Source organism: Chitinophaga filiformis (assembly GCF_021646545.1).
In the GTDB taxonomy this organism is placed as follows: Bacteria; Bacteroidota; Bacteroidia; order Chitinophagales; family Chitinophagaceae; genus Chitinophaga; species Chitinophaga filiformis_A.
In genome coordinates this window covers 115,344-164,689 of record NZ_JAKIRP010000019.1, presented here as the reverse complement: position 1 = coordinate 164,689, position 49,346 = coordinate 115,344, and the positions used below count along the sequence as shown (strand labels likewise).

The window sequence follows — 49,346 nt, the reverse complement described above, 5'->3', positions numbered from 1 at the left end:
ACGGATGGCTACCAGGTCTACGACACTATCGCTGAAAGCAGTGGAATAAATCTCATCCATTGCATGGCTCACGCACGTAGATATTTTGTAGATGCGCTGGAGCATGACCGCAGCCGTGCGGAGCATGTTCTTCAGCAAATACAGCTACTCTAGAAATAGAGCGGGAATGCAATGCTCAGGCATATAATATAGCAGATCGTAAATCTCACCGTTTTGAGAAGGCTGTTCCTATCCTCGCTGAGTTAGGGGTATGGATGATTGACCAGTATCCACAAGTCCTTCCTAAGAGCCCAATTGGACAAGCACTGGCTTATAGCATAAAAAGGTGGAATAAACTATGCGCATATGCCCAAACAGGACATCTGTTGCCAGATAACAACCCGATTGAAAACTCCATAAGGCCTATAGCCCTGGGCCGGAAAAACCATCTATTTGCCGGCTCACATGAGGCTGCGAGGAGATCCGCGATGCTATATAGCTTGCTTGGAACTTGTAAAATGCATAAGGTTGATCCTGTAAAATGGTTACAGGACGTGCTCAGTAGAATAGCCGGTTATCCCGTAAACCGAATCAAAGAACTTCTTCCACATAACTGGAAACTTGAGCAAAGTTAAGCCACTCCCGAATTACGATATAGATGCTGTTGCTCGTAGGCTTACGTACGTTTATTGCGTTTCATAATTCAAATTTTTGATCCGCAATATTATTTTGATGCTTCTAGATTAAAAAGACGCTCTATCTCGGGTGTTTACGCAATAATGAACATAGAAAAGAAATGGAGTATGACTCTCCATAACTGGGGGATCATACTCCATCAATTTTTAACGATCTTTGACAACAGATGTCGGCTCTAAACAGTTGCCTTATCGTTTACACAATATATTTTATAGTCTCGATTTAATCTGACAGTTGGGTTAATTGTTTACACAATATATTTTATAGTCTCATCCTAAATTGTATGTATAAAAATGATCGCTTGTTTTATTGCTTTCTCAACAGATGAGAAATCACTCTTTTGGCTTTTCAACAAATCATTATCAATTCTGGTATAATTTGAATTCATTAAACTTCCTCCTGTTACTGTTTTCCAATAACTTATATAAGAATTATTAATGGCATTGACTGTATTCTCTTTTATTCCAACTATTCCTATTTTTGACTCACCCTTGAACGCCAGCGTGAAGTTTTCTTTTAAATTTTGTACTTTTAAATCTGCGTCGGAAAAGAGTATCAGTATTTCGTCTTTATCACTTGCGGAGATAGAATTGTTTGAGTAACAACCTTCAAACTTAGTTCTGATTCTTTTTATTTCTGTCAAGGTTTCCTTGCATTCCTCTATAAGAGCATTTTTTAGTTGTCTTTTATCTTCTATCCACTTTTTTATAAAAAAAGGAATAGCAATCCCGATAAACAAGGTAGAGCAAACTTGAAACACTTCATAAATCTTCACTTCGGTATTCCACCTAATGAAAGGAAAATTTTTTACAAAAAAGCCTGATAGTCCGCCTAAAGCGAAAACAATTATTAAAACTAAAATTCTGATGGTTTTCACTTTTTCTTCGGGTTTTGAATTTCCGATATTATCTTATCAATCCGCATTTGATTTTTTGACTCAAATTCTAAATGTTTTAAAACTTGATCGGCCCCTTTATCAATGGATAGCTTACCAAATGAGCCGGAAATAAAAGAAGATGGATATCCTAGAACATCATCTAATATTATCAAAACCTTGCCTCCTTCTTGAACCGCTTTATCAAACTTTGGCAAGAGAAGGCTTTCCAAAAAAAGTTGTCCTGAAAAATCTCCTTCATATTTATATCTGGCCCCTGGTTTTGAGCTAAATTCTTTTGCGATATCAATTGACTGTGTTACTTTCATTGTTTTTTAATTTTGAACATAATTCAAAATAATAGAATGTCCCTCCGAAATTATTTCTCAACTCATCCTTTTCACCAGTTTTTAGATTTATCTTCACTTCATTGGTTATTAGATAAAATTTCTTAAAAAATGGAAGCTTGGAGTAGCTTATAATTTGGGGAATTCCTTTTCCTCTTATTTCATTATCGACATCAATTCTAGACCCAATTTTGCCCGATAATAAATCGTCCACTAATATTATATTTCTAACTAATGGAAATTTAATTGCTATTTTTTTAAGATAATTTTTCATTACGACACTCTTAAATATACCAACACCTAGGTCTAGAAAACTAACTGATGTGATTTCATTCTTAGTATCATTGTAAACGTAAATTACCCATTTCGAATTACCAAATTTATTTAGGCTTGCATGATGATGAGTGTTGGACATCATTTCAATAAATATACTATATATTGCTTCAATATTGTCCTCAGAGTAATCTCCGTTACTATTAATTAACATCGTCGCCTTTTCGGCAATCTCAGGTTTTACTTTAAAATTTGATTCTTTATGCATTAGATTTTTATCACTTGGCTCAAATTTTTTATGAGAATTGACATAATTATAAAAGCCGGAGGACGTAAAAAGTTCCTTCATTTCTTCGTCATCAGGTGCATTCCCATAAATAGTAGTGCCATAAGATCGAAAAGACGTCAAGTGCGAGATCAATATGGCTATTGCATCAGGAGATAGAGATTGAATTTTGGAAATATCAAAGCGAACAGGCAGACCTTCCATTAAAGCTTTTTTACCTGTTTTGATAAATGTCAATACCGAGTCAGTGTTTTCGATGAACTTGAAATGTTGAGGTGCAACAAGATTTAATGTTTCAAGATCTCTTTCTTTTCTGGAACTCCTATTTAAGGAAAAAATGTTACCTCTTTTCCAGTGTTTAAGCCTATTTTTTCTCCTTTGTTTGAAGTTTTTGGTTGATTTTTTATGCTGTGATCTTTGTCGTCTTAGAATGTGAGTTTTTGCACTATTCGGATTTGGCATGGGATTATTAATAATTTTTATACTTACAATTGGTTTGTTACGCTCACCTAAGTAAAAGACTAGTTGGGTGACAAATTTAACTCATTTTTGCATGTGGAAACGTAACAGAACGGAAGTAGTTGCATCAATGAACATATGAATTAAATGTCTTAATATGTGGTACAAGCGAGTACTTGCAAGGTATCACGTTTCATCCAGAATCATGGTCGGATCGGGCTCAGAAAATCAAAAAACGCCGGAGATCATTTCTCCGGCGTTTTGCCTGCGTGCCCAGAACTGGATTCGAACCAGCACACCCTTGCGAGCGCTGCGACCTGAACACAGTGCGTCTACCAATTTCGCCATCTGGGCAACTGATTCCGTGTTAAGGGATTGCAAAGGTAGACATTTCTCTCAAACTTCCAAATTTTTCTTTCAAATTTCTAAAACAACCACACCCCATTCATCATCGCCACCCCACAAGTCGTCTCAAAAGAATTCACGTAGTTATCCGGTGTCCGGCGCCACCACTGGCCCCACATCAGACCATTGGAGTTGCGGTAAGTCCAGGCCTCAGCAGCATTGTAATTCAGCCACGCGGCATAGGTACTTTGCAGACCATGATCCCGGACGAACTTACAAGCCCAACGCGCAAAGATGGCTTTGAACCCCTGGCAGTCATCACAATCATATTCATCCGGCAGGAGCCCCTGGGCATTACACATATTTGCCTTCGTGTAGTCCATTGCTTTAGCGGCCATTGATCTGTAATTACCGGAAGGGTAGGAGCTGTGTAACATACTACAAGCACCGATGAATGTGCCTTGAGTATACGTACGGGCGCCTTCTGTAATAACCCCGGCGGAATTCATCGCCCCTTTCACTTCCCCGGAGCCGGAAACATACAGCTTACTCACCATCCAGTCGATAATCATCTTAGCCTTATCCCGGTAGCCAACATCACCCGTAGCCTGGTACAGATACATCGCACATATAGCTGCAGGTGCATTCACACAGGCGTTTTTAGTGTTGTTGGCAGTCGTCCACCAAAGACCTCCACCCAGATTCGCATCCCAGGCCCGGTTCCAAACCATGTCAAAGTTGTTCTTCGCCATGTCTTTCATCCCACCATCATTAGTGATCTGAAAAGCACGGATACACATCAATGCACCCCAGATCACGTCGTCATTGTAGATATTGGATGTCCATAAGAGCCCGTACGCATCCCGCATACCATTGTACAGATAAACCATTTTGTTCCGGAGGTCCGCATCATTATTAGCCGTATAAGCATCTATCAGCGTCTCAATAGCCTCCGCCTGTCGCCAGAAATCCATCCTGCCCGTACGGGTCACATCTGAGTAGTAATATGCCTTGAAAGACGGACCATAAGTCCCATACTGGTTGTAAAACGCGTTGTTGTAACACTGCATCGCCAGCAAGGCCTCGGAGCGGGTGGGTTGAGCGGCACTAATAGTAACGAGACTCTTAGTCGCATCAGCAGGGGATAGTTTTTCAGCGTCTTTTTTGCCGCAGCTGGCCATAGCAAGTGCAAACAGCAATGCCATAATCGGTGGAATTTTCATGTTTTTCAGTTTTTATGAGTGAAGGGTTTACGTGAAATTTTGTGGAAACGCGGGTTTTCGATCTGCTACAGTAATAAGACAGCCGGAAGCAAAAAATTCCTTACAGGCAACAAAAAAAAGCCGCTCCCGGAAGGGAAGCGGCTCGGAAAAATGTATGTCAGACAGCCCTTATACAGCCACGTTGAATTCTCTCAGCGTGTCGTTCAGACTGGTTTTCAGGTCGGTAGATGCTTTACGCTGACCGATGATCAGTGCACAAGGTACCTGGTATTCGCCGGCAGGGAATTTCTTGGTATAGCTACCAGGAATTACCACGCTGCGTGCTGGTACACGGCCTTTGTATTCAACTGGTTCCGCTCCGGTTACGTCGATGATCTTGGTGCTCTTGGTCAGTACCACGTTAGCGCCCAGTACCGCCTCTTTTTCCACGATCACGCCCTCCACCACGATGCAGCGGGAGCCGACGAAGCAACCATCTTCAATGATCACAGGACCAGCCTGCAGTGGTTCCAGTACACCACCGATACCAACGCCACCACTCAGGTGAACATTTTTACCGATCTGCGCGCAGGAGCCTACGGTAGCCCAGGTATCCACCATGGTGCCCTCGTCAACATAAGCGCCGATGTTTACGTAAGATGGCATCAGGATAGCTCCTTTACCAATAAAAGCGCCGTAACGGGCAATAGCATGAGGTACAACACGTACACCCAGGTCTTTGTAGCGGGACTTCAGCTTCATTTTATCATAGAACTCGAATGGTCCGAGGTCAATGGTTTCCATTGGCTGAATAGAGAAGTACATTAAAATGGCCTGTTTTACCCATTCGTTTACTACCCATCCGTTCTCTGTAGGTTCTGCTACTCTGCTTTTGCCTTTGTCTACAGCTTCGATCACACATTTTACAGCATCACTGTACTGTGATTCCTGCAATAAAGTGCGATTCTCCCAGGCCGCTTTTATTAGTTCTTTTAGCTCCATCGTTGAAAATTTTTTACAAACATAAGGAAAACCTGTTAGTAGTTGCAAGCTGGGAGCGATTCCTTACCTTTACAGCCCTTTAAATCATGCTATGAATATCGCTTTTGACGCAAAACGAGCCTACGAGAATAATACAGGCCTGGGAAATTACAGCCGGACGCTGATTAGCTCACTGGCAACGTATTATCCCGAGCACAATTATTATCTCTATGCGCCTAAGCTAACCAGCATGTACGCTACGGAGGCGTATGCGAACATGCAGCCAGTATTGCCGGAAAAACGCCTGCACCGCTGGTTCCGCAGCGCCTGGAGAAGCAAATATGTAGTACGGGAACTGGTGGCCAAAGGCATCGATATCTACCATGGGCTCAGCCATGAAATTCCGTTCGGCATTCACAAAAGTGGTGTGAAGAGCGTGGTAACCATGCATGATCTTATCTTTGAACGTTACCCTGCGCAATACAATCTCATTGACGTACAGACCTACCGGCGAAAGGCGAAATACGCCTGCCAGTATGCAGATAAAGTGATCGCCATCAGCGAACAGACCAAACAGGATATCATTCAATACTATAAAACCCCGGCAGAAAAAATAGAAGTAGTGTATCAAAGCTGTGATGAATCCTTCGCGGTTACGCACGAGAAAGCACGTATCGCGCAGATGAAGGAACAGTACGGACTGCCGGCATCCTATTTTTTGTATGTCGGATCCATTATTGAAAGAAAGAACCTGCTGGGAATACTGCAGGCCATGCTGCAGCTGAAAGGAGAGATAGACATTCCCCTGGTGGTATTGGGAGGAGGCAGTAGTTACAAGGATAAGGTAAAGGCTTTTGCCCAAAAACATGACCTGTCTGACCGGATCGTCTGGCTGAATGAAAAGGGCAGAATTGCGACGGAAGATGTGCCGGTATTATACCAGGGTGCGGAAGCTTTATTATATCCCTCTATCTTTGAGGGCTTCGGTATCCCCATCCTCGAAGCGCTGTGGAGCCGTACGCCGGTGATCACATCCGCTGGTTCCTGTTTCGGGGAAACAGGCGGTGACGCTGCCTTGTATGTCAATCCACTGCAGCCGGCTACTATTGCAGATGCGATGAGAAGAGTACTGAACGAAAAATCATTCGCAGAAGAAATGAGAACAAAAGGATGGACACACGCACAATTGTTCAGCCGGCAAAAGTGCGCTGCGGCCGTGATGAAGGTCTACGAAAGTTTATAAATTATGATGGATTTTGAAAATGATGTAACGGCATCCCTGCAGGTATTACGTAGCGGGGGACTGATCCTCTATCCTACAGACACGATCTGGGGTATCGGCTGCGACGCGACCGACGAAGCCGCCGTTAGTAAAGTATTTACCCTGAAACAACGGCCAGAGGCAAAGAGCCTGGTCATCCTCCTCGCAGAGGTGCGTGACCTGCTGAAATATGTAGCACATACCCCTCCTGATATTGCTGATATTATCGCCGGGTTTGACCGGCCTACCACCATCATCTATGAAGGGGCGCTTGACCTTGCTCCTAACGTGATCAACAGCGATGGTACGGTTGCTATCAGGATCGTACAGGATACCTTCTGCCGGCACCTGATCAAGCGCCTGCGTAAACCACTGGTGTCCACTTCCGCGAATATCAGCGGACAGCCTTCGCCGGCTTCATTCAGGGATGTGGACGAGGTTATAAAACAAGGGGTGGATTATGTTGTTAACTACCGGCAGGACGATACGACCCCGGCAGCGCCCTCACGGATCATTAAGCTACTGAAAGATGGCAGTATGCAGGTGATCAGATAAAAAACTTACTTTTGCCGTTTTATTCATTTATGATCAGCAGAAAGCCTATAGATATTCCCTGTACTTTACAGGAACGAAAAGTGTTGGAACAGATAGCGTTAGCGGCCCATGAACTGGGTACGCCCTGCTACCTGATCGGCGGCTTTGTGCGCGATAAAATACTGAACAGACGTACCAAAGATATGGACGTCGTATGCGTGGGGGACGGTATCGCCCTGGCCCATAAGGTGGCCGAATATTTTGATAATGCGAAGGTTAGCTTCTTCAAAACCTATGGTACTGCACAGGTCAAATGGAATGACCTGGAAATCGAGTTCGTCGGCGCCAGAAAAGAAAGCTATCGTCACGACTCCCGGAACCCCGATGTGGAACCCGGTACCCTGAAAGATGACCAGCTGCGCCGCGACTTTACCATCAACGCACTGGCTATCAGCCTCAATGAGGCGGACTATGGCAGCCTGGTAGATCCCTTTGGCGGTATTGCGGATCTGGAGGCAAAGATCATCAGAACGCCACTGGAGCCTGCACAGACTTTTATCGACGATCCCCTGCGGATGATGCGGGCCATACGCTTTGCGTCGCAACTGCAGTTCACCATCTCCGATGAAGCCTTCAGAGGCATCAGAGAAAATGCAGACCGCATTAAGATCATCTCGCAGGAGCGGATTACAGACGAATTCAATAAGATCATGTTGTCGCCCGTACCTTCCGTAGGCCTCGACCTGCTCTATAAAGCCGGTATTATGAAGATAATACTGCCGCAGATGGTAGACCTGGTCGGCGTGGAAATGGTGGAAGGAAAAGGGCACAAAGACAATTTCTATCATACCTTGCAGGTGGTGGATAATATCTCCCGCCATACCAAAGACCTTTGGCTGCGCTGGGCTGCTTTGCTGCACGACATCGGCAAGCCTGCCACCAAACGTTTTGAACAGGGACATGGCTGGACCTTCCACGGCCATGATGCGGTGGGAGGGAAGATGGTACCCCGTATCTTTACCAAACTGAAACTGCCGCTGCACGAGAATATGCGGCTGGTGAAGAAACTGGTGGAACTGCATCTCCGCCCCATCAGCCTTACCAAAGAGAACATAACCGACTCTGCTATACGCCGTTTACTGTTCGATGCAGGTGATGATATTGATGGCCTGATGATGCTCTGTGAAGCAGACATCACCTCCAAAAACAAAGTGAAAGTAAAACGCTACCTGGAAAACTTTGAACTGGTGCGCGAGCGCCTGAAAGAAGTAGAGGAAAGTGACCGTATCCGCAACTGGCAACCTCCCGTTACAGGCGAGATCATTATGGAAACGTTTGGCCTTTCGCCTTCCAGGGCAGTGGGTGACCTGAAAAATGCCATCCGCGAAGCTATCCTGGATGGGGTAATTCCGAATACCTACGAAGCTGCCTTTGCCTTCCTGCTCGAAAAGGCCAAAGAGATGGATTTGACACCAGTTAAATAAAAATGTTAATTTAGTAGTGTTAATTAATGTTAACGCTGCCTTTTTCAGGATCAGGTCTGATCTTTGTACCTGCTGATCCGATCCTGGAAATACCAGATTATTAATAAAATCCTTTATTGTCATGCCTGTTTTGAAATTCAGAGTTTACTGGGAAGAAGATGAAAGTGTGTACAGGGATATTTCCATTAAACCGGACCAGACATTTTTACAATTTCATCAAACTATTTTACAGTCTTTCGAATTTGACAATAAACATAAAGCGACTTTTTTCCGTAGCAATGATAACTGGCAACGGGGCAGAGAGATCATCCTTGAACAGGATGGCGCTCCACGTAAGGTAGAACCACTGTTAATGGAAGACACGCCTATTGCCGCAGCTGTAAAAACCCCCAATCAGAAGTTCATTTACCTCTATGACTATGCGAAGAACTGGACATTCCTCGTGGAACTGATCGGTGTGTCAAAAGATGAAAACTCCAAAGTAGCATATCCTTTCTGTACAAGAAAAGAAGGCTTAGCCCCCAGCCAGTACGGCACCAAAGGCCTTGTAGGCGACAAACTGGTGGAAATGGAAGAGAAATATGACCTCAATAAAGAAGGCATGAGTGAAGATGGCTTTGGCGAAGAAGGAGAGGAGGACACAACCGATGCAGAGGACGAAGGAGGTGAAGATAATAGCAACGAAGACATGTATTAGTGAAGACCGTTATTATCATCGCAGGTCCCACAGCGGCGGGCAAAACGGCGAAAGCAATAGAAGTGGCACAACACTTTGATACAGCCGTTATCTCTGCAGACTCCCGCCAGTGTTATCGTGAAATAAGTATAGGTACCGCAAAACCCAGTCAGCAGGAACTGCTGACTGTTCCGCATTATTTTATTGATTCCCATTCCATAAAGGAGGAGGTCAATGCCGGCATTTACGAAAGACTGGCTTTAGACTATGCTGCCGAAGTATGGAAGGACCGGGATGTTGTGGTGATGTGTGGAGGTACGGGACTGTATATTAAGGCTTTCTGTGAAGGTATTGATAACATTCCAGCCGCTCCTGCAGCCGTCCGTGCCGCCATACAGGAACGCTATGAAAAGGAAGGGCTGGCCTGGCTCCAGCAGGAAGTGCAGGAAAAAGACCCCGCCTTTTATGCTATTGCAGAGATCCAGAACCCACACCGCCTCATAAGGGCACTGGAAGTATTATATGCTACCGGCCAGTCTATTACCAGTTTCCGTACAGGTAATACCGTACAACGGGACTTTAACATCATCAAAACTGCTATTACCCTTCCCAAAGAACAACTGCACGCCAATATTGCCCGTCGTGTACACCAGATGGTGACCGATGGCCTCCTGGAAGAAGTACGGGCCGTATTGCCTTACCGCAATCATAACGCCCTGCAGACCGTGGGATATAAAGAGGTGTTTGATTACCTGGATGGTAACATCAGCTGGGACGAGGCCGTAGAACAGATCATTGTGCATACCCGCCAGTACGCAAAAAGACAGCTAACCTGGTTTCGTAAAGACAAAGACTTCAAATGGTTTGAAGCCGGCAAAGGCCTGCTGGAAGAAGTAGACCAGCTGCTTAAAACCTGACGCCACAGGTCAGCGCCATTCTCGTGGTGGCACTGGTGATTTGTGCCGCCGGCGGATTCACATACCCATAATTGTTGGGTAAGAGCTCGTAAGGCACTTCCCGCCGCTGTTGATGCCCTCCTCTGATAAACGAAAGGTCCATGTAATAACCACTGTTAGTCTTGTAGCCTACGCCACCGCTGTAATAAGTACGCGCACCGTCAATCCCGCTATCTTTATAAGGACTGCCATAACGTGCAAAACCAAGTCGCAGGGCATAAAGCAGATATTTTATTTCCGCACCTGCACGGAAGTTGCCTGCTGTCCGGTAGTTAGCTTTTACCTGCTCAGCATAATAGTGATTATCCAATGCATCCCCATACTTTAGCTTCATGGAGCGATAGTCGTCCAGCTCGTAATCAACGCTGATAAACCCGTAAGGATGATCAGGGTTACCGCCTGTGTTGAACAGCACCACAGCGCTTGCTGTCGCTTTCCAGGGCGTTCTGACGCTGTAATTGAGATTGTCTGTTTCCGACTGTGTGGTATCATCAATCATATAAACAGTAGATGCCCTTACTACACCGGCCGATTTGGTGTCAGTCAGCATATCCGTCTGATAGTCCTTATTCACGCCATACCAGGTAGGCGATTGAAATGTGAGGCCCAGGTTGAGCGGCGCTGCCGGTTTGTAGATACCTCCTAATTTCAGGTTAACCCCAATGCCGTTTGTAGTCGTTGTCTGGGTTACCTGGTAGGCATTCAGGTCAGCATGCACCGGATTAATATTCCGCTCCTCCCAGATATCCTGCTGGCCTTGTTTAATGAAGCCAATATTCATACTGCCTCCGAAGTATAACTTGTCGCTGTGCTGCTTGCCGAAGACGAGCGCCAGTTCCGTAATACCGCCATGCGTGAGGATATGGTGGGATTGATGGACCAGTATACTGTAGTCGTCCGCTTCTGCGGCTGATGTGAACTTATATTGATCGCCCTCCCGGTAAGGATTGATCAGGTAAGTCTGGTAGGCAAGGGATGCGGCATGCCTGATCGCTACATCCTGCCCGGCGGATAGTAGCGCGTCTGGGTTGCTGACATGGGCATTGTCTGCCTGGATGAAGTAATTGAGCGACTGGGAGGAATTGGCGATGCTTCCCTGGTAGTAGACATCTTCCCGGAAGTTGTTCGTCCTGTTCACACCCATGGCAAATACCAGGGGACGTTCCTTCTCCTTGCTGCGCATCAGCAGGGTGAAGTTGTCAAACTTCAGGCCGCCCCTTTTGGCGTTGTCTTTATTGCCAAGATAATAGTTGGTATTATTAATATGCTGATAGCCAAGAGAAAAAGAAAGGTCGCTGCTACGGAAGAAAGCAGCGGCTGCAGGATTCACATAGATGGCTGCTACTTCTCCTCCCAATGCACCTGTGGCGCCGCCGATTGCTTGTCCGCGGGCAGAGCCCACGGGTATGTCGCTGCTGAATTTTAAAACATCCTGTAAGGTTTGAGCTGCAACAGGATATGTAATTGCCGGTAAGGCAAAAGCCAGTAATAGTGACAGTTTGTAAGTCATAGGTGTATATCGCCGCGCAAAAATAGAGAAAAATGGATTGATCCCTTCTCTATTTAAAAAAAGGGCGTCCACGCAAAGCGAACGCCCTTTTCAAGTAAAATATGTTTGGTGACGGATTAGAACTTCCAGCCAAAGGTAGCATTGATGTTAGCCTGTTTGCTGTCGATCTTCGCAGCCGCCGGTGTAGTGTAGTTGTCGGCCGGATCAGCATTGGAAGACAGTACATAAGGCTGATTGGTGAAGGTATTGCTGCCATACACCAGGCCCAGGTCCATATAGAACCCGCGGTTCCTGTAACCGATACCGCCGCTGTAATACTGGCGTTTACCGTCAATGGCACCGTTCTTATAAGGACTGCCATACAGGGCATAACCCAGTCTGAAAGCGATAACGTGCAGCTTTAACTCGCCACCTACGCGGATGTTAGACGCTCCCTGGTAGGTTGCCTTAATAGCGTCGTTACGAAGATCGGAGTCTTCCCTGTCAAAGCTGTTATCGTTCCGGAAACGCATTTTCATGGAAGCATAGTCCATGTATTCATAGTCGAAGGAAATGAAACCTGTCGGCTTCCTGGTATCGGCCGAAGGAGCGAAAAGGAAGGCTGCGCTAAGTACTCCTTTCCACGGTGTTCTGACAGTATACTTTGACTCGTCTTCAAAGCCATCATTAGTTTCGGTAGACGAAGCAGACAGCACGCCGAAGGTCTTGGTAGAAGTGGTCATGTTTGTCCGGTAGGTATCTGTAAAACTGATCCAGGAAGGAGAGTGGAAGGTAGCACCCAGACTTAAGGCCTTAACGGGTTTATAGATACCACCCACCTTGAGGTTGATACCCGTTCCTTCTGATCTGAGTGTTTCAGTAACATCAAAGCTGTTCAGGTCTGTTGGAACGGTGTTCTGGTTAGTTTCTTTCCATGTCCTTGAATTTTTGTAGGTCATGGTCGGAATATTCAGGCTACCGCCGAGGTACAGCTTATCGTCATAGTTAGCAGCGAAAGCGAATGCTACGTCATAGGCGCCGCCTTTGGCGTCAACAATGTTCTCCTGTTTTACATTGATGCTGCGGTCCTGTGCCTGTGCAGCAGAAAAGAAGGTGCCATCAGGCTGGTTGTTATTGTCCGTGTAAGGAGAAATAAGTCCTGTCTGATAAGCGAGTGCAGAAGTATGCGCCAGGGAACCGATCGTCTGGCTACCACCCAGCTGTTGATCCGGGTTGGTAACACCGGCAGCTTCTGCATCCAGGTAATAGTTCAATGACAGCGAGGAACTGGTATTGGTACCTGTGTAATAGATCCGCTGATTGTAGTTCTGCGTACGGTTCAGACCCAGCCCGAAACTGAAATTCTGCCATTTGCTATCCGGCTTTTTCCTTCTGCCACCAAAGATCATGGTGATATTGGAAACAAGCGGAATGAACTTATTGTCATCAGCCTTCGTATTCAGGTAAGTGCCTGAGTTGGAAATATTCTGGAAACCAACGGTAAATGAGAAATCATTTGTTCTGAAAAAGCCGACTCCCGCGGGGTTTACATACAGGGAAGAGGCTTCTCCTCCCAATGCACCGAGAGCGCCACCTACTGATTGTCCTCTTGTTGTACCTGAGGGTGAAGTCGTGCTGAATCGTAAAGCGTCGTCTATCGTTTGTGCCTGCAGGGATAAGCAGGTTCCTGTCAATGCCAGGGCGAACACCATTCTTTTAATCATCATAGTAGAATTAAGGGTTAAAAAATACCCTGGCTTTTGACCAGGGTACATTTTTAGAATATTCAATGATCAAATCATTTTAGTATTAGTTCCTCGTTCTGCCTGCGCGACCACCGCCGCCGCCACCACCACCGATGGAACCACCGCCGCCGCTGGATCTGCTAGGCGTATAGGATGGAGGAGGTGAATAAGAACGCTGTGGTTGCTGCGCTGGCTGGAAGGACCTGGTAGGAGGATTGTAAGAGCCACTGCTGCGGCCACCACCGTCGCTACCTACAGGGCGTTCGCCTGCAGAAGGTGTAAATGAACGTCTTGGTGTGTAATAACCATCAGGATTGGTCCTGCCACCGGTAGTAGGACGTTCTACAACACGTCCGCCAGGGCTGGTAGTACCGGAACCCCTTCTCGATGGAGTATAATCTGTTCTGGTTGTACGGCCACCAGGATTAGGCGTTGTTCCGCCAACTACCCTGCCTGGGTAAGAAGTACCGAAGCTACCGCGTGTACGGCGTCCCGGAGAAGCATAACCATAGTAGCCTCCGTGACCACCCCAGTAACCAGGATATCCGCCATAATAGCCACCGTGATATCCGCCATAGTACCAGGGATTATATGCCCAGCTGCTGTACCATGGACTGTACCAGCCACTATACCATGGGTTGTAACCACCCCAGCCGTAACCGAAGCCTATGCTAACGGAAGGACCCCAGAAAGAGCTGTAGTAAGGAGAACCCCAGCCATAACCGAAGCCGCCACCGTAGTAACTGCTGATACCCCAGCCGCTACCGTAGTAAGGACTACCGTAAAAACCGGAATATACGTTTGGTGAATAGTAATCGTAGTAAGAACCTTTATAGTTCCTGTTAAACATGTCTATGCGGCGTGAATAATCCCCCTGATCTTCATCGTCATACGTAACATAGGTGCCATCACCTTCGGCATCAGTCACATTAACGTTATCGTTATTTTGATTATTGCTTGCAGCATAGGTGGGTTTAACTCTCGGAGAGTAGTACACATCGTCCGGTGTTTGTGTGGTTTTATATGCTGATGAACAGCTGCTTAGGATAAACAGCGCTAGCACAGCAAGGTAAGGAACTGATTTCATTTTGTCGGAATTTTTAGCCTGATTTCTATAGTAAATTTACACTATTTTTAACGTAAAGAACGGTCACTGCTACAATAATATCTAACCACTCATAATATTTTACCAAACTATTTGCACGTTTCTGATTTTCATGTAGGTTTGTGACATTTTACCTTTTGGTAATATATCCAGTACAAATATTAAGCCAAATTCAGATTTGATTTATAATATATGTACCGGCCACGATTATAAATATTTCAACGCTATATGAGTAAAGAGATCACAGCCCGTTCTGAAGATTATTCACAATGGTATAATGATTTGGTTCTGAAAGGAGGATTGGCAGATTATTCTGCGGTGAAGGGATGTATGGTAATAAAACCATACGGTTTTGCACTTTGGGAAGGCATGAGAGACGTGCTGGACAAAAAATTCAAAGACACCGGACACCAGAACGCTTACTTCCCCTTATTCATTCCTAAAAGCTTCCTGAGTAAAGAGGAAGATCATATTGAAGGCTTCGCAAAGGAATGCGCCGTTGTAACACACCACCGTCTGATGAAAAATCCGAATGGTAAGGGTGTTGTGGTAGATCCTACTGCCAAACTGGAGGAAGAACTGATCGTTCGCCCTACTTCCGAAACGATCATCTGGAATACATATAAAGACTGGATCCAGTCGTACCGCGACCTGCCGCTGCTGATCAACCAGTGGGCGAACGTTGTGCGCTGGGAAATGCGTACGCGCCTGTTCCTGCGTACAGCCGAATTCCTCTGGCAGGAGGGGCATACTGCCCACGCTACCGCTGAAGAGGCGATCGCTGAAACTGAGCAGATGCTGGAAGTTTATGCTGACTTTGCTGAGAACTATATGGCAATGCCGGTGGTAAGAGGGGTTAAATCGCCCGCTGAGCGTTTTGCCGGTGCTATCGACACTTACTGTATCGAGGCGCTGATGCAGGATGGTAAGGCGTTGCAGGCTGGTACTTCCCACTTCCTGGGACAAAACTTTGCAAAAGCATTTGATGTGCAGTTCTCCAACAAAGAGAACAAACTGGAATATGTATGGGCTACCTCCTGGGGGGTATCCACCCGTCTGATCGGCGCACTGGTAATGGCGCACAGCGATGACGATGGTCTGGTACTGCCTCCGCGTATTGCTCCTTTACAGGTAGTGATCGTGCCTATTTATAAAGGCGACGACCAGAAGGCAAAGATCGACGCAAAAGTACACGAGATCATGGGCCAGCTGAAGAAAGCCGGTATCCGTGTGAAATATGATGATAGCGACAATGCCCGTCCGGGATGGAAATTTGCAGAATACGAAATGAAGGGTGTGCCTGTACGTATCGCACTGGGAGCCCGTGACCTGGAAAATAATGTGGCTGAAGTAGCCCGTCGTGACACCAAGTCCAAGGAAAGCCTGCCGCTGGACGGCCTGGCTGAGCGTATCGGTGTACTGTTGGAAGATATCCAGCAGCAGATGTACAACAAAGCACTGGCCTTCCGTGATGAACATATCACACCTGCCAATACCATAGAGGAATTTGAACGCCTGCTCGAAGAGAAAGGTGGATTCATCTCTGCTCACTGGGATGGCACTACAGAAACAGAAGAGAAGATCAAGGAGCGCACTAAAGCAACGATCCGTTGCATTCCTTTAAATAATAAACAGGAGGCTGGTACCTGTATCCTTACAGGTAAACCTTCTACGCAAAGGGTATTATTTGCCCGCGCATATTAACAAGACTCACCGGTAGTGCCAGCCGACGCTGGTACTGCCGGTTTTATTATCAAAATCCGACCCTCTTGATGCCTAAGGTCCGTTATATATTTTTATGGTGGATACTAATGGTTCTGAGCACTGTCAATAACGCAGCTGCTCAGGGGCTGATGATCCGTAACTATAACGTAAAGGATGGTCTCGCCAATGCTACGGTCTATTCCGTTGTGCAGGACAAGGAAGGATTTATCTGGTTTTCTACTCCCACCGGCGTCAGTAAATTTGACGGCAAACGCTTTCGCAACTATTCAAAAAAAGACGGATTAACCGACAACGATGTTGTAAAACTCACGGCCGATTCAAAGGGACGTGTCTGGTTTTCGACCCTCAACGGGTTGCCTTCCTTCTATTGGAACTACACGATTCATACCGCTGAGAATGATTCATCCCTGCATATGGACGCCCGCGGTGAATACATGCAGTATATGTTTGAAGACTATGCTGGTTTCATCTGGTTCCTGAATACCGACAACCACATCATTCAATACAGTGGGAGAAAAACTACTTACGACAAGCTGGGCGCCAAGCCCACCGACCTGTTCTACTTCCTCCGTAACGATACCATTTTTAAACCCCTGCAGCCTTATTTTAACCTGCCTGACCTGGAAGATGTCAATAACCCTGATCAGAAAATAGCAAGTGTATGTCCTTTCCCGCTTGATCAGGCCTCCATTCAGCGCGTACGGAAGCACCCGGTGGTCATTGTCGAGAACAATTTGTATACCTACAGCAATAAGGAAGCGGTTTGTTTTTTCAGGGGAACTGATTGGGGTATAAGGGATGAGATCAGTAACATCTGTATGGACAATGATAATCTGTGGATAGGCACGCCAAGAGCCCTCTATTACCTCAAAGGATTTTTCCACGGAGAAAGAAAGGTATCCAAGTTGTTGCAGAACCATTATATCACATCGCTGCTCAAAGACCGCGATGGTAACATCTGGATCACGACATTTGGGGATGGCGTTTTCAACATTCCATACAAGAATTTTTACTTTAACTATCTCGACAATACGAATGGACTGTACTCACACTCTATTTTCAGCATCGGTAAAGATGAGAAGACGGGTACCTTATTGATAGGACAGAATGCCGGTGTATTGAATACGATGGACAGCAATAGCAAGTTCCTTCGGTTCAACCTGGATACGACCAGTGGAAGGAACAGTATCCTCAGTATCCTTCCGTACAAGCCGAATGAAATGCTGATCGGCTCTGATAATGGACTGTACACATTTAATACGGTCTCGCAAAAGCCGTTGCTCCTGAGGCGTGTCAAAACGCTGAAAGATGTGGATATCAGTCCCGGTGGCAAAATACGAATTGCGACTAAAGATCAGGTGATCTGTGACAACTATAGTACTCCCCGGGAAGAAGAGTTGATCACTTCTATTGCGTGTATCAACGATTCTGCTTATTATGTTGGCACTAATGCCGGACTGTTTTATGGTGATGACGCCATACGGAAGTTGATACTGCGGACTACGAAACCTGCTTTGCATTTAAGTATTAAAGATCTGAAGTGGATCAATGGCGAGCTCTGGGTAGGCACCAGTGATCACGGGCTGTACGTGCTTAGAGCGGATCACACTGTGGCTGCTCATCTGAGCACAGCAGATAAACTGGTCAGCGATATTTGTCAGCAGCTATATTATGACGGCATTGGACGCCTGTATGTTGCCACCAACAAAGGTGTTTCCGTTATCGATGTAGGCACCAAGGCGCTCATCCGTAACATCACATCCAATGATGGTCTGATGAGTGATGACGCCCGTAGTGTATATTATCAGCAAGGCATCCTGTACATAGCAACATCCAACGGTCTGAGTTATTTCAATGACGCCAGGATGCCGGTAGATACCGTACCGCCGGCTATTTATCTGAATCATGTGCGGTATGGAGACAGCACCTATCTGCCTGGCAAACAATTTGTGCTAATGTATCAGCGGAAGGCGTCTTTTGAGGTAGAATTCGGCGCCATTGCCTATGACCTGCCTGAGCTGGTAGAGTACCAGTACAACTTTTCCAGCGATACTTCAAGTGGATGGATCACGACAATGTCTAATATCGTACCTTTCCCCGACCTGCAGCCAGATACCTATCAACTGCAGATCAGGGCGCGGAAATACAAAAGCAACTGGAGTCAGCCGGTGGTTATTACCGTTACTATTCTGCCGCGCTGGTACCAGCAATGGTGGGCGAGAGGTATTGTGATATTGCTGGGCCTCATACTGGTGGCGTTTATATTGAGAGATGTCATCAGAAGGATCCAACGGGCAGAGATGAGGAAGACGGAATATAACCGGAGGATAGCGGAACTTGAGGCGAAAGCGCTGACAAACCAGATGAATCCGCACTTCATCTTCAACTCGCTGAATTCAGTGCAGCACCTGATCATGGAAAAAGAGGAGAAGCAGGCGCTCAACTTCCTGGCAGATTTTGCCACACTGATGCGGCAGATGCTGAACAACTCCCGGAAGTCATTTATATCACTGGAAGAGGAGATTGCCTTCCTGACGCGGTACATTGAACTGGAGAAGATACGTTTTGCGAACGTATTCACTTATCAGTTCATACTGCAGGATCATCTGAAAGATTATACAATCTATATACCGCCCATGATCATTCAACCGATTGTTGAAAACGCGATCAAACATGGACTGGCACCGAAGAATGGCAGCGGCAGACTGGAAGTGAAACTGGTGCTTCGTGAAGACATGTTATACTGCTCCGTGGATGACGACGGAATAGGGTGGGAGCGTGCAAATGAGATCAAAAGCGGGCGACTGGTAAGGCATGAATCCACGGCTCTGAGCGTGATTAGGGAAAGGTTGCAGATTATAAAATCTTTTAATGGAAATGTTGGAAAGTTAGAAATTATTGATAAATTTAAGTCTGGTTTCGGCAATAAGGAGGGTACCCTGGTTGAAATTCTGATTCCCATTGTTAAGATGTTATGAGTAATATAAAAGCTGCGATCGTAGACGATGAAGTCCGCAACATCCACATTTTGCGAAATATTCTGGAGAATTACTGTAAAGATGTTACGGTAGCGGGTGAGGCGCAGAACATTCATGACGCGGCGGAAATGATCAAGAATACCCAGATTGACGTTTTGTTTCTGGATATCGAAATGCCGCCCCATAATGGCTTCCAGCTATTGGAAATGTTTCCTGTGTTGAACTTCGAAGTGATTTTCATTACAGCCTTTCAGGAATATGCATTGCAGGCGATCAAATTTGCTGCATTGGATTATCTGCTCAAACCTATCAAGGTGAGTGAGGTGGAAGATGCTTTGGAAAAAGTGAAGAAAAGCAAAAAAGGCCGCCTGAACGAGCTGGCATCTATCCTCAAGGACTACGTTAAGAACAATGACAATGCTTTCTCCAAGATAGTCATCCCGGTTAACGACGGTTACAACGTTATCGATCTGAAAGATATCATTTACTGTGAAGCATTTGACAGCTATACGAAAATACAGCTGATCAATAACGTATCACATCTTATCTCCAAATCACTGAAGGAATACGAAGAGATGCTCTCAGACAAGGGCTTCTATCGCGTCCATAAATCCTTCCTGATCAACATTCACCATATCGTTAAGATCATAAAGGGACTCGGCACCGCCGTAGTAATGAGCGATCAGAAAAACATCCCCATTTCTTCCCGTAAGAAAGACGAATTCTTCGCCCAGCTGAAAGGGGTGATCAATTTATAAGCGATTATTATTTATGGTAATATAAATACCGCCGCCGCAAGGGGGCTTTTTGGTGTTTATGGCCGGCGGTGTGGATTCCGTGTTACAACCGAATAAGGGGGGCGCGTTATAACCATTGCCATGGGGCATTGGCGTTTATGACCGGGGGGATTGGTTCCGCGTTATAACCACGTTAGGGGGCTTTTGCATTTTATTACCCGGGGTTGAAAACCCCGCGCTACAAACACACGGCACCTACGGAGCCGATTGGCGCGAATGATTCCGTTATGTGTTCCGGGATTATTGATATCGCGTTATAACCATTGCCATGGGGCGTTGGCGTTTATACCCAGGGTAATTGATTCCGCGTTACAACCACGTTAGGGGCTTTTGCATTTTATACCCGGGGTTGAAAACCACGCGCTACAAACACACGGCACCTACGGAGCCGATTGGCGCGAATGATTCCGTTATGTGTTCCGGGATTATTGATATCGCGTTGTAACCATTGTCATGGGCGTTGGCGTTTATAACCGGGGGTGATTGATTCCGCGTTGCAACCACGTTGGGAGGCTTTTGCATTTTATACCCGGGGTTCAAAACCCCGCGCTACAAACACTGGCACTCCTAACGGAGTGCGGCCTCCATATGGACGTCCTACAACAATTTTTGAGGCCGTACGCAGCGAGCGGGCAGGTGGGAATCACTGGCCTTAGTTATTTGAAGTGCCCACGCGTCGCACAAGGGGTTTAATAAACATCCAACGGCCAACCCGCCTTCCCAAAGCCGATAGCAAGGATCTTCAAAGAACTACAGCCAGTGATCCCAGCCTGCGCCGTGAGCAAGAAGGCCAACGCAATAATCACTGTCAGCCCAACAATCCAGTAATGCATTCCCCCAGTGGCAAAAAAAAGAAAGTCCCGGAAACCATCCCGGGACCTTCTCTCCTTAACCTATAAACCTATATGAAAACGCTAAAACTCAGCTCCATTAGCCAGATCGATATTATAATAATACACACCATTCAACTCAGGATAAACCCCCTCGACCTGCACTTTCTTTTGTTTCTCCAACACCCTCCTCAGCTCCTCTACTGAATTCACCGGCTGACCGCCAGCTTTCAGTATAATGAACGACCGTTTCATGTTCGTCTGTTTCTTGAGCACACCACCACTGATATTATCCACATACACACCACCGCGTATACCCAGTTTAGCCGCATCAGCTTTATCAAGCGTCACCAGGTCAGCGCCCAGTGCATCGAGTACGCTGGTCTTGATAATATCGGTATTACCGTCAGCATTTTTGAGGATGGTACTGGTAGTATACTGTTTGTCATTACGCATGTAGTTGATGCTGATCTTGTCGCCTGGTTTATAACGCGCGATCTGTTCTGTCATCTGAGGAATAGAAGGCGTTTCTACACCATTGATACCAGTGATCACGTCACCTTTTTTGATGCCCGCAGCAGCAGCGGAGCCGGTTTCCTGTACACCAGTTACAGTCACACCGTTGATATCTCTTCTGATGCCAGCTTCAGCCCATCTTTCTTCCGGGATGCTGTTCGGGTCCTGGTAATAGATACCCAGGTACGCACGCTGCACGTTACCGTATTTCATCAGGTCATTCACTACTTTCTTCACCAGGTTCACCGGGATGGCGTAGGAGTAACCAGCATAAGCACCGGTAGGAGAAGCGATAGCAGAGTTGATACCGATCAGTTCACCGGCGGTGTTGATCAATGCACCACCACTATTACCCTGGTTCACCGCAGCATCTGTCTGGATGAATGATTCTATTGCATTTCTTCTCACCTGTTTATTGATACCGATGGTACGGGCTTTCGCACTTACGATACCGGCGGTAACGGTAGTTTCCAGGTTTAACGGATAACCGACTGCCAATACCCACTGTCCTATTTCAACGTCGTCGGAGTTGCCATAGAGCAGATAAGGAAGATTTTTAGCATCGATCTTGATCACTGCCAGGTCAGTATTCGGGTCTGTACCGATTACTTTGGCTTTGTATGTTTTGTAGTTGTTGAGCGTTACGGCTATTTCATCCGCGTCGTCCACTACGTGATTGTTGGTAATGATATAACCATCGTCAGATATCAGCACTCCGGAACCGGAGGCCATCTGGCCGGGAACATAGTATTTACGTCCGCCGCCTTCGCCCTGGAATTCATCACCGAAAAAGTCATCGCCGAAAAGATCCTGTAAAACACTTCTCCTTCTCTGGAGGTTATTGGTCACCTGACGGGGATTGATCTTTGTTTTGATATGTACCACTCCAGGTACCGCTATTTTGGCGGCCTGGCTAAAATCAGTAGGAGGCGTTGCATTCTTTACTTCGGCGCCAGGCATGTAACTGGCATAGTTTACCGGAATGTTTTCTGATCCATTTTGATAGGGGCCTGCCTGCCGGGGTTGGTACCTGTTGTACGCATAGATGCTGGCAACAGCAGTTGCCGCGCTGATTAGTACAGTTGCCGCAATTTGCCGGAATTTCATATGTTTCGTTGTTTAAAGTTTAAATTTTATAAGGAATGAATATCAATTTGCATGCCTTGTGATACAAATTTAAGGGGGCATGCCAGTGAACATAAACCACTCCTGTTACTTTAACACATTTTTATATGAATAGTTAATATGATCTTAACGCCGGGACTGACAGTTTGTTGTTTTTCATGACAACATTGTAGTCATTTAAAGGCCCGAAACAGACAATGTTACAGGCTTTATAACCCTGTCAGGAACTGCATGGTGTCCACACCGTCAGCATAATCCGACAGGGAGGGCTGCTGCGCCATCCCAAAGGGCGTGAAGCCATGTCCTACAATGCATTGAAGATCATTATTTACCCTCAGCTCTTCGCCAAGAGAGGGCGCATTGTTATAGTAGCTGTAGTGCAGAACACTGATGGGGGAGAAAACGGAAGAAGACTCCTGTAAAATGATATTGTCGGCCGCAATGTGAACGGCATTGCTCAACAGCGCCAAAGCCAGATTATAGTCGTAGTTGTTCTTGTACTTATGATGGTCTGCCAGGTGGGCATACTTCCGGAGGGCTTTCAGCAGCGGTTCAAAGTTATAGTCTTCCGGAACAAATACCTTGGTCACATTTCTGCAACCCAGACCGAAGTAAAGCATCACATCATCTGCCAGCGCTTCCAGTTCGGCAGGTGTTTCTGATCCATCGAGGATGGCCACGGAAGTCCGGTTCCTGCGGATGATGTGTGGATATTTAGCAAAATAGTATTCAAAATAACGGGCGGAATTGTTGCTGCCGGTGGCGATGTAGGCGCCGCAATTCTTCAGCATGTCCTGTACCTGGGTCTGCTCTGCATATACAGGGTACCATTCCTTGACTTTGTCAATGACATGCTGCATAAGTATCGTATCTTTGGAAGAGAGCTTCAGGCGTACCTGGTGACCGCTAAGGAAGCCGCAGAGCCAGTCATGGAAGCCGACCAGCGGAATGTTACCCGCAGCAACGATACCTACCTGACGGGGAGAAGATACAGGAGCAGCGTAACCAGCCAGCCATTCGTTTAAACGGGATTCGTCCAGGTAATAACGGCAAATGTTTTGCAGGGAAAGATCGATAAACTCGGGAGTGAACCATCCGTTGGCCTGGAAAGCCCTCTCCTTCACTATCTGGAGGTCGGTATCATTGCCTGACAGGTATTGTCCTAAACGTACAAGGGCTGCTACTTTTGCTGAACTGCTCATGAATCTGTATAAATAATTAACTTTTTAAACCTAGATATTCTATTTTTGTCTGCAAAATTAATGGCTTACTACTTAAACAAAAAGTTTATACTATGGCAATAAAGATAACAGACGAATGTATTAATTGCGGTGCTTGTGAACCTGAATGTCCAAATAACGCTATTTATGAGGGTGGTGTTGAATGGGCACTGGCAGATGGCACTACCATCAAAGGTCCATACACATTGATGGATGGAACTACCATGGATGGTGATCAGCGTAACCCGCCAATTAGTGTAGACAGTTACTATATTGTTCCTAACAAGTGTACAGAATGCCAGGGCTTCCATGAAGAGCCTCAGTGTGCGGCAGTTTGTCCGGTTGACTGCTGCGTTCCTGATGAGATGTACCAGGAAACAGTGGAAGAACTGCTCGCAAAGAAAGAAAGACTGCACATCTAATATCATTATAAAGGAAGCATAAGGAACTACACCGGTAACTGGTCGTCGATCATCATCGGAACGCATACCGGAGCCTAAAGGGAAGAAAGAACTTAACTTTCTTCCCTTTTCTTTTGCAGTAAAAAAAGTTTACATCCACCATTTTTCTATTAACTTTATCCGCTTATTATTAAATTATATATGAAAAAGAACATCGCCCTGGTTGCCGGCGGATACTCCGGTGAATATGTGATTTCAGTACAGAGTGCCGCCGTTATAGAGAAGAATATTGACAGCAGCAAGTATAACGTATATAAGATCTCTGTTACCCGTGACGGTTGGAATTACATGGACGTTGATGGCCAGGCAGTTGCAGTGGATAAGAACGATTTTACATTGACGATCGATGGTAATAAGATAAAATTCGACGCTGTGTTCATTGGTATACACGGTACACCAGGTGAAGACGGTCGTTTACAGGGATATTTTGAAATGCTGGGCATTCCTTTCACCAGCTGTGGTATGGTAACTTCTGCGCTCACCTTCAACAAAAGCTACTGTAATAAAGTAGTAGCTTCTCTGGGCGTTGTAAATGTTTCAAAATCAGTACATATCTTCCGCGATCAGCCTTTTGACACCAAAGAGATACTCCGTGAGCTGAAGTTGCCCGTGTTCGTAAAACCGGCAGAAGGGGGCAGCAGCATCGGTATGTCTAAGGTAAATACAGCCGAAGAGCTGGAGCCGGCTATCGAAAAGGCCTTTAAAGAAGATGTACAGATCCTGATAGAGGAATTTATCAAAGGCAGGGAGATCACCTGCGGTTTATATAAAGCTAATGGACAATTCACTGTTCTGCCGGTAACTGAGATCATCAGCAGCAAGGAATTCTTTGATTATGAGGCTAAATACACCCCGGGCGTAACCAGGGAGGTAACACCGGCAGAAGCACCTTCAGAAGTAACCAACCTGATACAGTCAACAGCAAGGAAATTGTATGACAAGCTCAATTGCCGTGGCATAGTGAGAATGGACTTCATCTGGGAAGAAGCGAACAACCGCCTGTTCTTCCTGGAGGTCAATACCATGCCGGGACAGTCAGAAAATAGCCTTGTACCTCAGCAGGTAAGAGCTGCGGGTAAAACCCTGCAGGAGTTTTACGGCACATTAATTGAAGAGTGCCTGAGGAAGTAAACAGATCCGAGTTCATCTTAACGTTAAAATATAATCTGTGTTCAATTCAATAACGAAACGCTCTTTCGGCTTTAACCTGCTGGTTGTTGTGGGTATTTTCGCCGTTCTGGGGTTGCTTTTCTTTCTACTACTGGGAGTTATCACCAAACATGGGGACACAATGACCGTTCCCGACGTTTACAAGAAAAATATACAGGAAGCCACCATGATCCTGGAAAAAGAAGGATTCAGCGTGGACGTAAGAGACTCTATCTACGTAGACAGCCTGCCCGGCCTCGCGGTATGGGAGCAGACTCCTGCCAGAGGCTCTATTGTAAAGGTGGGACGTACCATCTACCTGACTGTCAATAAAGTAATACCTCCTATGGTGCAAATGCCAGACCTGACAGGGCTGACCTTCCGCAGTGCGGAAATGACCCTGCACAGTCTCAGGCTGAACGTGGGAGACACCATCTATAAACCGGACTTTGCCACCAATACCGTATTACAGCAATTGCTGAACGGTAAAACGGTGAAACCAGGTAGAGACATTCCGGAGGGTAGTAATATCACCCTGGTACTGAGCAGTGGCACCGGTAATACCGAAAACCCTGCACCAGACCTCGTCGGACTTACTTTCCTGGAAGCAAAGGAAACGCTGAGTGCCAGCAACCTGGGCCTGGGTACCGTGCTCATAGATCCATCTGTGACAGATACGGCTAATGCCTTTGTCGTGAAACAAACGCCTCCGCGCCGTAACAGCCTGAATGAGCTCAACATGGTAAGGGCAGGAGAGAGCATCGATCTCTGGCTGTCAGCCAGTCGCCCGACAAAGGATAGCGGTGTAACGCCTGCTCCTCCGGCCGAACAACCAGAATAATCATCACCAAAACCCGGCAATACCGTAATTTGCCGTAGATATCACAAACATTCAAAAATTTACAGCCATGGAAAATATAAGTGTAGCTGAACTGAAAAAACGTATTGACAGCGGCGAAGACCTGAACATTGTGGATGTAAGGGAACCACACGAGCATGCAGATTTCAATATCGGAGGCATCCTGGTGCCATTGGGTGACATCCGTGCTATGCAGGTGGATGAACTGGAAGATCTGAAAGACCGTGAAGTGATCGTATACTGCCGCAGTGGTGGCCGTAGTGGACAGGCTGCGATGATCCTGGAAACAATGGGCTTCCAGAACGTAAAGAACCTGACCGGTGGTATGCTCGCCTGGCAGGAGCAGTTCGGTAAGTAATTGAGCAATATATCATTCTTAATAATGCCTTCCGGCGTGTGTGATGCCTCCATCGTCATACGGCCCCGGAAGGCGTTTTTAATAGCATTCCCAGTTGCCTGAAATGCATGATGATCTATATACAGAGAAGGCTGTGCTGACCCGTATTGCCGATGGCGATGAGCGCGCGTTCGCACAATTCTTTAAGGCTATTTCCCCGGGAATAGGTAGTGTTGTCAGAAAGGTCGTTAAACAGGAGGATGCTGCCCATGAAGTACTACAGGAGTTCTTTATCAAATTGTGGCTGCACCGCGATAAACTGCCTGCGGTCGATCAGCTGAAAGCTTACCTGAAAAGAATGGCCCTGAACGAATGCTTTACCTGGTTGAACCGCCAGGCCTTACTGCAGCAAAGACTGGCTGACATCAGCAATGCCGGTCTGACCGTTGCCAATGAAACTGAAGCCGACCTATCTTATCGTGAAACCCAGCGCATTGTTGCCGCCGCGGTAAGCGCCCTGCCCACCCAACGCCGGCAGATCTATGAAATGAGCCGCCAGGAAGGCCTGAATGCCACCGAAATAGCCAATGCCCTAAAGCTATCCCCCAGCTACGTCCGCAATACCATCAGCGCCGCCCTGCAATTTATCAGGGAGCAGCTGAAGCTCGCCGGCAAACTGTAATAAAAATTTTTCTCCCCGATAGGTACACCCGTACTTTTCTTCCAGTCTATATATCTGGAGATGCTTTGGAATATACCAGGTGCTCCGCCAGACAAATGGACCAACAACGTATTCACTATCTGATCAGCGGTTTTCTGACAGGAAACCTCTCGGCAGCTGAAAAGGCTGAACTGGACGATTTTCTGAAAGATCCGGCCAACAGGGAAACATTTGTCGCAGCTACCAGTAAGCTGACCGAAATGGAAGAGCAGGCCGCGTACGATGAAAGCCTCGAACCGGTATTATCCCGCGTACTGGATGTGGACAGAACGCCTGTCAGCGGAGGGAGAACAGTGCGTTTCCGCTTCCCTTACTGGCGGGTAGCTGCCGCTGTTGTATTGGCTGCGGGAATAGGCGGTTACTGGTACTGGTCCAATAAAGCATCACAAACGCCTCAATTAGCAAAAAATGAATCAACCAAACCCGCAGTGATACTGCCGGGTAGTAACAAGGCGACCCTTATTCTCGAAGATGGCACTACAGTGCCGCTGGACAGTACCGGCCACCAGACCATCAGGCAGGGGAATACCCTTGTACAGCGCAATAATGGTCAGCTTTTGTACAGTGGTCAGCCAGCAACAGCAAAACTGAGCTATAATATACTCGCTACGCCCAAAGGAGGACAGTTCCAGGTGGTGCTGCCCGATGGGACGAAAGTATGGCTGAACGCCGCTTCCCGCCTGAAATACCCGGTTGCTTTTGCCGGTAATGAACGCCTGGTGGAACTGGAGGGAGAAGCCTATTTCGAGACCGTCAAAGATGCCCACAAACCATTTAAAGTGAAAGCGGGCGGCTTTGATGTACAGGTGCTAGGCACCAGCTTTGATATCATGGCGTACAAAGACGAAAAGAACACCCATACCACATTGATCAGTGGCGCAGTGAAAGTGGCGTCAGAAAAAGAAAGTAAACTGTTACAACCGGGGCAGCAGGCTGTAGTCAATGCCAATGCTGATATAGGAGTGAGTACAGTAAATACCGATGAAGTGATTGCCTGGAAGAACGGTTATTTCTCCTTCAGGGATGCCGATATTGCCGCCGTCATGCGACAACTGGAGCGTTGGTATGACGTGACTGTATCTTATCCGTCTGGTATTCCTAAAGGCACTTTTTCCGGCGAAATGGGGAGGGGACTGACACTTGCTGAAGCATTAAAGATCCTGGAACAGACAAACGTAAATTTTAGAATAGAAGAAGGCAGACACATTGTTATACTGCCCTGAGTATTAGCATTCTTTTATCGTCCCGTTATATAAAAACTCCATGTTATGAAGCAGACCTTACTACTTCTACTGGCATTGCTATGTCTGAAAGTAAATGCCGCCGACACTTCCACACAGATTACCTATACAGGGAAAGATGTTCCGCTGAAAAAGATCTTTTCCGTTATTAAAGAACAAACAGGATATGTATTCTTTTACCGGAATGAAGACATTGCTGATGTCAGGCCAGTCACTGTCTCATTCAATAAAACATCCCTGGAAGCTGCACTGAACACCATTTTAAAAGACCGGCAGCTACAGTATGTGATACAGGGTAATACGATCGTCATCAGCAGAAAAAAGAACATCCAGCCGCCAACTGTTGATGAAGCATCTCCTCCGGCCGACACTACCATACAGGGGAAGGTCGTGAACAGTAAAGGGGAACCACAGCCAGGCGCCACTATTCTCATAAAGGGGACGAAACGCGGTACAACGGCCAATGAGAATGGCACATTCACATTACGAAACGTGCCTGAACATGCAGTGCTCCTGGTGTCTGCCCTCGGACTCAAGGCAAGAGAAGTGCCGGTGACGGGCGTGACTGATCCGCTGACAGTAACACTGGAAAGTGGAACAGAAGCACTAAGCGAAGTAGTGGTGGTGGGATACGGACAGGTAAAAAAGAGTGACCTCACCGGCGCTGTGGCTACCGTGCCGGTAGGAGAGATCAAAAAAGTAGCCGTGACCTCACTGGACCAGGCCATACAGGGACGCGTGGCCGGTGTGCAGGTAACCCAGAACTCCGGTGCCCCCGGTGGTTCTACCACTATCCGTATCCGTGGTGGTAACTCTATCCAGGGCGACAATGAACCACTGTACGTCATAGACGGTGTACCTTTCAAGAATGGCGGCGCTGAAAGTGGCTCGAGCTTCAATGTGCTCAGTACCCTGAACCCGGGCGATATTGAGTCGATGACCATCCTGAAAGACGCTTCCTCCACTGCTATCTATGGTTCCCGTGGTTCCAACGGTGTCGTGATCATCACCACCAAGCGGGGTAAAGCAGGAAAAACCATCATCAGTTTTGATACTTACTACGGTACGCAGAATGTACGTCGCAAATACCCGGTGCTGAATGCCAGAGAATATGCTGCTTTTGTAAATGAAGCCAATACCAACGACGGCCTGTCGCCGGTTTATACACCTCAGCAGGTGGAAGCTTTCGGAGAAGGTACCGACTGGCAGGATGAGATCTTCCGCCAGGCGCCTATCGCTAATTACCAGTTGTCTATGAGTGGCGGTGATGACAAGACACAGTTCGCTGTTTCCGCCGGTTATTTTACACAGAAGGGGATCGTGGTGAATTCTGATTTCAACAGGTATTCTTTCCGCGTCAATTTGGATAGGAAGATCAGCAATAAGATCAAGGTGGGGAACAGTCTTACCATCAATCGCACTGCTACTAACCAATCGCGCACCGATGGTAGCCTGGGGGGCGGCGGACTGGTCACCATGGCAGCATTACAGTTCCCTCCCTTGCTGAAGGTGCGTAATGCGGATGGCTCTTACCTGATGACAGATCCTGCACTGAATTTTACCGCTGATAACCCTGTAGCCCTGGCATTCGACAGCAAGAACAAGAACACTGCTTACCGCTTCTTCGGCAACATCTTCGGCGAATACCAGATCATCGAAGGACTCACATTAAAAGTGCTGTTCGGTATAGATGGTATCCTGCAGAAGCAGGATAGCTACCTGCCCAGAAGCGTGGCCAGCGGCCTTGCACAAGGTGGTGTGGGTTCTATTTACAACGAACAGTCTGTGACCTGGCTGAATGAAAATCTGCTGACCTACACCCGTACCTTCAACAGGGTGCACAGCTTTTCGGCTCTGGTAGGATACACGCAGCAGGAAAATCATACCGAGAACAATAGTGCATCTTCCAGGAGTTTCGTGAACGATATTCTGGGCACAGGCAATCTGGGTACCGGCGCTGTAGCCATCACTCCTGGTTCGGGTGTTGGTGGCTGGGGACTGGTATCCTACCTGGGAAGGATCAATTATGGTTATCGTGATAAATACCTGCTGACCGTCTCCTTCCGTGCAGATGGCTCTTCCCGTTTTGGCGTTAATAACCGCTTTGGTTTCTTCCCTTCCGGCGCCGTGGCATGGAAGGTATCGGAAGAACCTTTCCTGAGAAATAACAGGACCGTAAGCGACCTGAAAGTGCGCGTTACTTACGGTACCACAGGTAACCAGGATGGCATTGGCAATTACCCTGCTTACTCCTTATTGGGCACACAGAACTATGTTCTGGGCAACAATATCTCCACAGGCCTCGGCCCCAGCCAGATTGCCAATCCTGACCTGTCATGGGAGAAAACGGCACAGGGCGATGCTGGTATTGATCTGGGCTTATTCAACAACCGTGTGATGATCACCGCTGATGCCTATGTGAAGAAGACAAGCGATCTGTTACTCAATGTAACGATCCCCAGTTCTTCCGGTTATTCCAATGCTATCAGGAACCTGGGTAAGGTACAGAACAAAGGCATTGAACTGAGCCTGTCTACCATCAACATCGACGGCGCTTTCAGATGGACAACAGATATCAACTATGTAGCCAATCGCAATAAAGTGCTGAACATTGGTAACACCCCGCAGATCTTCGCCGGCCAGGTGGCTAATATCGCACAGAACGTAAACTCCGGTATCATCCGCGTAGGCGAGCCCCTGGGTACCTTTTATGGTTACGTGACAAATGGCCTGTACCAGTCAGAAGCGGAACTGGCCGGACTGACAGATGCCAGCGCAAAGAAAGTGGGCGACAGGAAGTACATGGACCTCAACGGCGACAAAAAGATCGATGACAAAGACAGGAAGATCATCGGTAGCGCACAACCGAAATTCAGCGGTGGTATCAGCAATACCTTCTCTTACAAAGGGGTTGACCTCACCATTTTCCTGCAGGGGGTATATGGCAATAAGATCCTGAATGCAAACCGTTTTGAACTGGAATACCTGAATGGTACTACAAACCAGGATAGAGACATGCTGGACAGGTGGACACCCACCCATACCAATACCGACATTCCCCGTGCTGCAACTACGAGACCGGCTAACCGCATCTCTACCCGGCAGATCGAAGATGGTTCTTACCTGCGGCTAAAGAATGTCCAGCTGGGGTACAACCTGCCAGATGCCTGGCTGAAGGCGGCAAAGATCCACTCCGCCCGCCTGTACGTTACTGCACAGAACCTCATCACCTGGACAAAGTACAGCGGTTACGATCCGGAGGTGAACCGCTTCGGACAGGATAACCGCAGCCAGGGATTTGACTATGCCAGTTATCCTACCGCAAAAACATTGCTCTTCGGATTAAATATCACCTTGTAAGTATTTAACAGCACGTTTATGAAAAAGCTATTTTTTCTACTGATCTGTACACAAATGTCCTGTAACCTGCTGGACCAGCAACTGGAATCCAGTTTCACGCCGGACAACTTCTATAAGAATGCCGATGATGCCAAAGCCGCTCTCAGCGCCACTTACGATGCCATGAAAGGCCAGAATATGTACGACCAGGCCATGTGGGTGTTGCAGGATCAGGCTACCGATGATGCAGAATGGGGCGGCGGCCGCTCCACTGCCAACCAGGCCAAGAATGATGTAGACAAGTATTCCTTCACACCGGCTACGACCACCTTTCAATCCATATGGACGGCTGCATACGCCGGTATCAACAAGGCCAATGCTGTGCTGGCACATGTGCCGGGCATCAGCATGGATACTGCTTTGAGAAATCAGTACCTGGCAGAGGCGAAGTTTTTGAGAGGGTTTTATTATTTTACACTAGTACGCATGTTTGGTGGCGTGCCTTTAATATTGCAGGAAACTACTTCTCTTGATAACCTGGAAGTAGCGAGGGGCTCCGCAGATGAAGTGTACCAGCAGGTAATAAAAGACTTTTCTGAAGCAGCAGCTGTGCTGCCTGTTGCCTATACCGGCGCCAATCTGGGCCGGGCCACCAAAGGCGCTGCTATTGCATTTCTGGCCAAGGTATACCTGACCCGTGAAGACTGGCCCAACGCATCAGCGAAGTGTAAAGAAGTAATTGACCTCGGCGTATATGATATCTGGGATAAATTTGAGGATGCATTCCTGATCGGAAATAAGAATGGAAAAGAATCCGTATTTGAAGTGCAGGCGCTGGGAGGCGGCCTGGGAGAGGGAAGTTTTATGCAGGGATATATGCGTCCCAACTTTGACAAGGTGAATGGTATCGCCGGCTTCGGAGATGACCCGGTCACAAAGAACCTGTATGATACCTATCGTGCCACGGATAAACGCCGTGACGTTACAATCAGACTGTATTCTGCTACTTCCACGCCTCCGGCCCCGGCCAGTATCTCTTTTCCGGCATATGTATATAAGTACCGCGATCCTGCGGCCACTGCCAATGGAGAGGGCAGTAACAATTTTCCGGTGATCCGTTATGCAGACGTTTTACTGATGTATGCGGAAGCACTCAATGAACAGGCTGCGGGTAACCCGGACGCTTTTAACGCCGTCAACCGCCTTCGCAGGCGCGCAGGTATTCCTGAGCTGGAGCTTGGCTTAGGGCAGACGCAATTCCGCGATAGCGTGCTGCTGGAAAGAAGACTGGAACTGGCCTTTGAGGGGCATCGCTGGTATGACCTGGTACGCACCAAACGCCTCATCAGCGCCATGAAAGCACAGAACCCGTCCATCGTTGTGAGTGAAAGACATTATTTGTACCCGATCCCCCAGACAGAGATCGATGTAAATGCAAAGCTGAAACAAAACCCGGATTACTGAGTGATGCCTATGGCAGGATAACGGAATAAACAGACAACACTCCGGCTAAGATGTCCGGGGCTTACTTACCGAGCAGAAACACGATTATATGCAAAGACGCACATTTTTACAGGCAGGTTTACTAGCCACTTCTTTTTCCATTCCGGGGAAATATGTACTTGCTTCCCATCCTCCGCAGACTGCATCTGCCGCCGGAAATGATGAGCCTCCACTGGTGGTCAATGCAGGTATCGGCGGAAATAATACAGTAGAGATGCTGGCAAGGATAGAGAAGGATTGCCTGTCCCATCATCCGGATCTTACTGTACTCATGGCCGGCACCAACGATATGAACAGCCGGAAACATGTACCACTGAAAGACTATGAAAAGAACATGCGTGACATGGTGAAGATGATCACCAACACAGGCAGCAAGGTACTGCTGATGACCATCCTGCCAGCTTATGAACCTTACCTGTACACCCGCCACCCGAAGGAGTTTTATGATCCGGAAGGATATGTGGTGAGAAGGAAAGCGGTGAATGAAGTGATCGCTAAAATCGCTGACGATACTGGTCAGGCCTTACTGGACATGGGACATGTGTTCGAACGCGCCGGTAATGTCGGCAAGGAAAAAGACAGTCTCATCGAGAATGAACTGAACAGCGGAAAAACAGACGGCGTCCATCCCACGCCGGAGGGGTACCGCCTGATGGGCGTCGTGGTGTATGATTGTATCATCCAGCGGCAACTGCCACGCAAAAGAATAGTATGCTTCGGCGACAGCATCACACACGGTGGCGGTGGTACCGAAGGACATAGTTACCCGGCGTATCTTAAAAAATTACTCGTTCCATAAAACAGATTTAAACCCACAGTTATGAAGCATCTAATTACAGTGTTACTTGTTTGTTTGTTAAGCTTTACACAAGTCCGGGCACAGGCCCCCGTAGAGGCAGATGTTGTGATCTACGGCGGTACCTCTGCCGCCGTTACCGCTGCAGTACAGGTCAGGAAGATGAACAGATCGGTCGTGATCGTATCGCCGGATAAACACCTCGGCGGCTTATCGTCCGGCGGACTCGGTTTTACCGATACAGGCAATAAGTCGGTGATCGGCGGTCTGGCACGTGAATTCTATCACCGCGTATACCTGCATTATCAGCAGCCCTCCGCATGGAACTGGCAGCCACAGGCCGAATACGGTAACAAAGGCCAGGGCACACCTGCGATGGACGGTGCAGAACGTACCATGTGGATCTTTGAGCCACATGTGGCCGAGCAGGTGTTTGAAGATTTTGTGAAAGAGAACAACATCAAAGTATATCGTAACGAATGGCTGGACCGCAATAAAGGCGTCACTAAAAAAGGACAAAAGATCGCCGCCATTAAAACGCTGAGCGGTAAAACCTTCCGGGGTAAGATGTTCATTGACGCTACCTATGAAGGCGATCTGATGGCAGCTGCGAAAGTGGCCTATCGTGTGGGAAGAGAAGCCAACAGCGAGTTCAATGAAACCTGGAATGGTGTGCAGGTGGGGGTGCTTCACCATGGTCATTATTTTAAAAAACCGGTCAGTGCATATAAAGTACCAGGAGATGCTAAGAGTGGCTTATTGCCGCTCATTTCATCAGAGCCACCAGGTGAGAAGGGGAGTGCCGACAAGCGTGTACAGGCTTATTGCTTTCGTATGTGCCTGACCGATCTTCCTGCAAACCGTATTCCTTTTGTACGTCCGGAGGGATATGATTCAACGCAGTATGAATTGCTGGTGAGAGTGTTTAATAACGGTTGGGAAGAAGCATTCAATAAATACGATCCTATTCCTAACCATAAGACAGACGTTAACAACCACGGGCCTTTCAGCACCGATTATATCGGAATGAACTACGATTATCCGGACGCTTCTTATGAAAAAAGGCAACAGATCATTGCTGCACACGCCACTTATCAGAAAGGGCTGTTGTACTTTATGGCCACTGATCCACGGGTACCTGATAATATCCGTACACATATGAATAAATGGGGATTGTCAAGGGATGAATTCAAAGATAACGGCAACTGGCCGCACCAGTTATACATCCGTGAAGCCCGCCGTATGACCGGGATGGAGATAATGACAGAGCATGAAGTGCTGGGAAAGAAAGAGATAATCAACCCTGTTGGTATGGGCTCTTATACACTGGATTCGCATAACACACAACGATACGTACAGGAAGATGGTACTGTGCAGAATGAAGGCGATGTTGAGGTACGGGTACCGGCGCCTTACCGTATCAGTTACGGCTCTATTGTACCAAAGAAAGAAGAATGTGAGAACCTGCTGGTGCCGGTGTGCGTGTCGTGTACACACATCGCTTATGGAAGTATCAGGATGGAGCCGGTGTTTATGATATTAGGCCAGAGTGCTGCTACGGCTGCCATTCAGGCGATTGATGCAAAGAAAGCCGTACAGGATATTAATTACGAACAGCTAAAGGCGCAACTGCTGAAAGATAAACAGCGGCTGTAAAGAACGCTGTATACCGCCTTTGTCAGTTCAGCGGTAAACGCTGCCGGAGGTTGGTACCTGAAAGACGTGCTGGCGGTATGACACGGAGCTACGCTTCCGAAGGCAACGTTACATTGCGTAATAATATCTGAAAATAGTGAAGGGGCTGTACATACGTATCTGGCAACATCATGCCTGTTCAAAAAAAGCACAGCTTCCGCCGGTCCAGTTCTGCGGCTTGCCTTGTGACACACCGATCATTTTACTCTTGCTGATCCTGGCAAGATTGTGCACAAGTAAAGGCGCAGGACTGCTGTCCGGCCATACGTACATCATACGGATTTCACAATAGGCAGGGCCTTCGGGTGTTTCTACAGCGGGAGCATACTGCACTTTATGTTGCAGGATCCAGTTTTCCGGATCGGAGATCTTGTCCAGATCAGCCTGTGTCACATCTATCAGTACTCCCTGTCCGGCAAAGGAGAATAGCGGCTTCAGTACATAGTTTTCCAGGTCGGTAGGTATCACAGGCAGTTCATGCAGGAACCAGCTTTTGGGCGCATATTCACTGTGAATGAACGGTAATATGTACTTACTGATGCGGTAGAACCAGTTGGGATGTGTGATCCATTCCACCTCTAAGTCCTGGAAGAGATGTACGTGGTTGCCCAGTACTTCCTGCTGTCTGCGCAGGTCATCGAATATAACACGGTTGTAGATGCGTTTGATCTGGATGCGTTTACCATCCAGCTCATAATACAATTTCTTACCCTCCTGGATCAGTTCTGTGATGCAGACAGCTTTGATGCCCAGTTTATGTTCGGTATAATAGAAGTCGATCCTTGTTTTCTGTTCATGTGGTTTTACCTCCAGCAGCACCACTTCTTCCGGCTCACATGGACCTATGATCACCTCTTTCAGCAATTCAAAATAGGACCCTGCATTCAGACCATTAAAGAAGTTGCAGAGCGTGTTAGGTATTGCGAAGTGCGTTCTGAACTGACGCGCCATTAGTTCCTGGAAGGCATATAGGGAAGGGAAGCCCTGAAGTTCTATCAGTTTAGGCGTAAGGTTGCCCTCTTCATCACGGCATACGGCAAAATCGATGACCATGAAGTGAGGATGATCATTTTCATGCGGTACCTTCAGTTCATGGGGAATGGCATCCCTGGTTTGCTGTTTAAAATCCGGATGAAGGATGACAGCAACAATTTCATCGCAGGCTTGCTGTATCCTGGCGGTCAGTTGTGCAGGAATGAATACAGGTGTTTCAGCCACCTTAAAAGCGGGTGCTTCTCCTGCCTCCGCTGCAATACCTGAAAGGAACTCCTGGTACTGGCGGTGGGTGAACTGATGATTGTATGTGGTACGTATTGAAGGGATCATTGTTGTAAAGAGCGTTTAAAAATGGCATTATCAAGAAAAGCTGGTATAAAAGCATCATGCGTCAGCATGATCTTGTCGGGGTCAGAAAGATGCTCAAGCATGCCGTAGTATTTTTCCGCGCCATAGTTGGTAATAACCTGGTTCTTCTTTTCCTGTTGTAGCAGGTACATACGCATGCCTGCTGCATCTGCTTCCGGATGGAACTGTGTACCCAGGCAGTAATCGCTGAAACGGATGGCCATGGTAGCACGTTCCAGTGGTACATGTGGACGTTCTTTCTCAATAGCCAGCACCTGTGCACCAATAGCTTCCATCTTCTGTTGATTCAACTCAATGACCTGCCAGTTACGGCTATCAACGATATAATAAGGCTCGGGCAGTTCGCTGAATACCAGTTCCTGCTCGCCGGCACTTGTTTTATGCACGGGAAAGACGCCAAATGCCGGAGACCTGCGGCGGCATACATTGCCTAATCCGAGATAACGGCACATCAGCTGAAAACTGTGGCAGATCAGTAATACCTGTTTTTTGTCAATAGCGGTTTCATTCCATTCCCTGATGCCTTCCATGAGCCGGAAGTACCGTTGTTCCCATTCACTGCCTTCGCTGTCCAGCGGACTACCAGGACCGCCGGTGGAGATGTAGATGTCGTAGGATAGATCTGGCACCTGCTGCTGCACCCTTACCTCATATTCATGAAATTCAAGTTGCAGGGCATGTGTTTCAGCATAGCTGGTCAATATCTCCCTGATGCAGCGCATGCCTTCATTAGGGACCTGTTCGTACATATCCAGAACCGCTACTTTCCAGTGCTGCTTATTCGGAATCATACTGCAAAGTTACAAGTTTAGCAGTCTTTCAGAAACTGACTAGTGATGAAGTCGGTCACCGATATCAGGTCTTTCGTGTCTGCATAGACTTTCAGCTGCTGATCGGCACCGGTACCGTTTTCAAGGATATGACGGGTGTGTTCTATATAGTGACGGCTACCCAGATCATCTACCACATCATCCACAAAGTCCAGCAGCTCATAGATGAGCAACCGGGCATTTACTTCTTCTTCCTTACCGAAATCGATCAGGCTACCATCTATGCCATAGCGGGAAGCGCGCCATTTGTTCTCGTTGACCAGGGCGCGGTTATAGATAATGAAGTTCAGGTTCTGCATGCGCAGCTTATAGATCTTGGCGCACACGGCCTGGAAGAGCGCGGCTATAGTACAGGTTTCTTTCACGGTAAGCGGTACGTCACAGATGCGGAATTCGACTGTATCAAAGAAGGGATGCACCCGGAGATCCCACCATACTTTTTTCGCATTGTCTATACAGTTGGTCTTCACCAGCAGCTGGATATACCTGTCGTATTCTTCTATACTGGCAAAATAATCGGGAATACCGGTGCGGGGAAACTTATCGAAGACTTTAGTACGGTAAGATTTAAAGCCGGTATTACGGCCTTCCCAGAAAGGAGAGTTGGTACTTAAGGCAAATACGTGCGGCAGGAAATAACGCACGGAATTGGCAATATGCAGGGCCATTTCCCTGTTTTCCATCCCCACATGTACATGTAGTCCGAAAATGAGATTGGAGCGGGCAGCATCCTGCATTTCGTTCACGATCTCGAAATAGCGGGGATGGTCGGTGATGAGCTGCAGTTCCCAGTTAGAAAAGGGATGGGTACCTGAAGCGCCGACGCTGAATCCCAGGTCGCCGGCTATCTGGGCGATGGTGCGGCGCAGCATGGAGACATCTTCACAGGCTTCATCGATATTCGCGCATACCTGGGTTCCTACTTCGACTACCGCCTGGTGAAATTCCGCTTTTACCTTATCGCGGAGCACCCTGTGTGCCTGTTCTACGATCTTCTGTTCATGGGACCGGAGTTCACGGGTCACCGGATCCATGACCATATATTCCTCTTCAATACCGAGGGTGAAATTCTTGAGCATGTGGTGTTGGTGTACAATCAGTTACAAATGACAAATGACGGATCACGGATCGTGATCCGTCATTTTTGACACCAAAGTTATTCTTTCTTTTTAGTCTTTTTGGCGGGTGTTTTTTTCGCAGGGGTTTCTTTTTCCATCTCTGCTTCTACCAGTTCAGTCCCATTTTTAGGTAACTTGGCGGGCGTTACAGCGGCAGGTTTTTTAGCAGCGGCCTTTTTGGCGCCAGGTACGATTGCCGTTTGCTGACCATGAATGGCTTGCTGCAGAAAATTGCCCCAGGTGAGATTATCGGTACCAGGCGTTTGCTGTTGCGCGCGCTGGATGGCATAAGTGGCGGCCGTTTCCACCACCCACTCAAAATTCTCAGGACCGATCACCCGTTCACTGGTTTCCGGCGCCGGGTTCCAGAAGTCGATCACATAAGGTACACCATTGCGAACGGCAATTTCCACTGAATTAAAATCATATCCCAGGTACTGATTCAACCTGGCCACCTGGTCAGCAATGATGTTCAGCAGATCGCCATCGCCATTATCTTCCGCCAGGTAACGCTGGTTTTCCGGCTGATAAGGATCGTAAGGGATCACTCTTACATACCGGCCGCCAATGCAGTAACAGCGGTAGTAGGACTCGTATTTAATTTCTTCCTGCAGCATCATGACCAACTGTCCGGTGCGGGCATGTTGTGCAAAGAACTCCTCACGGTCATGGATTTTATACACATGTTTCCATCCGCCGCCATTGAAAGGCTTCATGTAGGCAGGGAAGCCGATGTAGTCAAAGATTGAGTCCCAGTCGAACGGATACACCAGGTTCCTGAATGACTGGTCGCTGGTAGTGAGAGGCAGTTCCCTCGAAGGAATAAGGGCCGTTTTAGGCACCTGTACACCCGTTCTCCGGGCCAGCTCATTATTGACGAATTTATCGTCAGCGCTCCACCAGAAAGGGTTGTTGATAACGGCCACGCCATCCAGGGCGGCCTGTTTGAGCCAGGCGCGGTAGAAAGGAACGTCTTGTGAAATGCGGTCAAGAACAACTGTATATCCGGAAGGAACGCCTTGTATCACTTTATCTATGGACACAGCTTCTGCCGTGATATCGTCTACCTGTTTCTCATTCACACGATCAATAAATGCCTGGGGAAAGCCATTTTCCTGGCCAAAGAGGATTCCTATTTTTTTCATCTGAAAAGAGTTTTACTGTTTGGTTATCCGTCGTTTACAACAGTCGCGTTTGAGGATCAATATTCACGCCAACGGCAGGATTTTCATTACCTGTACTGATAATAACATTTATGCTTTAAGTTGGTTGTCTTTGCGCAAAAAGTATTGTGTTGTGTCCTGCGTCTGTTGTCACTATTTTATGAGTGACAGATAGTAGGGGAGCATTTCCAGCCAGGTGGGCCAGTCATGGGTCCTGTTTGGTCTTACATCCAGCCAGTGCATGATTCCCTTGCTGCTAAGAATGCCCGACATGTTTTCGTTCTGATGGCGGGTGATGTCTTTTTCGGCTACGCCTAATATGATCCCCATCCGCCACAGGGCTTCATGCGGATTATCAGGCATAAAATCGACCGGGTTATGGTAATATACGTTGTCGTCATAATGGCCATTAAGCCTTGGTTTCAGATCGAAAACGCCGCTAAGGCTAAAAAGGTAGGATACGCTTTCAGGATAGCGGAAGGCGAAATTAGCGGCATGATATCCGCCAAAACTGCAACCAGCCACCGCCACACGGTGAACGCCTGTTTCCATTGTCACTTTTTCCAGCACTTCATGACGAAGCATACTGTCATACCTGACATGATTCAGGGCTCTCTGCGCCGGAGAGATATGAGGATTGTACCAGCTATCGCCGTCTATACTGTCAGGACAGTAAATCCTGATCAGCTGGTTGTCAACAAACCATTGCAGGGCCCCGATCAGCCCTTTGTCCTTATGTTCATGATGCCGCCCCAGGGATGTCGGGAAGAGTATCAGCGGATACCCCTCTTCGCCGTACACCAGCATTTCAAATTCATGGCCCAGGTGCCGGGAATGCCATTTGTAATGTTGTTCCTGCATCGTTATAAATATAAAGAAAAAAGTCTAACAGCTTGTGAAGGAATGATGAACTAATGAGTATTACATCATCCGCATAAAAAAAGGGCTGTCGCCAAATGGCAAACAACCCTTTTTTCTATGAAAAGTGCTCTGACTATCTGAAGATGTAACGGAAGCCAAGCTGACCCTGCCAACGTGCAGACTGTAAACCGAAATCATCGATTGTTGCTACAGTCTTGTTGTCGTTCTTAACAGGCGCTTTGAAGTTAAACTGAGGTGTAGTACCATCAGTAGCAAAGCCAACGAAATCTATCAGGCCATAGTTGTTGTAACTCATACCTGTACGGGTAGAGTATATACGGCCCCAGTCATTATTGATCATGTTACCGAGGTTGAACACGTCAAAAGTAACCTGGATAGTGTGACGTTTGCCATTCTTCTGCGTGATGTAAATATCCTGTGCCAGGTGCAGATCGAAGATATGAGTGAATGGAGTTCTCAGACCATTCTTTTCAGCATATTCGCCTCTGTGTTTGCTCAGGTATTTATCGCCGTTGATGAACGCATCCAGTGCCGCCCACTGCTGCTCAGGAGTAACTGGCGTAGTGGAACCGGTAGGAGTGTAGGCTACCAGGTTGATGTCAGCCGCTGTTTTTGGAATATAGATCAGGTTCAGGCCTTTATCACTGCTGGAACCGTTGAAGTCACCCACAATGTTGGCGCTTGGAATATCCCTGTAACCATATCCGAACCTTTCGCCGGACTGTCCTGTGTAGTACAGGGTAACAGTGGTAGCGAAGTGTTTCAGGTATTCTTTCTTATAAGTTACAGAAGCAATGATCCTTGAACCTACGTCGAAGATAGAGTTACCCAGGTCAATAGCATTACGGCCATTGATGTTTGGTACCCTCCACTGGGAAGAGTTCTGAGATGACTGACCATCGTTGATGCTCTTCGAACGGCCATATGTATAGGCTGCCATTGCACTGAAACCACCGTAGAAGGTTTTCTGTAACTGTGCGGTCAGGTTATAGGAGTAACCCTGGCTGGTGTTTTCTGCATACATCACATCTGTGTAGTTACCCAGGATAGCTTTACCTGCGTTTTTCCAGATAGGACGTTTGTCGCCACCTGCGCCGGTAACTGTACTACCAGATGGGATATAAGACAGGTTGTAATATGCTACGTTGTTGATGTTTTTGGTATAGATACCTTCCAGGCTACCGATCATACCCCATGGTAAACGCTGATCTACTGCCAGGCTGGTCCTGAATACCTGCGGGAACTTAAAGTTCTTTGCAAACAGATCGATCTTTCCTGAAGGAGCCACAGTGATGCTTGGCTGTGTGAACGGATCAGGATTGAAGGTGATAGGCTGATTGGTTGGTGATGTTGGGTTAGCGGGATTGTATGTCTGCCTGATACCACCCAGTGTTACACCATTGTTGTTGTACATACCACCCAGCCATACAAATGGAATACGGCTGGTGAAGATACCTGCACCACCACGGATCTGTGTGGTCTGGTCGCCTTTCACATCCCAGTTGAAGGCTACGCGTGGAGACAGCAGAATTTTAGAATCAGGTTTGGTACCGGTCTTTGCACCCTTGATATCCCACTTTCCTGCGGCAACGAGGGCCGGAAGTACGTTGGTATTGAAGTCAGTGTTGGTTGCAGGATCATCCAGCAGCATTGGAAGGTCTGCACGGATACCCAATGATACGCGTAAGCGGTCGTTGATCTGGTAGTCATCCTGTGCATAGATACCCAGTTGCAGCGCTTTGAACTTAGCAGCTCCTGCGGTGTTGTCACCAGTGGTTTTATCTACAGCAGAGAATGAACGCTGGTACACGGTTGGAGAAGCGTTATTCATGAAGTCAGCCAGGCTCGCAAATGTATAAGAACCATAGTTCTGACCAATGAACACGTTGTTCAGGCTATAGTATTCGTTACTTGTACCCAGAGAGATCGTGTGTTTACCTCTGTACAGTTCCAGGTTATCAGTAAGGGTAAGTACATCCTGGCTCAGCAGGTTAGCTACAGAGAATTCTTCTGTACCAAAGCTGATGGATTCCCTTGAGATAAACACAGAAGTATATGGAGAGCCCATAATACCACGGTCATCCCTTACGAAGTTAGCACCTAACAACAGGGAGTTCGCTGCCCTGTTACCAAACTGGCTTTTCAGCTCAGCGGTGGTAGCATTTGTAGTAGAAGGGAAGCTGACACCCTTGTTAGAAAACGTAATGGTAGATGCGCTGGATTTACCCGGGCTGATGCTTTCACCATGTGTATACTGGTGACGGATGGTGAATTTGTTGGACTCATTGATGTTCCAGTCGATTCTTGCGAAGAATTTGCGGCCATCCAGTGTGTTGTCAACTGTTTCATATCCACCCGGGTCATATCCACTTGAACGCAGTTTGTTGATGAGTGAATCAAGTCCGGCCTGGGTAGCATAAGTAGGACGGCCATTTCTGTATGTTTCGTAGCTGAAAGGCTGCGGACGGTTCTCTTTCTGAAACTCGGCGTTTACGAAGTAGAACAGTTTATTTTTGATGATTGGCCCGCCTATACGTACGCCATAAGTTTTAGAAGAGAAGTCTCCCAGTTTGGTTCTTTTGCTCTCATCTTTGGTAGGCGTTTTACCTGCCAGGCTCTCATTACGTACGAAATAATAGGCAGAACCTTCAATTTCGTTAGTACCGCTCTTGGTTACAGCGTTGATAGCGCCACCGGCGAAACCACCCTGTTTTACGTCGAACGGAGATACGTTGATATTGAACTGGTCTATGATGTCAATACTGAAAGGAGAGATACCGATCTGGCCACCATTTGTACCATTTTCTGCCAGACCGAATACGTCGTTCTGAACAGCACCGTCCACGAATGTAGCGTTATATTTATTGCTGGTACCTGCAATGGAAATGGTCTGGTTGCCGCTTCCGTCTTTAGTCAGCTTCGCCTGTGGCGTCAGACGTACGAAGTCGGTCAGGTTCCTGCCCACAGAAGGCAGCGCTTCTACCTGTGTACGGTTCAGTGTAGTCTGCGCACCTTTACGGCTGGAGTTGAATACACCACCGCTTCTCTGACCTATCACCTGCACTTCCTTGATATCCTGGGCTTTTTCTCCGAGTTTCATGTTCAGTCTGAATGGTTGACCCAGGGCAAGGAAAATATCCCCCTGGCTGAATTCCGTATAGCCGATATAGGAGGCGGTTACCTTGTACGGTCCGCCGACATTCATGTTAGGGATCCTGTAGTACCCTTCAACATCTGTAGTGGTACCATATTTAGTACCGGAAGGTACATGGATTACAACAACGGTAGCGCCAGGTAATGCCTCGTTCGCAGGGCCGGTAATTTTACCGAGCATGCTACTGGTGGTTACCTGAGCATAAGAGTGAAATGCGATAAACAGGACAATGAATGTAGAGAGTAGTCTTTTAAATCCCATAAATGAGCGATTTGATTTATGACGCAAAGGTGGCAAATAAAATTTTACAGATTTTAACTATAAATTAACAAATTGTTAAGCCATTGAGGATATTAGATGTACAGGTTATAATTTTGGATAGCTATTAGTTAAAACAGGTATTTCATCGAGTTTGTTCAACAATTTGTACCAGAAATTCTAAAAAATCGAATAGGACATCTTTAAAATACTTAGAATATTGCTGCGCACGCTATTAAATCATATACTTATCAGCTCGAATATTTATATGGTTTATTGCTATATATGTGCAGTGATCTTCAGGTAAGCAGATAGGATAGGGTATGGTGCTTTTTTTACCATAACTTTGCGAATTAACTTTAATAAAGCGCTATGCTAGATACAATAGAATCAGCCATAGAAGATATCAGGAATGGTAAGCTGGTAATAGTCGTAGATGACGAGGACAGGGAGAATGAGGGCGATTTCGTTACAGCAGCAAGGAACGTAACACCGGAGATCATCAATTTTATGAGCCGTTATGGCCGTGGTTTAATATGTGCTCCGCTGGTGGAGGAACGTTGTGAGGAGTTGAAACTGGAGATGATGGTGCGTGACAATACCGCCCTGCACCAAACCCCCTTTACCGTATCAGTAGACCTTTTGGGTCACGGATGCACCACAGGTATATCAGCACACGACCGCGCCAAGACCGTACAGGCTTTGATAGATCCCAATACACGCCCCGAAGAGCTCGGGAAACCGGGACATATCTTCCCCCTGAAGGCAAAAAGCGGCGGCGTACTACGCCGTACCGGTCATACAGAAGCAACCATCGACCTGGCCAGGCTGGCCGGTTTTGAACCCGCCGGCGTACTGGTAGAGATCATGAATGAAGACGGCTCTATGGCCCGTCTGCCACAACTTAAGGAGATAGCAGATAAATTCGACCTGAAGCTCATTTCCATCAAAGACCTGATCGAATACCGCCTCGAAAAGGAAACCCTGATTGAGGAACAGGTAACCGTACATATGCCTACGGCATACGGCGACTTCGAACTGGTAGCTTTCAAACAACTGAACTCCGGCGACCTCCACATGGCCCTGAAAAAAGGATCCTGGGAAAAAGGCGAACCAGTCCTGGTACGTATCCACTCCTCCTGTGCCACCGGCGATGTCCTGCACTCGCTCCGCTGCGATTGCGGTGAACAACTGCATAAGGCCATGGAAATGGTAGAACGTGCCGGCAAAGGTCTGATCCTCTACATGAACCAGGAAGGCCGCGGTATCGGACTGCTGAACAAGCTCAAAGCTTACAAGCTCCAGGAAGAAGGCCGGGACACCGTACAGGCAAACCTGGAACTGGGCTTCAAAATGGATGAACGCGACTATGGGGTAGGAGCACAGATCCTCCGCCACCTGAACATTACCAAAATGCGCCTGATCACCAACAATCCACGCAAACGTGCAGGATTGAAAGGGTATGGCCTCGAAGTGGTGGAAAATGTACCGATCGAAGTACATCCAAACCCACATAACGAATTCTATCTCAAGACCAAACGCGATAAGCTGGGTCATGAGATACTGAGGGGATAATTTTGCAGAACCTCCGTCAATTAAAAAAGGAATCAGTTTTATGCTGATTCCTTTTTTTGTGTCGTTTTAGCTGCCGTGAAAGTTGAGATATGATAATTAGTGATTTGTCAATCTTAGGCAGGTAATTGGCGCTCAAATTTTATATTTTTTAAACATTTTTTTTATTACTCATGTTATACTATTATACCAATTGCAACAGTAGTATGATAGTTATCGCCATTAACAGCTCAATTTTTCCAACTAATGATTAGCTGTTTTGTAATGGTTGCGATAACAAAAATTATTCACTAAATTGGTATTACCTTTGCAACCCATTAGCAAAACATATCAGGATATGAGGCTACAGGACACCAACATGAGACTTTTAACGCCAAAAGCGTTTTTATCCTTTGTAGAAAAAAACAAGGGACAAATCCTGTCAAGCAAGTTTATCCCGCCTAAAATTGGCCAACGTGGTTTTGGACATGTGAAGGTTGCCATAAAACCACCGGCAATTTTTGATGTCAAAAAGCACGCTTAATTCTTCTCCGCCCTCAGCAGACCAGGCGCATGACACGCCTCCTCCTATACTCGATGAAGGCTTAATTAAACACTTTTTAGAAAATCAAAGCAAACAGTTAGAGCTGCAGGCTTTAGAAGCAAAGTTCAGAGAGAAACAAATGGAGCAGGACCATGCAATAGCAGTACAGTCTCTGCATATCCAAAATCAGAATGAAGATCGTCTCGGAAAAAACAAATTGGTTAGCCAAAAACAGCAGTATTACTTCTGGGGAGTGATAGTAGTAACTTTTTTTGTAGTACTTACTATCACTATTTGCTTAAATAAGGAGTCGGTCGCCTTGGAGATACTCAAAGTAGTTGTACCCGCAATTTTATCTGCTATAGGCAGCTATTTTTACGGGGTGTCCCAAGGGGAGAAGAAAGGAAAGAAATCTAAGTATGAATCATACGAAGAAATTGAGCCTGAGGAGTAATTCTCAGGCTTTTTATTTCCAACAAAAATGTCGCGATTTATAATTATATGGAATATTGAATCCAATCGAGACAAAGCCTTAATTCCCAGCCCTCCTCTTCAAACTATCCTCCCTTTCCCGCTGTTTTTCAATCTCTTCCTGCCGGATGGCTTCCGCCCTCCTGATCGAATCAATAAACCTCCGCCTGTTTCGCTCATTAAACAACTCTGCGAACTTATTATACTCGCGTATATAGGAAATACCCAGACCCGCCTTATTACGGTTCACCAGGTTATACACGTCATAGTCCGATTTACTGAAAGCATTGATACGGATACGCCCTTCCGGCGTCAGGAGGTACTCTGCCCTGAAGTCGCCCGCAAAACGGTTGGCATTGGCAGAGGTGCTGGCCTTACCCCAGTCATAGTCACCACCCACATATAGCCTGATCCTGTTATTATAAAGATTACTGGTCACCCCTGCGCTCACCTGGTTACGGTCCAGAGATGCATTGTCCTGACTACCAATGTTATAAGCCCTGTAGTTTACATTGATACCGATACCGCTGTTCTTTAATAAGGTGCCGGTAATATTGTTCAGAATAGCAGATGCCTGCGCACTCAGTGCCTGACCCACACTGTTCTTACCGGTAGTTGCAACACTGGCACCGCCGGCTGAGTTAGGATCTTCCGGCAGGAACTGGTTAAACAGCAGCAGACCGGCCATTTGTTGCAGGGCCTTGTTCTGGTCCTGGTTGATCTCACGGAGTTTAGCCGCTACACCACTTTCATAGGCCACTGAGCCTACTTCCGGAAGACTGATCTCGTAAGTGATATCCGGTTTCATTAGCTCATTGCGCAGGTTGATGAGGATGTCTACCCTTTCTGTACGGGTAGCCAGCTTGTCACCGGCAGTGGAGGAATTACCCACCAGGTTATAAAGACTTACTTTAGGCAGGGTATATTTCGCGTGGATATCCACTTTAGCCTCGTTAGGATCGCCGTTCCAGGTGATGGAACTGCTTTTATCAATGTCAAACTTCCAGCTGGTCAGCCTTTGCAGCGTGAAATTGTACGATCCGTTATTGATCTCATAATTACCGAACATGGTAAAATCGCCTTCCGTATTCACATTGATCTGCAGGTTACCCGTACCGTTCGCTGAGATCATATCACCGGAAGCAGCGTCCATGATCACGTCGATCTGGGCGTCTGGTGTAGCAGAAATGTCCAGTTTAACACTCAGTTTTACGTTGTCCTTCTTCTTTTTCTTTTCCTCCTTCATCTCCGTTCCGTACGACTTGAACGTGATGTAATCTGAACGGCCGATATCTTTACTGTCTGATAACGGCAGATAGAAATGCGTGGTCCTGCCCGGTCTGGCCTGGATACGCAGCTGCAGGTCGTTCAACGGACCGGAGAAATACACCTTGCCATCTGCGATCACGTTCCCATAAAACAGGTCACTGTCTTCTGCATCCGTGTTCAGGAAGATGAAGTTGCGGGCCGTAACGTCAAAGTCGAAGTTCAGATTGTTGAAATGATCATGTGAAATGTAACCGCTCGCAGTAGCCCGGCTGTTATTCTTATCAATTATAAAGAAGTTACCGAATTCAATCAGCTTGTCGTCTATATTCAGGTTGAGCCGGGGGATGGTATAATATGTGCCCAGGTACAAGACTTTCACACCCGCACTGTCCACACGAAGATTACCATGTACGGATGGCTGTTGCGTAGTACCCGTTATGGACAGTTTGCCGGAGGCCATCCCTTTCAGGTCGGTCACATATTCATTCACAAAGCGGTCCAGCACACTGAGGGAGGTACCATTCAGCTCCACATTTGCCTGTAACCTGTTGTTGGTGGCAGAGACCCCTGCCAGTCCTTCCGCAAAGAAATTCTTCCCCTTATTCTCCGATTTGACGGAGAAGGTCACGTCGCCTGTTTCCTGTTTGTAACCGCCTTCGAAGGCCACCAGTCCAATGGAGTCGTTGTCAATACGCAGCTCGCTGGTGGTGATCAGAGCATTGACGTCCAGGTTGTGGGTGGGATCGGATATATTGAT

39 protein-coding genes and 1 tRNA gene (1 of these 40 only partly in view) are annotated in these 49,346 nt (G+C 47.1%); 22 read left to right on the top strand and 18 right to left on the bottom strand.

The window, feature by feature from the left end; all coding sequences use genetic code 11:
* Both L3C95_RS35305 and L3C95_RS35300 read left to right on the top strand, forming a co-directional pair.
* A partial coding sequence (locus L3C95_RS35305; protein ID WP_410683784.1) for an IS66 family transposase occupies nucleotides 1–153 on the top strand: 153 nt, incomplete at its 5' end.
* Between the two features lie 2 nt (nucleotides 154–155).
* Nucleotides 156–614: an IS66 family transposase gene (locus tag L3C95_RS35300; RefSeq protein WP_410683783.1), complete on the top strand. Its 459-nt coding sequence runs from the start codon at nucleotides 156–158 to the stop codon at nucleotides 612–614.
* Between the two features lie 335 nt (nucleotides 615–949).
* Here L3C95_RS35300 and L3C95_RS31330 read toward each other — a convergent pair whose 3' ends face one another.
* From L3C95_RS31330 to L3C95_RS31305, 6 genes are all read right to left on the bottom strand, one after another.
* Complete coding sequence (locus L3C95_RS31330) at nucleotides 950–1,552, bottom strand: hypothetical protein (protein WP_236394510.1); 603 nt, start codon at nucleotides 1,550–1,552, stop codon at nucleotides 950–952.
* Nucleotides 1,549–1,878, bottom strand: coding sequence for an STAS-like domain-containing protein (locus L3C95_RS31325; RefSeq protein ID WP_236394508.1), 330 nt, complete (start codon nucleotides 1,876–1,878; stop codon nucleotides 1,549–1,551). Before L3C95_RS31325 ends, L3C95_RS31330 begins: the two co-directional genes overlap by 4 nt.
* Nucleotides 1,856–2,917: a hypothetical protein gene (locus L3C95_RS31320; protein WP_236394506.1), complete on the bottom strand. Its 1,062-nt coding sequence runs from the start codon at nucleotides 2,915–2,917 to the stop codon at nucleotides 1,856–1,858. The genes L3C95_RS31325 and L3C95_RS31320 overlap by 23 nt, the downstream gene beginning before the upstream one ends.
* A gap of 267 nt (nucleotides 2,918–3,184) precedes the next feature.
* Nucleotides 3,185–3,268 (bottom strand) — tRNA-Leu (locus tag L3C95_RS31315).
* A 71-nt stretch (nucleotides 3,269–3,339) separates the two neighbouring features.
* Nucleotides 3,340–4,482: a glycoside hydrolase family 76 protein gene (locus L3C95_RS31310; protein ID WP_236394504.1), complete on the bottom strand. Its 1,143-nt coding sequence runs from the start codon at nucleotides 4,480–4,482 to the stop codon at nucleotides 3,340–3,342.
* A 168-nt stretch (nucleotides 4,483–4,650) separates the two neighbouring features.
* Nucleotides 4,651–5,463 (bottom strand): 2,3,4,5-tetrahydropyridine-2,6-dicarboxylate N-succinyltransferase, encoded by an 813-nt coding sequence (locus L3C95_RS31305; RefSeq protein ID WP_236394502.1) that lies wholly within the window; start codon nucleotides 5,461–5,463, stop codon nucleotides 4,651–4,653.
* Between the two features lie 91 nt (nucleotides 5,464–5,554).
* Between L3C95_RS31305 and L3C95_RS31300 the strand changes: the two genes are divergently transcribed.
* The 5 genes from L3C95_RS31300 to miaA all read left to right on the top strand — a co-directional run bounded on the left by L3C95_RS31300 (nucleotide 5,555) and on the right by miaA (nucleotide 10,314).
* Nucleotides 5,555–6,685 (top strand): glycosyltransferase family 4 protein, encoded by a 1,131-nt coding sequence (locus L3C95_RS31300; protein ID WP_236394501.1) that lies wholly within the window; start codon nucleotides 5,555–5,557, stop codon nucleotides 6,683–6,685.
* A gap of 3 nt (nucleotides 6,686–6,688) precedes the next feature.
* The gene (locus L3C95_RS31295) at nucleotides 6,689–7,258 is read left to right on the top strand and encodes an L-threonylcarbamoyladenylate synthase (RefSeq protein ID WP_236394499.1); all 570 of its coding nucleotides are present in this window, start codon (nucleotides 6,689–6,691) and stop codon (nucleotides 7,256–7,258) included.
* Nucleotides 7,259–7,287: 29 nt separating this feature from the next.
* The gene (locus tag L3C95_RS31290) at nucleotides 7,288–8,721 is read left to right on the top strand and encodes a CCA tRNA nucleotidyltransferase (RefSeq protein WP_236394497.1); all 1,434 of its coding nucleotides are present in this window, start codon (nucleotides 7,288–7,290) and stop codon (nucleotides 8,719–8,721) included.
* A gap of 121 nt (nucleotides 8,722–8,842) precedes the next feature.
* The gene (locus tag L3C95_RS31285; RefSeq protein ID WP_236394496.1) at nucleotides 8,843–9,418 is read left to right on the top strand and encodes a plasmid pRiA4b ORF-3 family protein; all 576 of its coding nucleotides are present in this window, start codon (nucleotides 8,843–8,845) and stop codon (nucleotides 9,416–9,418) included.
* Nucleotides 9,418–10,314, top strand: a complete 897-nt coding sequence (gene miaA, locus L3C95_RS31280) for a tRNA (adenosine(37)-N6)-dimethylallyltransferase MiaA (RefSeq protein ID WP_236394494.1) — start codon at nucleotides 9,418–9,420, stop codon at nucleotides 10,312–10,314. The genes L3C95_RS31285 and miaA overlap by 1 nt, the downstream gene beginning before the upstream one ends.
* Here the strand turns inward: miaA and L3C95_RS31275 are convergent.
* The 3 genes from L3C95_RS31275 to L3C95_RS31265 form a co-directional block, all read right to left on the bottom strand.
* Complete coding sequence (locus L3C95_RS31275) at nucleotides 10,304–11,863, bottom strand: hypothetical protein (protein ID WP_236394491.1); 1,560 nt, start codon at nucleotides 11,861–11,863, stop codon at nucleotides 10,304–10,306. The two genes, miaA and L3C95_RS31275, sit on opposite strands and share 11 nt — an antisense overlap.
* Nucleotides 11,864–11,979: 116 nt before the next feature.
* Nucleotides 11,980–13,569 (bottom strand): OmpP1/FadL family transporter, encoded by a 1,590-nt coding sequence (locus tag L3C95_RS31270; protein WP_236394490.1) that lies wholly within the window; start codon nucleotides 13,567–13,569, stop codon nucleotides 11,980–11,982.
* Nucleotides 13,570–13,651: 82 nt separating this feature from the next.
* On the bottom strand, nucleotides 13,652–14,674 hold the full coding sequence (locus L3C95_RS31265; RefSeq protein WP_236394488.1) for a hypothetical protein: 1,023 nt from the start codon (nucleotides 14,672–14,674) through the stop codon (nucleotides 13,652–13,654).
* Nucleotides 14,675–14,920: 246 nt separating this feature from the next.
* On the opposite strand from L3C95_RS31265, the gene proS reads away from it, so the two are divergent.
* From proS to L3C95_RS31250, 3 genes are all read left to right on the top strand, one after another.
* Entirely contained in the window at nucleotides 14,921–16,396 is a 1,476-nt protein-coding gene (proS, locus tag L3C95_RS31260) for a proline--tRNA ligase (RefSeq protein ID WP_236394486.1), read from the top strand.
* Nucleotides 16,397–16,464: 68 nt separating this feature from the next.
* The gene (locus L3C95_RS31255; RefSeq protein WP_236394484.1) at nucleotides 16,465–19,395 is read left to right on the top strand and encodes a two-component regulator propeller domain-containing protein; all 2,931 of its coding nucleotides are present in this window, start codon (nucleotides 16,465–16,467) and stop codon (nucleotides 19,393–19,395) included.
* Nucleotides 19,392–20,153, top strand: a complete 762-nt coding sequence (locus L3C95_RS31250; RefSeq protein WP_012793534.1) for a LytR/AlgR family response regulator transcription factor — start codon at nucleotides 19,392–19,394, stop codon at nucleotides 20,151–20,153. Before L3C95_RS31255 ends, L3C95_RS31250 begins: the two co-directional genes overlap by 4 nt.
* A gap of 953 nt (nucleotides 20,154–21,106) precedes the next feature.
* On the opposite strand, the gene L3C95_RS31245 is transcribed toward L3C95_RS31250, so the two are convergent.
* The gene (locus tag L3C95_RS31245) at nucleotides 21,107–22,645 is read right to left on the bottom strand and encodes a trypsin-like peptidase domain-containing protein (protein ID WP_236394482.1); all 1,539 of its coding nucleotides are present in this window, start codon (nucleotides 22,643–22,645) and stop codon (nucleotides 21,107–21,109) included.
* Nucleotides 22,646–22,872: 227 nt separating this feature from the next.
* Entirely contained in the window at nucleotides 22,873–23,865 is a 993-nt protein-coding gene (locus L3C95_RS31240) for an acyl-CoA reductase (RefSeq protein WP_236394481.1), read from the bottom strand.
* 92 nt (nucleotides 23,866–23,957) lie between these two features.
* Between L3C95_RS31240 and L3C95_RS31235 the strand changes: the two genes are divergently transcribed.
* From L3C95_RS31235 to L3C95_RS31190, 10 genes are all read left to right on the top strand, one after another.
* Nucleotides 23,958–24,305: a 4Fe-4S dicluster domain-containing protein gene (locus L3C95_RS31235; RefSeq protein ID WP_236394479.1), complete on the top strand. Its 348-nt coding sequence runs from the start codon at nucleotides 23,958–23,960 to the stop codon at nucleotides 24,303–24,305.
* 180 nt (nucleotides 24,306–24,485) lie between these two features.
* On the top strand, nucleotides 24,486–25,475 hold the full coding sequence (locus tag L3C95_RS31230) for a D-alanine--D-alanine ligase (RefSeq protein WP_236394477.1): 990 nt from the start codon (nucleotides 24,486–24,488) through the stop codon (nucleotides 25,473–25,475).
* Nucleotides 25,476–25,512: 37 nt separating this feature from the next.
* Nucleotides 25,513–26,334 (top strand): PASTA domain-containing protein, encoded by an 822-nt coding sequence (locus L3C95_RS31225; protein WP_236394475.1) that lies wholly within the window; start codon nucleotides 25,513–25,515, stop codon nucleotides 26,332–26,334.
* A gap of 67 nt (nucleotides 26,335–26,401) precedes the next feature.
* Nucleotides 26,402–26,710: a rhodanese-like domain-containing protein gene (locus L3C95_RS31220; RefSeq protein WP_236394473.1), complete on the top strand. Its 309-nt coding sequence runs from the start codon at nucleotides 26,402–26,404 to the stop codon at nucleotides 26,708–26,710.
* 103 nt (nucleotides 26,711–26,813) lie between these two features.
* Nucleotides 26,814–27,371 carry an RNA polymerase sigma factor gene (locus L3C95_RS31215; protein WP_236394470.1) on the top strand — a complete coding sequence of 186 codons (558 nt, stop codon included), beginning with the start codon at nucleotides 26,814–26,816 and terminating at the stop codon, nucleotides 27,369–27,371.
* 65 nt (nucleotides 27,372–27,436) lie between these two features.
* The gene (locus L3C95_RS31210) at nucleotides 27,437–28,633 is read left to right on the top strand and encodes a FecR family protein (protein ID WP_236394469.1); all 1,197 of its coding nucleotides are present in this window, start codon (nucleotides 27,437–27,439) and stop codon (nucleotides 28,631–28,633) included.
* A 45-nt stretch (nucleotides 28,634–28,678) separates the two neighbouring features.
* Nucleotides 28,679–32,011, top strand: a complete 3,333-nt coding sequence (locus L3C95_RS31205) for a TonB-dependent receptor (RefSeq protein ID WP_236394467.1) — start codon at nucleotides 28,679–28,681, stop codon at nucleotides 32,009–32,011.
* Nucleotides 32,012–32,029: 18 nt separating this feature from the next.
* Nucleotides 32,030–33,454, top strand: a complete 1,425-nt coding sequence (locus tag L3C95_RS31200; RefSeq protein WP_236394465.1) for a RagB/SusD family nutrient uptake outer membrane protein — start codon at nucleotides 32,030–32,032, stop codon at nucleotides 33,452–33,454.
* Nucleotides 33,455–33,542: 88 nt separating this feature from the next.
* A complete protein-coding gene (locus L3C95_RS31195) occupies nucleotides 33,543–34,292 on the top strand; it encodes an SGNH/GDSL hydrolase family protein (protein ID WP_236394463.1) in 750 nt (249 codons plus the stop codon).
* 21 nt (nucleotides 34,293–34,313) lie between these two features.
* On the top strand, nucleotides 34,314–35,945 hold the full coding sequence (locus L3C95_RS31190) for an FAD-dependent oxidoreductase (RefSeq protein WP_236394460.1): 1,632 nt from the start codon (nucleotides 34,314–34,316) through the stop codon (nucleotides 35,943–35,945).
* Nucleotides 35,946–36,113: 168 nt separating this feature from the next.
* Here the strand turns inward: L3C95_RS31190 and L3C95_RS31185 are convergent, their stop codons facing one another.
* The 6 genes from L3C95_RS31185 to L3C95_RS31160 form a co-directional block, all read right to left on the bottom strand.
* Entirely contained in the window at nucleotides 36,114–37,310 is a 1,197-nt protein-coding gene (locus tag L3C95_RS31185) for a hypothetical protein (protein WP_236394458.1), read from the bottom strand.
* Nucleotides 37,307–38,140 (bottom strand): type 1 glutamine amidotransferase, encoded by an 834-nt coding sequence (locus L3C95_RS31180; protein ID WP_236394456.1) that lies wholly within the window; start codon nucleotides 38,138–38,140, stop codon nucleotides 37,307–37,309. Before L3C95_RS31180 ends, L3C95_RS31185 begins: the two co-directional genes overlap by 4 nt.
* 17 nt (nucleotides 38,141–38,157) lie before the next feature.
* Nucleotides 38,158–39,258, bottom strand: coding sequence for a carboxylate-amine ligase (locus tag L3C95_RS31175; RefSeq protein ID WP_236394454.1), 1,101 nt, complete (start codon nucleotides 39,256–39,258; stop codon nucleotides 38,158–38,160).
* A 77-nt stretch (nucleotides 39,259–39,335) separates the two neighbouring features.
* Nucleotides 39,336–40,442: a RimK family alpha-L-glutamate ligase gene (locus L3C95_RS31170; RefSeq protein ID WP_236394452.1), complete on the bottom strand. Its 1,107-nt coding sequence runs from the start codon at nucleotides 40,440–40,442 to the stop codon at nucleotides 39,336–39,338.
* 171 nt (nucleotides 40,443–40,613) lie between these two features.
* Nucleotides 40,614–41,321 (bottom strand): alpha/beta hydrolase-fold protein, encoded by a 708-nt coding sequence (locus L3C95_RS31165; RefSeq protein WP_236394450.1) that lies wholly within the window; start codon nucleotides 41,319–41,321, stop codon nucleotides 40,614–40,616.
* 133 nt (nucleotides 41,322–41,454) lie between these two features.
* Nucleotides 41,455–44,757, bottom strand: a complete 3,303-nt coding sequence (locus tag L3C95_RS31160; RefSeq protein WP_236394448.1) for a TonB-dependent receptor — start codon at nucleotides 44,755–44,757, stop codon at nucleotides 41,455–41,457.
* Between the two features lie 369 nt (nucleotides 44,758–45,126).
* On the opposite strand from L3C95_RS31160, the gene L3C95_RS31155 reads away from it, so the two are divergent.
* Nucleotides 45,127–46,329 (top strand): bifunctional 3,4-dihydroxy-2-butanone-4-phosphate synthase/GTP cyclohydrolase II, encoded by a 1,203-nt coding sequence (locus tag L3C95_RS31155; RefSeq protein ID WP_236394446.1) that lies wholly within the window; start codon nucleotides 45,127–45,129, stop codon nucleotides 46,327–46,329.
* Between the two features lie 500 nt (nucleotides 46,330–46,829).
* Nucleotides 46,830–47,303 (top strand): hypothetical protein, encoded by a 474-nt coding sequence (locus tag L3C95_RS31150; protein ID WP_236394444.1) that lies wholly within the window; start codon nucleotides 46,830–46,832, stop codon nucleotides 47,301–47,303.
* Nucleotides 47,304–47,381: 78 nt separating this feature from the next.
* On the opposite strand, the gene L3C95_RS35150 is transcribed toward L3C95_RS31150, so the two are convergent.
* A protein-coding gene (locus L3C95_RS35150) for a translocation/assembly module TamB domain-containing protein (RefSeq protein ID WP_236394442.1) crosses the window boundary here: on the bottom strand, nucleotides 47,382–49,346 show its final stretch. 2,751 nt of this gene lie beyond the right edge of the window; the window shows 1,965 of its 4,716 coding nt (coding positions 2,752–4,716); its start codon lies off the right edge, out of view — the gene reads right to left on this strand; its stop codon occupies nucleotides 47,382–47,384.

Bases quoted from the DNA above. Each gene is read 5' to 3' on its own strand.
- L3C95_RS31290 (WP_236394497.1), top strand. From the start codon at position 7,288: ATGATCAGCAGAAAGCCTATAGATATTCCCTGTACTTTACAGGAACGA.
- L3C95_RS31175 (WP_236394454.1), bottom strand. From the start codon at position 39,258: ATGCTCAAGAATTTCACCCTCGGTATTGAAGAGGAATATATGGTCATG.
- L3C95_RS31205 (WP_236394467.1), top strand. From the start codon at position 28,679: ATGAAGCAGACCTTACTACTTCTACTGGCATTGCTATGTCTGAAAGTA.
- L3C95_RS31235 (WP_236394479.1), top strand. From the start codon at position 23,958: ATGGCAATAAAGATAACAGACGAATGTATTAATTGCGGTGCTTGTGAA.
- L3C95_RS31245 (WP_236394482.1), bottom strand. From the start codon at position 22,645: ATGAAATTCCGGCAAATTGCGGCAACTGTACTAATCAGCGCGGCAACT.
- L3C95_RS31320 (WP_236394506.1), bottom strand. From the start codon at position 2,917: ATGCCAAATCCGAATAGTGCAAAAACTCACATTCTAAGACGACAAAGA.
- L3C95_RS31185 (WP_236394458.1), bottom strand. From the start codon at position 37,310: ATGATCCCTTCAATACGTACCACATACAATCATCAGTTCACCCACCGC.
- L3C95_RS31180 (WP_236394456.1), bottom strand. From the start codon at position 38,140: ATGATTCCGAATAAGCAGCACTGGAAAGTAGCGGTTCTGGATATGTAC.
- L3C95_RS31325 (WP_236394508.1), bottom strand. From the start codon at position 1,878: ATGAAAGTAACACAGTCAATTGATATCGCAAAAGAATTTAGCTCAAAA.
- L3C95_RS31200 (WP_236394465.1), top strand. From the start codon at position 32,030: ATGAAAAAGCTATTTTTTCTACTGATCTGTACACAAATGTCCTGTAAC.
- L3C95_RS31300 (WP_236394501.1), top strand. From the start codon at position 5,555: ATGAATATCGCTTTTGACGCAAAACGAGCCTACGAGAATAATACAGGC.
- L3C95_RS31310 (WP_236394504.1), bottom strand. From the start codon at position 4,482: ATGAAAATTCCACCGATTATGGCATTGCTGTTTGCACTTGCTATGGCC.
- L3C95_RS31265 (WP_236394488.1), bottom strand. From the start codon at position 14,674: ATGAAATCAGTTCCTTACCTTGCTGTGCTAGCGCTGTTTATCCTAAGC.
- L3C95_RS31255 (WP_236394484.1), top strand. From the start codon at position 16,465: ATGCCTAAGGTCCGTTATATATTTTTATGGTGGATACTAATGGTTCTG.
- L3C95_RS31305 (WP_236394502.1), bottom strand. From the start codon at position 5,463: ATGGAGCTAAAAGAACTAATAAAAGCGGCCTGGGAGAATCGCACTTTA.
- L3C95_RS31150 (WP_236394444.1), top strand. From the start codon at position 46,830: ATGTCAAAAAGCACGCTTAATTCTTCTCCGCCCTCAGCAGACCAGGCG.
- L3C95_RS31155 (WP_236394446.1), top strand. From the start codon at position 45,127: ATGCTAGATACAATAGAATCAGCCATAGAAGATATCAGGAATGGTAAG.
- L3C95_RS31190 (WP_236394460.1), top strand. From the start codon at position 34,314: ATGAAGCATCTAATTACAGTGTTACTTGTTTGTTTGTTAAGCTTTACA.
- L3C95_RS31170 (WP_236394452.1), bottom strand. From the start codon at position 40,442: ATGAAAAAAATAGGAATCCTCTTTGGCCAGGAAAATGGCTTTCCCCAG.
- L3C95_RS31295 (WP_236394499.1), top strand. From the start codon at position 6,689: ATGATGGATTTTGAAAATGATGTAACGGCATCCCTGCAGGTATTACGT.
- L3C95_RS31240 (WP_236394481.1), bottom strand. From the start codon at position 23,865: ATGAGCAGTTCAGCAAAAGTAGCAGCCCTTGTACGTTTAGGACAATAC.
- L3C95_RS31230 (WP_236394477.1), top strand. From the start codon at position 24,486: ATGAAAAAGAACATCGCCCTGGTTGCCGGCGGATACTCCGGTGAATAT.
- proS (WP_236394486.1), top strand. From the start codon at position 14,921: ATGAGTAAAGAGATCACAGCCCGTTCTGAAGATTATTCACAATGGTAT.
- L3C95_RS31165 (WP_236394450.1), bottom strand. From the start codon at position 41,321: ATGCAGGAACAACATTACAAATGGCATTCCCGGCACCTGGGCCATGAA.
- L3C95_RS31270 (WP_236394490.1), bottom strand. From the start codon at position 13,569: ATGATGATTAAAAGAATGGTGTTCGCCCTGGCATTGACAGGAACCTGC.
- L3C95_RS31275 (WP_236394491.1), bottom strand. From the start codon at position 11,863: ATGACTTACAAACTGTCACTATTACTGGCTTTTGCCTTACCGGCAATT.
- L3C95_RS31215 (WP_236394470.1), top strand. From the start codon at position 26,814: ATGCATGATGATCTATATACAGAGAAGGCTGTGCTGACCCGTATTGCC.
- L3C95_RS31160 (WP_236394448.1), bottom strand. From the start codon at position 44,757: ATGGGATTTAAAAGACTACTCTCTACATTCATTGTCCTGTTTATCGCA.
- L3C95_RS31195 (WP_236394463.1), top strand. From the start codon at position 33,543: ATGCAAAGACGCACATTTTTACAGGCAGGTTTACTAGCCACTTCTTTT.
- L3C95_RS31220 (WP_236394473.1), top strand. From the start codon at position 26,402: ATGGAAAATATAAGTGTAGCTGAACTGAAAAAACGTATTGACAGCGGC.
- L3C95_RS31250 (WP_012793534.1), top strand. From the start codon at position 19,392: ATGAGTAATATAAAAGCTGCGATCGTAGACGATGAAGTCCGCAACATC.
- L3C95_RS31285 (WP_236394496.1), top strand. From the start codon at position 8,843: ATGCCTGTTTTGAAATTCAGAGTTTACTGGGAAGAAGATGAAAGTGTG.